This is a genomic window from Clostridium sp. OM05-5BH (assembly GCF_003481505.1).
GTDB lineage: Bacteria > Bacillota > Clostridia > Lachnospirales > Lachnospiraceae > Otoolea > Otoolea fessa.
This window is the reverse complement of sequence record NZ_QULJ01000004.1, coordinates 173,015-230,685: the sequence shown is the minus strand read 5'-3', so window position 1 is coordinate 230,685 and position 57,671 is coordinate 173,015. Positions and strand designations below refer to the sequence as shown.

General features: G+C 49.5%; 44 protein-coding genes (2 of these 44 running past the window's edge). 2 read left to right on the top strand and 42 right to left on the bottom strand.

The genetic code is table 11. The annotated features are described in order from the left end of the window. The 24 genes from DXB70_RS07315 to DXB70_RS07200 all read right to left on the bottom strand — a co-directional run. Positions 1 to 179 carry the beginning of an electron transport complex subunit E gene (locus tag DXB70_RS07315; RefSeq protein WP_022359778.1) on the bottom strand. The gene continues 523 nt to the left of window position 1, outside the view, so the window shows 179 of its 702 coding nt (coding positions 1–179); the start codon lies at positions 177 to 179; the stop codon falls past the left edge of the window. 14 nt (positions 180 to 193) lie between these two features. After that, positions 194 to 802 carry an RnfABCDGE type electron transport complex subunit G gene (locus DXB70_RS07310; RefSeq protein ID WP_022359777.1) on the bottom strand — a complete coding sequence of 203 codons (609 nt, stop codon included), beginning with the start codon at positions 800 to 802 and terminating at the stop codon, positions 194 to 196. Then, the gene (locus DXB70_RS07305; protein ID WP_107001558.1) at positions 802 to 1,743 is read right to left on the bottom strand and encodes an RnfABCDGE type electron transport complex subunit D; all 942 of its coding nucleotides are present in this window, start codon (positions 1,741 to 1,743) and stop codon (positions 802 to 804) included. Before DXB70_RS07305 ends, DXB70_RS07310 begins: the two co-directional genes overlap by 1 nt. A gap of 13 nt (positions 1,744 to 1,756) precedes the next feature. Next, a complete protein-coding gene (rsxC, locus tag DXB70_RS07300; RefSeq protein WP_107001559.1) occupies positions 1,757 to 3,082 on the bottom strand; it encodes an electron transport complex subunit RsxC in 1,326 nt (441 codons plus the stop codon). A gap of 375 nt (positions 3,083 to 3,457) precedes the next feature. Continuing rightward, the gene (locus DXB70_RS07295) at positions 3,458 to 4,828 is read right to left on the bottom strand and encodes a sodium-dependent transporter (RefSeq protein ID WP_107001560.1); all 1,371 of its coding nucleotides are present in this window, start codon (positions 4,826 to 4,828) and stop codon (positions 3,458 to 3,460) included. Positions 4,829 to 4,997: 169 nt separating this feature from the next. Then, positions 4,998 to 5,894, bottom strand: coding sequence for a ribokinase (locus DXB70_RS07290; RefSeq protein ID WP_107001561.1), 897 nt, complete (start codon positions 5,892 to 5,894; stop codon positions 4,998 to 5,000). Between the two features lie 21 nt (positions 5,895 to 5,915). After that, positions 5,916 to 6,944, bottom strand: coding sequence for a LacI family DNA-binding transcriptional regulator (locus DXB70_RS07285; RefSeq protein ID WP_118672987.1), 1,029 nt, complete (start codon positions 6,942 to 6,944; stop codon positions 5,916 to 5,918). Next, positions 6,941 to 8,086, bottom strand: a complete 1,146-nt coding sequence (locus tag DXB70_RS07280; RefSeq protein WP_107001563.1) for a M20 family metallopeptidase — start codon at positions 8,084 to 8,086, stop codon at positions 6,941 to 6,943. Before DXB70_RS07280 ends, DXB70_RS07285 begins: the two co-directional genes overlap by 4 nt. A 25-nt stretch (positions 8,087 to 8,111) precedes the next feature. After that, positions 8,112 to 8,858, bottom strand: coding sequence for a glutamine amidotransferase (locus tag DXB70_RS07275; protein ID WP_107001564.1), 747 nt, complete (start codon positions 8,856 to 8,858; stop codon positions 8,112 to 8,114). Positions 8,859 to 8,889: 31 nt separating this feature from the next. Then, positions 8,890 to 10,164, bottom strand: coding sequence for an ArgE/DapE family deacylase (locus DXB70_RS07270; RefSeq protein ID WP_118467445.1), 1,275 nt, complete (start codon positions 10,162 to 10,164; stop codon positions 8,890 to 8,892). Between the two features lie 32 nt (positions 10,165 to 10,196). Next, positions 10,197 to 11,135 (bottom strand): nucleoside hydrolase, encoded by a 939-nt coding sequence (locus DXB70_RS07265; protein ID WP_107001566.1) that lies wholly within the window; start codon positions 11,133 to 11,135, stop codon positions 10,197 to 10,199. Between the two features lie 41 nt (positions 11,136 to 11,176). After that, positions 11,177 to 12,127 (bottom strand): ABC transporter permease, encoded by a 951-nt coding sequence (locus DXB70_RS07260; RefSeq protein WP_243027552.1) that lies wholly within the window; start codon positions 12,125 to 12,127, stop codon positions 11,177 to 11,179. Continuing rightward, the gene (locus DXB70_RS07255; RefSeq protein WP_117795128.1) at positions 12,124 to 13,170 is read right to left on the bottom strand and encodes an ABC transporter permease; all 1,047 of its coding nucleotides are present in this window, start codon (positions 13,168 to 13,170) and stop codon (positions 12,124 to 12,126) included. The genes DXB70_RS07260 and DXB70_RS07255 overlap by 4 nt, the downstream gene beginning before the upstream one ends. After that, positions 13,167 to 14,705 (bottom strand): ABC transporter ATP-binding protein, encoded by a 1,539-nt coding sequence (locus tag DXB70_RS07250; protein ID WP_118638545.1) that lies wholly within the window; start codon positions 14,703 to 14,705, stop codon positions 13,167 to 13,169. Before DXB70_RS07250 ends, DXB70_RS07255 begins: the two co-directional genes overlap by 4 nt. 139 nt (positions 14,706 to 14,844) lie before the next feature. Next, positions 14,845 to 15,951 (bottom strand): BMP family ABC transporter substrate-binding protein, encoded by a 1,107-nt coding sequence (locus DXB70_RS07245; protein WP_107001569.1) that lies wholly within the window; start codon positions 15,949 to 15,951, stop codon positions 14,845 to 14,847. Between the two features lie 441 nt (positions 15,952 to 16,392). Continuing rightward, the gene (gene eno / locus DXB70_RS07240) at positions 16,393 to 17,685 is read right to left on the bottom strand and encodes a phosphopyruvate hydratase (protein ID WP_118672986.1); all 1,293 of its coding nucleotides are present in this window, start codon (positions 17,683 to 17,685) and stop codon (positions 16,393 to 16,395) included. Between the two features lie 58 nt (positions 17,686 to 17,743). Further along, positions 17,744 to 22,441 carry an acyl-CoA dehydratase activase gene (locus tag DXB70_RS07235; RefSeq protein WP_118672984.1) on the bottom strand — a complete coding sequence of 1,566 codons (4,698 nt, stop codon included), beginning with the start codon at positions 22,439 to 22,441 and terminating at the stop codon, positions 17,744 to 17,746. Between the two features lie 394 nt (positions 22,442 to 22,835). Beyond that, the gene (gene hflX, locus DXB70_RS07230) at positions 22,836 to 24,086 is read right to left on the bottom strand and encodes a GTPase HflX (RefSeq protein WP_118672982.1); all 1,251 of its coding nucleotides are present in this window, start codon (positions 24,084 to 24,086) and stop codon (positions 22,836 to 22,838) included. Between the two features lie 14 nt (positions 24,087 to 24,100). Continuing rightward, positions 24,101 to 24,910 carry a tetratricopeptide repeat protein gene (locus tag DXB70_RS07225; protein ID WP_118523606.1) on the bottom strand — a complete coding sequence of 270 codons (810 nt, stop codon included), beginning with the start codon at positions 24,908 to 24,910 and terminating at the stop codon, positions 24,101 to 24,103. 19 nt (positions 24,911 to 24,929) lie between these two features. Then, positions 24,930 to 25,361 (bottom strand): dUTP diphosphatase, encoded by a 432-nt coding sequence (locus tag DXB70_RS07220; RefSeq protein WP_118467774.1) that lies wholly within the window; start codon positions 25,359 to 25,361, stop codon positions 24,930 to 24,932. 301 nt (positions 25,362 to 25,662) lie between these two features. After that, positions 25,663 to 26,844: a sodium/glutamate symporter gene (gltS, locus tag DXB70_RS07215; RefSeq protein WP_107001574.1), complete on the bottom strand. Its 1,182-nt coding sequence runs from the start codon at positions 26,842 to 26,844 to the stop codon at positions 25,663 to 25,665. Between the two features lie 181 nt (positions 26,845 to 27,025). Next, entirely contained in the window at positions 27,026 to 27,634 is a 609-nt protein-coding gene (gene scpB / locus DXB70_RS07210) for an SMC-Scp complex subunit ScpB (protein ID WP_118672980.1), read from the bottom strand. Beyond that, positions 27,618 to 28,436 (bottom strand): segregation/condensation protein A, encoded by an 819-nt coding sequence (locus DXB70_RS07205; protein ID WP_117795115.1) that lies wholly within the window; start codon positions 28,434 to 28,436, stop codon positions 27,618 to 27,620. The genes scpB and DXB70_RS07205 overlap by 17 nt, the downstream gene beginning before the upstream one ends. Before the next feature lie 160 nt (positions 28,437 to 28,596). Next, positions 28,597 to 29,538, bottom strand: a complete 942-nt coding sequence (locus DXB70_RS07200) for a metallophosphoesterase (RefSeq protein ID WP_118673058.1) — start codon at positions 29,536 to 29,538, stop codon at positions 28,597 to 28,599. Between the two features lie 291 nt (positions 29,539 to 29,829). Here DXB70_RS07200 and DXB70_RS07195 point away from each other — a divergent pair, with 291 nt between their 5' ends. Continuing rightward, positions 29,830 to 30,639 carry a YihY/virulence factor BrkB family protein gene (locus tag DXB70_RS07195; RefSeq protein WP_118628753.1) on the top strand — a complete coding sequence of 270 codons (810 nt, stop codon included), beginning with the start codon at positions 29,830 to 29,832 and terminating at the stop codon, positions 30,637 to 30,639. On the opposite strand, the gene DXB70_RS07190 is transcribed toward DXB70_RS07195, so the two are convergent. From DXB70_RS07190 to DXB70_RS07175, 4 genes are all read right to left on the bottom strand, one after another. Further along, positions 30,617 to 30,994: a hypothetical protein gene (locus DXB70_RS07190; protein ID WP_107001672.1), complete on the bottom strand. Its 378-nt coding sequence runs from the start codon at positions 30,992 to 30,994 to the stop codon at positions 30,617 to 30,619. The two genes, DXB70_RS07195 and DXB70_RS07190, sit on opposite strands and share 23 nt — an antisense overlap. 24 nt (positions 30,995 to 31,018) lie before the next feature. Further along, entirely contained in the window at positions 31,019 to 32,398 is a 1,380-nt protein-coding gene (gene rlmD / locus DXB70_RS07185; protein ID WP_118672979.1) for a 23S rRNA (uracil(1939)-C(5))-methyltransferase RlmD, read from the bottom strand. 261 nt (positions 32,399 to 32,659) lie between these two features. Continuing rightward, positions 32,660 to 32,953, bottom strand: a complete 294-nt coding sequence (locus DXB70_RS07180) for a hypothetical protein (RefSeq protein WP_022359751.1) — start codon at positions 32,951 to 32,953, stop codon at positions 32,660 to 32,662. 161 nt (positions 32,954 to 33,114) lie between these two features. After that, positions 33,115 to 35,553: a UvrD-helicase domain-containing protein gene (locus tag DXB70_RS07175; RefSeq protein WP_107001579.1), complete on the bottom strand. Its 2,439-nt coding sequence runs from the start codon at positions 35,551 to 35,553 to the stop codon at positions 33,115 to 33,117. A gap of 245 nt (positions 35,554 to 35,798) precedes the next feature. On the opposite strand from DXB70_RS07175, the gene DXB70_RS07170 reads away from it, so the two are divergent. Next, a complete protein-coding gene (locus DXB70_RS07170) occupies positions 35,799 to 36,413 on the top strand; it encodes a DUF1836 domain-containing protein (protein ID WP_022359749.1) in 615 nt (204 codons plus the stop codon). A gap of 280 nt (positions 36,414 to 36,693) precedes the next feature. Here DXB70_RS07170 and DXB70_RS07165 read toward each other — a convergent pair whose 3' ends face one another. From DXB70_RS07165 to DXB70_RS07100, 14 genes are all read right to left on the bottom strand, one after another. After that, positions 36,694 to 37,008, bottom strand: coding sequence for a YerC/YecD family TrpR-related protein (locus tag DXB70_RS07165; protein WP_022359748.1), 315 nt, complete (start codon positions 37,006 to 37,008; stop codon positions 36,694 to 36,696). Between the two features lie 168 nt (positions 37,009 to 37,176). After that, on the bottom strand, positions 37,177 to 38,001 hold the full coding sequence (locus DXB70_RS07160; protein WP_118672977.1) for a Cof-type HAD-IIB family hydrolase: 825 nt from the start codon (positions 37,999 to 38,001) through the stop codon (positions 37,177 to 37,179). A 139-nt stretch (positions 38,002 to 38,140) separates the two neighbouring features. Further along, positions 38,141 to 41,089, bottom strand: coding sequence for a PAS domain-containing hybrid sensor histidine kinase/response regulator (locus tag DXB70_RS07155; protein WP_118672976.1), 2,949 nt, complete (start codon positions 41,087 to 41,089; stop codon positions 38,141 to 38,143). 5 nt (positions 41,090 to 41,094) lie between these two features. After that, entirely contained in the window at positions 41,095 to 42,945 is a 1,851-nt protein-coding gene (locus DXB70_RS07150) for an ABC transporter substrate-binding protein (protein WP_107001582.1), read from the bottom strand. Continuing rightward, on the bottom strand, positions 42,923 to 45,130 hold the full coding sequence (locus tag DXB70_RS07145) for an ATP-binding protein (RefSeq protein WP_118628756.1): 2,208 nt from the start codon (positions 45,128 to 45,130) through the stop codon (positions 42,923 to 42,925). The genes DXB70_RS07150 and DXB70_RS07145 overlap by 23 nt, the downstream gene beginning before the upstream one ends. Then, positions 45,114 to 45,929, bottom strand: a complete 816-nt coding sequence (locus tag DXB70_RS07140; RefSeq protein WP_118672974.1) for an ABC transporter substrate-binding protein — start codon at positions 45,927 to 45,929, stop codon at positions 45,114 to 45,116. The genes DXB70_RS07145 and DXB70_RS07140 overlap by 17 nt, the downstream gene beginning before the upstream one ends. Before the next feature lie 394 nt (positions 45,930 to 46,323). Continuing rightward, positions 46,324 to 48,957 (bottom strand): pyruvate, phosphate dikinase, encoded by a 2,634-nt coding sequence (gene ppdK / locus DXB70_RS07135; protein WP_118628757.1) that lies wholly within the window; start codon positions 48,955 to 48,957, stop codon positions 46,324 to 46,326. Positions 48,958 to 49,413: 456 nt separating this feature from the next. Further along, complete coding sequence (locus DXB70_RS07130) at positions 49,414 to 50,802, bottom strand: glycine--tRNA ligase (protein ID WP_118522402.1); 1,389 nt, start codon at positions 50,800 to 50,802, stop codon at positions 49,414 to 49,416. Positions 50,803 to 50,897: 95 nt separating this feature from the next. Then, positions 50,898 to 51,557 (bottom strand): hypothetical protein, encoded by a 660-nt coding sequence (locus DXB70_RS07125; protein ID WP_107001586.1) that lies wholly within the window; start codon positions 51,555 to 51,557, stop codon positions 50,898 to 50,900. 155 nt (positions 51,558 to 51,712) lie between these two features. After that, positions 51,713 to 52,738, bottom strand: coding sequence for an acyltransferase (locus DXB70_RS07120; protein ID WP_118672972.1), 1,026 nt, complete (start codon positions 52,736 to 52,738; stop codon positions 51,713 to 51,715). 30 nt (positions 52,739 to 52,768) lie between these two features. Continuing rightward, positions 52,769 to 53,416 carry a DNA repair protein RecO gene (gene recO / locus DXB70_RS07115; RefSeq protein WP_022359740.1) on the bottom strand — a complete coding sequence of 216 codons (648 nt, stop codon included), beginning with the start codon at positions 53,414 to 53,416 and terminating at the stop codon, positions 52,769 to 52,771. 20 nt (positions 53,417 to 53,436) lie between these two features. Further along, positions 53,437 to 54,354 (bottom strand): GTPase Era, encoded by a 918-nt coding sequence (gene era / locus DXB70_RS07110; RefSeq protein WP_022359739.1) that lies wholly within the window; start codon positions 54,352 to 54,354, stop codon positions 53,437 to 53,439. 26 nt (positions 54,355 to 54,380) lie between these two features. Beyond that, positions 54,381 to 57,299, bottom strand: a complete 2,919-nt coding sequence (locus DXB70_RS07105) for an insulinase family protein (RefSeq protein ID WP_118672970.1) — start codon at positions 57,297 to 57,299, stop codon at positions 54,381 to 54,383. A gap of 114 nt (positions 57,300 to 57,413) precedes the next feature. Next, positions 57,414 to 57,671, bottom strand: the 3' portion of a protein-coding gene (locus tag DXB70_RS07100) for a YdcF family protein (protein WP_118672969.1). It continues 555 nt past the right edge of the window; the window shows 258 of its 813 coding nt (coding positions 556–813); the start codon falls outside the window, past its right edge; it ends in the stop codon at positions 57,414 to 57,416.

Below are 57,671 nucleotides of genomic sequence, written 5' to 3'. Positions count from 1 at the left end.
CGAAGCAATGCAATCAGAAAGTTCGCCGCAATCAGTACGGCGGTTGTCGAAAGTCCCATGCCGACACCGTTGATGGCGGAAGTGGTTACCGCCAGGGTCGGACACAGACCCAGCATCTGAACGAAAATCGGGTTTTCTTTCCAGATACCGTTATATAAGCGCTCTACATATTTATTCATAATCTTTCCACCTCCTACTGTGCCAGGCAGTTAGCCACGAAATAGATAGCTGCATCTGTCGCGTTGGTGACTGCCTTGGAAGTGATCGTTGCACCACTGATGGCTTCAATCTGATTATCTGCAGACGCGCCTGTCTTTGTAACTTCCAGGTTCTCAGCTTTCTTGCCGATAAACTGATCCTTGAAATCCGGTTCTTTGGCTCTCATACCAAGACCTGGCGTATCGCTGATGCTTAAGAAACCGATACCGGTCAGCTCGCCCTCGTTGGTGATACCAACTGCGATCTGCACGTTGCCGCCGTAGCTCTCTGCGGAGGTAGAGGTAATCAGGTAACCGATCTGGTTGCCGCTTGCATCCAGCGCTTCTTTTGCATCATTGATGGTAACTTTTCCAAATCCCCACTCAGAGATGCTGTCCGCTGCAGCAGTTACTGCGTCAGCCAGCTCCTGCGGTTCATCAAAGCTTGCCGCATCCGGGTAAACTTCCTGATAAGTTTTAGTAGCTGCTGCCTCCTGTGCCTGTGCAATCGGATCCAGCGTAATATCATGTACTGTTCCCAGACAGATACCAGCTACCAGAGTAATAACGAAAAGGATGATTGTATTTTTGATAATCTGGTTCATTATTTCTTCTGACCTCCTTTTCCAAATGCTGTCGGAAGCGTATAGCGCTCAATCAGCGGAACCAGCAGGTTGCTGAAGATGATCGCATAGGAAACGCCCTCCGGAGAAGCACCCCAGAGACGGAAGATTCCGGTTACGATTCCGAGGATCAGTCCGTATACGATCTGTCCCTTCGGAGTCAGAGGACTCGTTACATAATCGGTTGCCATAAAGAATGCACCGAAGATAAGACCACCTGCACAGATCTCACTGAGAGAATAGGTCAGGTTGAATCCGCCAAACAGGAATGTAAATACAAATACGGTTCCAATGTAAATCAGCGGAATAACCGGGCTGATAACTTTGCGGACTACCATGTAAATCGCACCAATCAGCAGGGCAATTACAGATACCTCACCGATAGTTCCCGGGATACGTCCGATTACCAGGGATGCCAGATCCACTGTCTCACCGGCTCTTAACTGTGCCAGCGGAGTTGCACCTGTCAGACTGTCAAATCCAAGCTTTGCGGATGAGAAGTTATTCATAAACAGAGCGAAGGAAGTCAGAAGGAAACATCTGGCTGCCAGTGCCGGGTTCATGAAGTTCTGTCCCAGACCACCGTAAAGCTGTTTTACAACGATGATTGCAAAGAATGCACCAAGAACCGGGATCCAAACCGGGATTTCCGGCGGCATATTCAGTGCAAGAATCATGCCGGTAACAACTGCACTGCCGTCCGAAATCGTAATCGGCTTGTGCATTAATTTCTCATAAAGATACTCGGCTGCCACACTGGCGATCACGGTAGCGATCAGAACCAGAAGTGCATTCATGCCGAACTGCCATACACCATAAACACTGGCAGGAATCATGGCGATCACAACGTCAAACATCAGGCGCTGTGTCGTAACTCCGTCACGAACGTGAGGTGATGACGATACTTTTAATAATTTTTCCATTTCTTCCCACCTCCTACTTTCTGCGGCTGGCTGCTACTGCCTTACGCATCTCTTTGAATGCCTGGGTCAGCGGCCGTCTTGCCGGACAAGCATATGCACAGCATCCGCACTCAACGCATTCCATGCCGTTTAAGCTCTGGAATTTCTCAAGGTCGTGAGCCGTAGATGCCTTCATCATCAGCGGAGGTACAAGATGCTCCGGACAAACGCCTACGCAGCGTCCGCAGCGGATACATGCTGACGGCTCCATCGCTGCTACCTGATCCTTGGTAAAGGTGGTCAGAGCAGATGAAGTCTTCGCTACCGGGAAGTCAAGGCTGAAAAGAGCCTGTCCCATCATAGGACCACCGGAAATCATCTTCTCCGGTTCCTGTTTAAAGCCGCCTGCTGCCTCTACCAGTCTCTGATAGTTGGTACCAAGGCGTACCTCAAAGTTCTGCGGCTCTGCAATGGCATCACCGGTTACCGTAATGATCTTGCGGATCAGCGGAGTTGTCTTGCATACTGCATTATAAATAGAAGCAACGGTATCAATATTGTCTACGATACAGCCTGCATCTGCCGGCAGCATGGAAGAATTGATCTCACGTCCTGTCACTGCATAGATAAGTGTACGCTCACCACCCTGCGGGTACTTGGTAAGCAGCGGACATACTTCGATTCTCGGCTCGTCCTTTACCATCTCCGTCAGCTTCTTGATAGCCTCCGGCTTGTTGTTCTCGATACCGATAACACCCTTCGCATTGTCAAACAGCTGAAGCATAACCTTCAGGCCGCCGATAATCTGCTCCGGACGCTCCATCATGGTACGATAGTCACTGGTTAAGTACGGCTCGCACTCTGCACCGTTGACGATAACGTAATCAATTGCGTTCTCATCTTTCGGAGTAAGCTTTACATGTGTCGGGAAACCAGCGCCGCCCAGGCCGACGATACCGGCATCCTTAACGATCTTACGGATCTCTTCTTTCGACAGCTTTGTTGCATCTCTGTCTGTTCCGAAGCCCTCAATCGCCTCTTCTTCACCGTCATTCTCCACCAGGATTGACTGAACCATTGCACCATTAGCAACCAGCTTGGACTCGATTCCCTTTACCGTACCGGAAACAGAACTAAGTACGTTTGCGGAAATAAATCCGCCTGCCTCTGCAATGATCTGGCCTTTCAGCACGTGATCGCCCTTCGCTACCAGTGGTTTCGCAGGTGCGCCAATGTGCTGGGACAGCGGATAAACCATGATCTCGCCCTGTAACGGTTCGAGAACCTTGATCGGCTTATCCTCAGACAGTTCTTTACCCTCATATGGATGAATGCCGCCTATAAATGTAGCCAAACCCATCAATTAAACCCTCTTTCTCTTACTAAATTTTCCTTCATCCTCCACCCATTCACCTCCCGTCAGATGCCTTTTCTGCCGAAATTGTGAAAATATTATCGGGCGTAGGAGCTAGAATCTACCGCGTATAGTATAACACAGGTAAAAAAAATTCACAATTGAAAAATGAATCTTCTGCCCCCTTCACTCTGTATAAAAATTAATACAAATGGTTATAATATAGCTTTTGTTTATACAGAATCAACAAAACTGTGTAAAAATCCCGTAAAACTTTCCCTTAAATACTATGTCAATAGCCTTGGCGAAAAAAGGAAAGTCCGGCGGAGTTTGCCTCTGCCGGACTTTCCTTTTTTCTCGTTACCTAAAGAGCTGCACAGTCTACTGGAAAAACTTACTCCAGTACCCCTGCACAAAAATAAACAGCACAATCAGTGGAATGACATATGTCACATACGCTCGCACCTGGCGCGGGAACTTCACGCCTTTTCCCTCATTTGCCTCCTTGAGAAAATTCTCAAATCCCCATCCATACCGGCTGGTACAGAACATCAGGTAAACGAGACTTCCGAGTGGAAGCAGGTTGTTGCTGACGATGAAATCCTCGAGATCCAACACGTTGCTGCCCTCTCCGAACGGCATGAAACCACTCCAGAGATTGAAACCCAGCACGCACGGAAGCGACAGGACCGCAATCACCACCAGATTGACGCAGACTGCCTTTTTGATCGAACAGCCAGTCAGATCCGTTGCAAAGGATACGATATTCTGGAATACCGCTGTGACCGTTGATGCCGCCGCAAAGGTCATAAAGACAAAGAACAGCGTGCCCCAGAAACGTCCGCCTGCCATGTGGTTAAATACATTCGGCAGCGTGATGAAGATCAGGCTTGGTCCCTGTCCTGCCTCGATACCGTAAGCCGCACACGCCGGGAAAATGATAAGTCCCGCCATAAACGCTACCAGCGTGTCAAGGACCAGTACATTGATCGCCTCGCCGGTCAGGCTGCGCTCTTTATCGATATAACTTCCAAAAATCGCCATCGCACCGATACCGATACTCAACGTGAAGAACGACTGTCCCAGCGCCGCAAATACGACCTTGCCGACACCAACCTCCTGAATCTTGCCAAAATCCGGCTTTAAGTAAAATTCAAGTCCCGGACGTCCGCCTTCCATCCGCACCGAATTGATTGCCAGCACAACCATCAGGAATAACAGGCAGACCATCATCATCTTTGTGATCTTCTCAACGCCGTTCTGGAGTCCCATCGCACAGATGGAAAAACAGAATACGACACAGAGCAGCATAAATACCGTCATCAGTCCCGGATTTGCCAGTACAGAGCCAAATTCCCCGGCTACACCGTCCGCATCCAGACCCACGAAATCGCCTTTCGCCATCTTGAACACATACAGCAGAAGCCATCCGGCTACCGTCGTATAAAACATCATCAGGACATAGTTGCCCGCCATCGCGAACCATTTTTCAAAATGCCACTTAGTACCCTTTGGCTCCAGCACATCAAATGAAAGCGCCGCACTCTTCTGGCTCGCTCTGCCGACCGAGTATTCCATAACGATGATCGGAAGACCTAAAAGCACCAGAAATGCCGCATAAATCAGTACAAACGCCGCGCCGCCATACTGACCGACGATGTACGGGAATCTCCACACATTTCCCAGACCGATCGCACAGCCCGCGGAAATCAGGATAAATCCCAGCCGAGAGGAAAAACGTTCTCTTCCCATTTCTACTTACCTTCTCCTTTTTTATTTCTACAGGCCCACACTGACAAGAGTCAGACGGGCGCAAAAAAGAGGCGCCTCCGCAAATCCCGGTACCAGCCCGAATTTCGGAAACGCCACCAAATGGTATTTTACTATATTCTGTTTTAAAAGACAAGTTTTCAGGTGCTTTTTATCCTTCAAACGTCTCGACTTCCTCCCGGTTCGGCACCGACGGAGCTGCTCCTGGGCGGGAAACGGCGATCGCTGCCGCTTTTGCCGCATGTTCCAGCGCCGTCTTCGGGTCTTCACCGAGCTGTAAGCCGCCGATAAAATAACCGGTAAATGTATCGCCTGCCGCCGTCGTGTCCACAACCGGCACTTTATAGATTCCCTGACGAAGGACTGTGTCACCATCGCGGTACACGGAACCATCGCCGCCGAGTGTCAGGACAATCTTCGCCTCCGGGAACTGTTTTACCAGTCCGTTCATCAGCGCCTGCGGATCTTTGGTTGCCTCAATGCCACAGATATCCGACGCCTCCACCTCATTTAATAAGAAGTAATCCACATATTCCAGCGGATAGGACAGGATCTTCGCATTCATCGGGGACGGATTCAGAACGATCTTCATGCCTTTTTCATGGGCTTTCTCCATGATATAGCCGATCTCGCTGATCTCATTCTGTAAAATCAGGAAATCGTCCGCCTCAAACTGTGTCAGGACGCGATCCACCATTTCCCTCGTGATCCGCTGGTTGGCACCGCCATACAGCAGAATGCAGTTCTGCCCTGCCGGATCTTTCTGGATGATCGCGTGTCCTGTCTGCCCGTCGAGATGCTCGATCAACTCCGTGTGGACGCCCGCCTTCTTCATCTGCTCGATAAGGAAATCTCCATCCCCGGCTCCGACAGCTCCGGCGTGCCATACGTCTGCGCCCGCCTTGCTCAGCGCGATCGACTGATTCAGCCCTTTGCCGCCGCTGAATACCTGCAGCGACTCGGAGGACATCGTCTCTCCCGCTCTTACAAAATGATCCACCTGATACGTATAATCAATATTCAGTGAACCAAAATTCAATACCTTCACTCTGCTCCCCTCTCTCTCCGGTTACTGAGACGGCTGTATTCTCGCCGTGCTCTCCCGCACCACCAGTTCCGGCGCAAAGATTACCTTGCTCTCCGGTCTTTTATGTTCCCGTATCTGTTTCAGAAGCAGCCGTACCGCCTCTCTTCCCATCTCCCGTACCTGCTGGCGTATCGTTGTCAGCGGCACCTCCAGCATCCGGGCATAGAAAACGTCATCGTATCCGACAACCGAAACATCTTCCGGTACTTTCTTTCTGTATTCCTTGAGTTTTCTGCATACGCCATACGCCGAAGCGTCGTTGCAGGCGAAAATCGCCGTAAAATCCTGTGAAATGAGCTTTTCGACCGCCGCCGCGCCGCCCTCCTGCGTATACTCGCCGACACAGACGAGACGTTCATCCACCGGAATTCCCGCCTCCTCCATCGCCCGGCAGTAGCCATGGTAACGCGCCTCCGAATCCATCTGGGTCGCATGCGGTCCCACGACGCAGGCAATCCGCCGGTGTCCAAGACTTAACAGATGGCGCGCCGCCAGATAACCGCCGATCTCATGGTCGGTACCGACCGCCGGACAGTTCCGAAGCTCCGGGATCCGGTCAACTACCACATAGGGTATGTGGATCGATTCCAGATAATCAATCTCCTCCGCCGCCATCTCCCGCGTATTATCTTTAGCCATGATAAACACAATGCCGTCCGCGCCTTTATCCGCCAGAAGATCGATATACTCGCGATCCCGGTCATAATTATCATTCGTGTTGCAGAGAATCACACTCCAACCATTTTCGCGGCACGCCTCATCGATCGCGCGCGCCATATTGGCAAAATATACATTGGAAATATCCGGGACGATAAATCCTATGGTCTTGCTCTGCCGCTTTACCAGACTGACCGCGAGCTGGTTCGGACGATAATTCAGTTCCCGCGCCTTCGCTAGGATCTGATTCTTTGTCTCATCCGAGATCTTATATCCTTTTCCATTGAGAACCAGTGAGATTGTCGTCACGGAAAAACCAGTCTCAGCGGCAATATCCTTGATGGTTGCCCTCACTCATCCACCTCCGATGCGATCAGATCCATGAGAACCTGAATGGATTTCTGATATTTTTCTATCTCGACCCGCTCATTTGGCTTATGCGCCATACCTGCCTCGCCCGGACCAAATAAGAGAACGGCTGCATCCAGCTTGTGTTCCACCAGGATCGAAGCATCTGTAAAGAAATTAATCCCAGTCGTCTCCACCGGAAGCCCTTTTTTCTCCAGTTCCTTCGAGAGCTGTTTCACAAGCGGATGGGATTCTCCAATCTCGATCGCCCGCCGGTCATTGACAATCCGGCAGCTGACGCGGAATTTTTCTTCCGATGTAACGGAACGCGCCGCCGCAAACGCCTCCGCCTGACCGACTACCATCTGGCTTGTCAGTCCTGGTGTCATACGGATATCCATGAGAATCCGGCAGGTGTCCGGCGTCATATTTGGCGCCACGCCGCCGGAAATCTGCGTTACCTGCGCGGTCGATGCGCCGAGAACCGGGTGTGTGAAGCTTTTCACATATGTTTCAATCTCACCTGTCAGCGCCATCGCCTGTTCCACGGCATTGCAGCCCTCATGCGGGTATGCCCCGTGGCTCGTCTTTCCGTGTGCTTCTATCTCCAGCCACAGGCAGCCTTTCTGCGCCACGCCCAGCCTGCATCCCGTCGGTTCTCCTATCAGAAGCGTTCCAATCGACGTCTCCGGGACTTCCTTTAAGATCTCCCTGGCGCCGATGCCGCCCTTTTCCTCATCACAGGTTCCGAGGAAATGGATCGTACGCGGCACCGGACGACCGGATTTTTTATATTCACAGAGCGCGTACACCATCGCGGCAAGCCCACTCTTCATATCGCTGGCACCGCGGCCATAGAGAAAACCGTCCCGTTCCACCGGAACCGCCGGGTCAGTCTTCCATTCTCCGGTATCTCCGTAAGGAACCGTGTCCAGATGCCCGTTCCAGAAGATCGGAGCGTCATCCGACTCCCCCTCAAGCTCCGCCAGCACATTGGCATGTGTCGCGTCAATCCGCTGTATATGTGCAGAAATTCCCGATTGTTCGAAATACTTGCACAAATATTCTGCCACTGCTCCCTCGTCATCCCGTCCATTGACACTCCGAATGGTCAGAAGCTCTTTTAAAAGTTTCACCGCTCCGTCCATACGCGCTCTCCTTTTTCCTGCTATCTTATTTCTGAATCAGCCAGTCTGCGATATTCTGCCACAATTTATTGTAGTATTCCCACTCGCAGAATTCCGGCGGTGCCCAGTGCGGTGCACAGTCGGTTGTGACAACACCACTGCGCCCTTTTCCATAAGAAGCAAATGCGATAAACGGATCGCCCTCTACAGTAACCGGAACCTCTGCCTCCGGTTTTGCGATTACCTTATTGTAACCGAGAACCTCCGGCCAGTCGGTCGGAATGCCCTTTAAAGCTTCATGCTCGCCCACGGTTACCGGTTTTACACCCTCGCAGTGTTCCATACGGTCATCGACCGTCAGAACCTCGACTGGAAGAACCTCCTGTACGGCTGTGTCATGCCATTTGCCCTTTGCATCCACGCCGGAGAAGGTCAGATAACCGCCGACCATCAGAAGAGCGCCGCCATCGTTGACATAGTCGCGGATCAGATTGCAGCGGTTCGGCATTTTTTCACTGCGGTTAAACGTAGCGCCCGGCAGAAGCAGGGTGTTTGCTCCGATATCGGACAGAATTACCAGATCATACTGTTTCAGTTCTTCCATTGTAAATGGAAATTCCTCATTTGCCAGATGGTTCGGAAGGAAGGTTACTTCGTAGCCGCCTGCCTCCAATGCAGCTTTCAGCCATTTCTCTCCTGTCTCATAGGTAGAGGTATAAAACGCGTCAAAGCCCTTTACATGGGTGGTATAGCTCATCCAGGACTCGCCTGCCAGTAAAACTTTCTTGCTCATATTTTTATCTCCTTATATATTTATCAATTCCTTATTTCTTCTCTCCCCAGGAAAGAATCAGTTTCGCATACACCAGAATCGCTTCCAGATAGGAATCGAGCTTCAGCCACTCATCCACGGTATGGCACTGTGCGCCCTCGCCCGGTCCGTACTGGATCGTCGGGCATCCGGCAATGTTGCGCCACAGGCGGGAATCACAGCCAAAATGGGATCCTTCCACCTTCACGCTGCGCGAAAGTGCCTCACTGTACGCCTCCTTAAAGGTGTCTACCAGCGGATGATCCTCCTCCATCTCAAACCCATGTCCGGTCTGGTAAATGGAAATCTTCGGCGGGTGTGCCTCCATCCACGCGTCGGAACGGCTGATCCGCTCAACGACCTCTGTAAATTCCTTTACAACCATATCCTGATTCATCAGGGTAGGAACATAGTGGACGCAGGTAGAAAAACTGCACTCGCCCGGCACGGTAGAACCGGCGGTTCCACCCTCGATCACGCCGATATTTAAGCTCGGCGGCGGAAGCAGGCGGTGGCGGATCGTCAGAAGCCAGCGGTGCTCCATCTCATTTAACCCCTGAATTACCTTGATCGCCTTCTCGATCGCGCTGACGCCCTCGGCTTTTGCACCGGAATGGCACGCTTTTCCTTCAAAATCAACCTTAAAGAATACCCAGCCCATATGCGCCAGAATCAGGGTATCGTCGGTCGGCTCGCAGTTGACAACGCCGTCGGCTTTCAGACCGCGCATTACCGCCTGGATCGAGCCATTGCCTCCGCCTTCCTCGTCACACACGGAGGTAATTGTCACATCGCCCGGCAGCTCATACCCGGCATCCTGCAAAAGCTTTACCGCCATCACCGATGCCATCAGACCGCCCTTCATATCCGTGCAGCCGCGTCCGTACATCTTGCCATCCCGAATTACCGGCTCAAACGGCGGGTTCGTCCAGCCGTCTTCCATCTCCGCCGGCATAACGTCAATATGACCGTTAAATAACAGGCTTTTTCCGCCCTGTTTTCCTTTAAATGTCGCATAGACATTGGCACGGTCGGTCTGATTGTGCCCCAGGTTTCCTTCCTGGTGCTTTTTGTAGCTTTCCTGAATCACAGCCTCATCCATCGGATCCACCGTGATCTCGTCGGCTCCCATCGATTCAAACAGGTTTACCATATACTCCTGTCCCTGTTTCTCCAGACCACCATCGATTCCGTGCCCTAAGTCATGGGTATCAATTCCCACCAGATTCTTGAGTTCTTCGATATATTTCTCTTTGTTCTGCTCTAAAACTTCTTTCAGGTCTCTCATCTATATCTGCCTCCGAACACAAGTATTATAAACTATGCCTCGCTGTATCTTCTCAGCCCTGCCTCAACGATATCCCAGAACTTCGCCGCATCGATATCGATCGCTACGTTTGCAGTCGGCTCCTGTCCGCCGTAACCGAAGAAATCGCAGTTAGTACGTCCGTAGGACTGGACGCTGCGGATGTCAATGTCCACATGCATCGGTTTCAAGGTCACAACGCTCGGATCAATCAGCCATGCGATCGTAACCGGATCGTGCAGAGGTCCGCCTTCCCAGCCAAATACCTCTTTCTGGGTCTTGCAGAAGAAGCGCATCAGATCCGCAAAGAGCTTGGATGCCTTATTGCCTATCTTCTCCATCCGGTCAACGATCTCCGGATAGCACAGTACCTTGCGGGTAACATCCAGACCCATCATCGTGATTGGACGTCCGCTGGTAAAGCATACATACGCTGCATCCGCATCGGCGATGATATTGAACTCTGCCGCTGGAGTTACGTTACCATTGGTATACGCGCCTCCCATCAGGACGATCTGTTTGATCTTCGGAATAATCGCCGGTTCCATCCGCATCGCCATCGCCAGATTGGTCATCGGACCGGTTGTCACCATCGTGATATCGCCATCGGACTCCATCAGGGTTTTAACGATGAAATCGACTGCATGCTCTTTCTCTAATTCTTTTGTCAGCGGCGGGAAAACCGGACCATCCAGCCCTGTTTCACCGTGGATATCGCCCGCTATCATTTTTTCACGCACCATCGGCTGTCCGCAGCCCGCATACACTGGCACATCCACACCGAGCCACTGGCACACATTTCTCGCATTAATCTGCGTTTTCTCCAGCGTCTGGTTGCCTGCTACGACTGTAATACCTAACAGATCGATCTTGTCACTGTTCGCCGCCAGCGTGATCGCGACCGCGTCATCATGTCCCGGATCGCAGTCAAGAATAATTTTTGTCTTTTCCATCTGATTATGTCCTCCTTATAGTGTTTTATCTTTCTTCATCATCAGCTTCCCACATGCAGGGATGATTCTCTCTTCTTGTTGGCTGAAATCTTCGCAATCATGGAAATTGCCAGTACCGCGATGGTCACGATATACGGCATCATCAGAACGAACTGGGATGGAATGCCATATGCCTGGAGACGGGCACCGACGGAATCTGAAAATCCAAACAGCAGACAGCCCAGTGTGGTCAGAACCGGGTTGGCACCGCCGAAATACATGGCTGCAACGCCCATAAAACCACGGTTGTTGGTCATGTTCTCGATAAACTGGGTACTGTAACCCAGGGAAAGATGAGCACCTGCCAGACCTCCGATGAGACCGGAAAGCAGCATTGCCTGATATTTCACAGCATTTACTTTGATACCTGCCGTCTTCGCCGCTTCCGGAAACTGACCTACTGCACGCAGACGCAGTCCCCATACAGTTTTATAGAAGAAAAACTGAAGCAGGATAATCAGAACGATGGCAAACCACTCGGTCACGCACCAGTTGTTAAACAGATCCCCCACCACCGGAAGATTGTCTAAAAATGCAACGTTCACACGGGGAATCGCCTTGATATCCGGGCTTGAAAAACTTCCGGTACTGTGGAAAATCGCATTTACCATGAATTTAGTAATAGCCAGTGCCAGCATATTAATACCCATACCGATGGCGCAGATCTCCGAATTGTACCGGATATGTCCCACTGCCATGATCATAGCAATGACAGCACCGGCGATCATCGCTGCCAGAATGCCTAATAACCAGCTTCCGGTAAAGAAGCTGACTGCAACTGCAGTAAAAGCACCTACCAGCATGATACCCTCTGTACCGATATTTAAGATATTGGCCTGCTGAGTGATAGCCGCACAAAGAGCGGCAAAGATGATCGGAGTCGCTGAACGAAACGTTGCATAAATCAGCGACGCATTAAAGATTTTATCAAAATTCTGCATTATCGCATTCATGCCTTATCCTCCTTCTTCTCCTCCGTTTTCTTTTTACGTTTCTTTGCAAACTGGAACGCAGTCTCCATGGTCGCTATGATAATGAACACAGCTGTAATGGTATCAACCAGTGATTTCGGCACACCGGTTGACTGCTGCATTCCCATAGCGCCCGATTTTAAAACTGCCAGGAAAAATGCCATAAATGGAGTCGAAACCATGTTGTTCTTTACAATCAGAGCTGCCAGCATACCATTGCTTCCAAGTCCGGTTGCAAAGTTGTTCAGGAAATATCCATGAACACCCAGAACCTCGATGCATCCTGCCATGCCGCCCAACATACCAGAAAGCATCATGGCACCGATAAACACCTTCTTAGAATCAATTCCCACATAATCCGCATGAGTCGGATTCAGGCCAACGGTACGAATCTTATAGCCCCAGCTGCTCTTCTGAAGCATAAAAATAATCACAATCACGGTGATGGCCGCGATGAAAATACCTACGTTAACACTGCTGGGTTTCATAAACTGATACAGCCTTACCGTAACCGGCAGGGACTGAGCGTTAGCAGTACCCGCACTCATAGGTCCGCTGACCAGATAAGATGTAATATAAAGGGCTACCGTGTTCATCAAAATGGTGGTACATACTTCATTTACATTATAATAGGCACGCAGAACCGCCGGAATAAAGGCCCAGGCAGCTGCTACCGCCATAGCGCCTACAAAACAGGCCACATACAGAGCCGGCTTCGGAAGGAAGGTCCAGTTAATGCCAATATAAGCAGCTGTGATACCGCCCAAGAAAACCTCGCCCTCAACACCTACGTTAAAAGCACCTGCTTTCGCTGCAACTGCAAAGGCAATGGATGTCAGCAGCAGCGGAGTAAATCCTGCCAAGGTTGTGCCCAGACGGAGCTTTCCGTCAAAAGCACCGCGGAACAGCGCCGCATATGCATCAATGGGATTTTCCCCGATGGCTATGATAAACAGCGCACCGACACCCATCGCAACGAGTATCGTAATAAGAATCCTTCGAATACCATTTAATGTCTGATTCATACTGCTGCTTCACCGTCCTTCCCTGTGTCTGTACCGCCCATCATAAGCAGACCCAGATTGTTTTCATTGGCCTCGTCGGCTCTCATCTCACCGGTAATTTTACCTTCATGGATAACTACGATACGATCTGAAAGGGAGATAATCTCTTCCAGCTCTGCCGAAACCAGCAGAACACCGGCGCCTGCCTTTTTCGCCTTTTCCAGGGTATTTCGAATCAGTTCGATGGCACCGATATCTACACCTCTGGTAGGCTGGGATGCTACCAGAAGCTTATTGCCAAGAGATACCTCCCGGGCTACTACTACCTTCTGTGCATTGCCGCCGGATAAGGAGGAGGTAGGAAGATTATAATCCGCCGGGCGGATATCAAACTGCTCTACCATCTCCTTTGCATAAGCATCCTGTCCCGATTTATTCATCATAATGCCCTTGGTAAAGGGAGGCTGATCCAGCCGGACTGCAATCAGGTTTTCCTCAATGGTCATGGCACGGTTCAGACCTCTTGTATTTCGGTCCTCCGGAATATGGGAAAGACCGCTCTCCCTTACTTTTCTCGGACTCTGATTCGTAATATCCTTGCCGCAAAGAAGGATCTTGCCCTTCTCTACCTTGCGAAGTCCGGTGATCGCCTCAACCAGCTCACTCTGTCCATTTCCATCGATACCTGCCACGCCGACAATCTCACCGGCCTTGACATGCAGGGACATGCCCCGGATCTTCGATGTCTCCTTCTGGCTGGGAATCCACACATCCTGAACCTCCAGAATCGTATCTCCCGCCTCAGAATAAGCCTTATCAATGTTTAAGAATACTTCACGTCCGATCATTCGTTTGGTCAGATCCAGCGGAGAGGTTTCCTCTTTATTAACAGTGCCCATATATTGTCCCTGACGCATCACAGAGATGCGGTCTGATATTGCCATAACCTCATTCAGCTTATGAGAAATAAAGACAAGGGATTTTCCATCCTGTTTCAGATTATTCAGGATTTCAAACAGACGTTCCGCCTCCTGAGGGGTCAGAACCGCTGTAGGCTCATCCAGAATGATGATATCAGCACCTCGCATCAATGTCTTGATAATCTCGACACGCTGCGCCTCGCCTACTGAAATCTGGCTTACCTTCTTATCCAGCTGCACGTCCATATGATACTGTTCAATATACTTTTTAACTTCTTTTCTTGCCTTGTCAAAGTCAATTGTCAATCCCTTTTTCGGTTCAAATCCCAGAATAATATTCTCCAGAACCGTCAGCTCATTCACCAGCATAAATTCCTGATGGACCATGCCGACACCGTGCTCAATTGCAAGCTTCGGTGTGATGGTTCCCATCGGTTCACCTTTGACGATAATCTCGCCCTCGTCAATGGGATACATGCCGTACAGAAGCTTCATCATGGTGGATTTACCAGCTCCATTTTCACCAATCAGAGAATGAATCTCGCCCTTTTTCAGAGTAAATTCACCATGCTTTACCGCCTGAACCTGCCCGAAATTTTTGACAATTCCTTTCATCTCCACTACGTATTCGTTCATTCGATCACCCTCTCGTCCGGAAATGCCTGACGGCTCTTTCCAAGAAAAAACATTTTGTTGAAAATGAAGGGGAACCTGAAAGAATTCAGATCCCCCTTCGCCGCCAGGTTTCACTCGCTCCCGGCCTTGTCTTTATCAATTATGCCTGTGGGCCAAATCCTTCATAGTTTTCAACTACGATCTCGCCGGATTTGATCTTCTCGGCAAGCTCATCACACTTATCAACGATATCCTGCGGGAATTTGTCGCCCAGAGATTCTTTGATAACAGAGAAATCGGTCAGGCTGACACCGCCGTCCTTCAATGCCAGATATTTGGTTGTGCCGCCCTCAAAAGTTCCCTCTACTGCAGACTGGATAACCAGATAGCAAGCATTATCAACTCTCTTAACCATGGAAGTAAGAACATGTCCAGGCTGATCGGAATCCTGGTTTAAGTCAACGCCGATTGCGTATTTGTCAGCTTCTTTTGCACCTTCCAGAATACCAACACCGGTACCGGATGCTACGTTCATGACAATATCAGCACCCTGCTCATACTGTGCTAACGTCAGCTCTTTACCCTTTAACGGATCCGTCCAGCTTCCTGCAAAAGCCTGAAGAATCTTGATATCCGGATCGATATACTTCGCGCCCTGCTCATAACCTGTATAGAAGTCATGAAGTACCGGAATATCCATACCGCCTACCCAGCCGATGATATGATCTTCATTGACATTCGGGATATCGGTCTTGGTGGTGAACATAGCTGCTGCCGCACCTGCCAGGAAGGAGCCCTCATTCTGAGCAAAGCTGATGGACTCAACGTTCGGCAGATCAACGGTTGTATCGATAACTGCAAACTTGGTATCCGGATAACTGGATGCATTCTCAGTGATATAATCTGCGATGTTGGAAGAAGCACCGATGATTAAATCGTAGCCGTCATCACAAGCCTGAAGTAGGTTTGCTTTCCACTCTTCAGCAGTGGTACCCTCAAGGCTCTTAAGCTCGATGCCGAAATCCTCAACTGCTTTCTGTGCACCCATGTTGCAGGAGTCATTGTAGCTCTTATCACCTAAGTTGCCGGTGTAGACAACACACACACGAAGCGGTTTGTCAGATTTCTCTGAAGCGTCGGCTGCCTTTGTCTCGGTATTGCTGCTGTCAGCTGCCGTTGTCTCAGCAGTACTTCCGCCACCGCCGCAGGCTGTTAAGCTGGCACACATTGCTGCTGCAAGTACAATGCTTAATGTTCTCTTTCTCATTCTTTCATCCTCCTTTTTATGTGAAATACGTTATCCGCCGGACCATTCCTTTGGTAAAACGTTTTTCCATTCGTTCAAAAAAAATAAATCCTTTTTTCATATTTGCTTTACAGTTATTTTACAATCATTCCCACTGTTTTGTCAATAAATTTCGTATAAAAACGATTATTTTTTAAAATATTGTCAAACTTTTAGCAATATTCCTTTTTTCGGTCTTATGCAAAACAAAAAGGAATACGTTTCTCTCCGTCCTGGTTGTACGGTAAAACGCATTCCTTTTCAAAGTTGTATTCTATTTTCCTTTGTTTCGACGCCATCCGGCATTTCCCCAGATGATTTTTGTCTGTTTCTGAGGAAATGCATTCGTTTTCGGAACAATTCACACATTTCATGCAATGTAACAGATTGCTTGTCTGCACGATATCTCGCAAAAAAGACAACTTAATTTTTATTAAATGCCGCCTTCCCCGGATACTGTGCGCCGGTTCCCAGCTCTTCCTCAATCCGCAGAAGCTGGTTGTATTTTGCCACGCGCTCACTCCGGCTCGGTGCGCCCGTCTTGATCTGGCAGGTATTCAATGCGACCGCCAGATCTGCGATCGTCGTATCCTCGGTCTCGCCGGAACGGTGGGATACAATCGCCGTGTAACCTGCCTTATGTGCCATCTTGATTGCCTCCAGTGTCTCGGAGACGGATCCAATCTGGTTCAGCTTAATCAGGATCGAATTGCCGCAGCCGAGACGGATACCTTTTTCCAGGCGTTCGGTATTTGTTACAAACAAATCGTCGCCGACCAGCTGCACCTGTCCGCCGAGTTCTGCGGTCATCTTCTGCCAGCCTTCCCAATCCTCCTCGTCCAGACCATCCTCGATCGAGGCGATCGGGTATTTCCCGCAGAGCTGTTTCCAGTGTGCGATCAGCTCCTCGGAGGTGAAGTGTTTGCCACTCTTCGGAAGCAGATATTCGCCCTTCCTGCCGCTCTTCCACTCACTGGATGCCGCATCCATCGCCAGGACAAAACTCTCGCCCGGCTTATATCCGGCTCTCTCCACTGCCTCTAAGATGCACTGGATTGCTTCTTCGTCACTTCCCAGATCCGGTGCAAAACCGCCCTCATCACCGACAGAGGTTGCCAGTCCGCGCTCTTTAAGCAATGCTGCCAGTACATGGAACACCTCGGTACACCAGCGGAGTCCCTCACAAAAGCTCTCTGCTCCAACCGGCATAATCATGAACTCCTGTACATCGATGGTGTTTGCCGCATGCGCGCCGCCGTTTAAAATGTTCATCATCGGAACCGGAAGACGGTTTCCAGACACACCGCCGAGGAAACGGTACAGCGGGAGACCATACGCATTGGCTGCTGCCCGTGCGTTCGCGATCGAAACCGCCAGGATCGCATTCGCGCCCAGCTTGGATTTATCCTTGGTTCCGTCCGCCTCGATCATCGCTTTATCAACCCCATAGACGTCCGCCGGATCCATGCCCCTTAACACCTCTGCAATCACGGTATTCACATTCTGGACTGCTTTCTGTACGCCCTTTCCGCCGAAACGCGACTTGTCGCCGTCTCGCAGCTCCAGAGCCTCAAATTCACCTGTCGATGCACCGCTCGGTGCCGCGCCGCGTCCTATGCTTCCGTCTGATAGATAAACTTCCGCCTCCACTGTTGGATTTCCTCTCGAATCAACAATCTCCCGTCCAATCACCTTTTCAATTTCCAGATGTTTCATAGCCTGTCCCTTTCCGCCGCGTGGGCTTATGTGATTTCTATTTTTGTCTAACCCGAAATCAGGAAACTTTCTGCTTTTTATTATCGGCGTTTTTCTGTTTTCTATTCATAGTCTCCACGGGGCTTCTCTGCCCCACGTCCGGCAGGGCAACCGTGTCCACGCTTCTTTCTTTCACATTCATAATCAGCATCTGCAGGCGGTTTTCCAGATTGGCAAAGCTCACATCCGGATCGTAGTCAAGCGGCAGGATCTGGGCGTCCGGGTACATTTCCCGCATTTTTTTTACGATGCCGCGTCCTACCACATGGTTTGGCAGACAGCCAAATGGCTGTAAAATCACAAATGCCCGGCAGCCATGCGCCGCATGGTGCAGGATCTCGCCCGGAATCAGCACGCCCTCGCCCGCATCAAAGGTGTGCGGGATGATCGGGTCACTTTCCTTTACCAGTTCCGGCAGGCGGCAGACAGGCGTATAGAGCGGATGCTGTTTCGCTATCCGATCCGCTGCCGCGTGCGCAGCGTCAAATACCCGGTTCGCCACATGGTACCAGTTTTTCTTGACAAACGGCTTTTTCAGATGATACGTCCGAATCTGCTCATCCTGGCAGAAATACGTTTTCCGGATAACATCCGTCATCCGCGCCTCAATAATCTCAAATCCATTTTTCTCCAGGTAGCGCTCAATCTCATGATTCGCGCCCGGATGGAAATTGAGGAGATACTCGCCGATGATCAGGACGCGCGGGCGCGGCTGGCTCCGGTCATATTCGATCGCATTCATCCGCTGGATCGCCTTTTTAAAGCCTCGCAGAGCGCCTGAAAGCCCATGCTGCTCCAGACCATCCACGACGAAATCCATCGCCTCGCCAAATGCCTGATCACTGCTTCCGGAAACTTTCTCATACGGGCGGATCTTGCGAAGCAGCTCTTCCAGAATATCGATCATCGGAAGCGCTCCCGCCAGACGGATCGCCGACACAAGGTTCATCCGGAAGCCCGGATGCAGATCATGATAATCGACGTCATCGTTCGTCAGAATCGCCACCTCCGGGTAGCCGGCGTCGTCAAGCGCCTTGCGAAGCAGCGCACTGTAATGGGTCAGGCGGCAGTCACCGATGTATTTTCCCATACCGATCGCCGTCTCAGATGGCACATACTGACCACTCCGAAGTGCTGCCAGCGCCTCGCCGATGACAATCTGCGCCGGGAAACAGATATCGTTGTGGACATACTGCTTTCCGAGGCGGATCGCCTCTTCCCTGCCGACCGCCAGCGGAACTGCCCGGATTCCCTGTGTCTTCAACGCCGCCGACATAATCCGGCAGAACGCGTGGGAGGTGTTCGGGACCAGAACCGTGCGCTTCTTGCGGTCTTCCACCTCAAATTTAACCGGATATGGATCCGAAAGTTCGTGAACCTGCCAGGATTTTTGAATGTCTGGTCCCAGCGCAGCCGTCCCGCATTCATTTCCGCCGCCCGCATTCTCCTGTCGGCTTGTTCCAGGCTGGTTTTGCAGCCTCTCCGCCATCTCCCGCTTCTTCCGCCGCATGTTGATCGTCTCCAGGAAGGAACGCACCCTGATCCGCAGCGGTCCCTGTACCTCGCTCTCGTCAAGTTTCAGGATCAGCGGTGATTTTCCGGAGATTCCCCGCATCATACGCTGGATCTCATCCGACAAATATGCATCATGCCCGCATCCAAAGCTTACAAACTGGACATATTCCAGATTCTGGCTCTGTGCCGCCAGAACCGCGGACGCCAGCATCCGCGCGTGGTAATTGTTTACGACATCCAGACGGCTGTGGCTTAAATCCACATTTTCAATGCCCGGAACAGAATCTGCCGTCAGAACCGGAACGCCAAACTCGGTCAAAAGCTCCGGCAGGCTGTGGTTGACAAGCGCATCATTCTGATACGGTCTTGACGCCAGCACCACCGCATAGCGCCCCTCTTTTTCCACCTCTTCCAGAACCTTCGCTCCCGCCTCTTTCAGGCGGCTCCCAAACTGCCGCATCGCATCATTTCCTGCAAGAACCGCCTTTTTCGTTTCCGACGGCTGGATGGAAAATGTCTGTTCCATATATGTAATAAGCTGACGTTCTTTATCTTCCTCCCTGTACCAGTAAAATAACGGTGCATCAAACGGAATGCCCCACTGTTTCTCCGGAGAATCCGAGTTGCGGATCACAAGCGGATATCCCTTCACGACTGCACACATGGACTCGCTCGTTGATTCCGTATTTTCCGATCCGATCGCCGCAATCGACGGCATAAAAATACGATCCACTTTCTTCTTTACCAGATCGCGGATATGCCCGTGCACCAGTTTTGCCGGAAAGCAGACGGTATCTGAAGTTACCGCGCTTAAGCCTTCCTCAAACATCTTGTGCGTGCTCGGGGATGAAATCTGAATCTCAAAGCCCAGCGAACGCCAGAACGTCGTCCAGAACGGCATCGTATCCCAGAAAGCAAGGACGCGCGGCAGACCGATGGTTATATTTCGCCGCACAGTATCAGACACAGCATTCGGCACAAGACCAGTCTTAGCGGCTGCCCGCTCTGAATGACTTTTTGCAGACGATGCATCCCCCTCTTCCGCTTGATCCAGATAATCTGCAAACAGAAGTTCTTCCCGCAATTTATAGAGATTTGGCACTTTATTCCGGGTTTCTGACGCTATTTTCAGTCGCTCGCGCACCTTCACATCCTTCGGATCGCCAAGAATCTCGCCCCGCTCACAACGGTTGTTCGTGATCCATGAGGTTCCATTCGAAAACCGCACCACCGCACGCTGACAATGGTTCATACAGAACGGACACGGCACATTCGCCTCCTGCTGCCAGGTCAGGGACTCCATTTGATCCAAACTGGTAAAATGCGGCTGTTTCCGGCTCCTTGCCTCTTCCTTCGCTAAAAGCGCCGCACCGATCGCCCCCATAATGCCCGGATACGGCGCCCGGATCACCGGGCGGCCGACATACTGTTCCAGCGCACAGAGAACCGCATCATTTTCAAACGTTCCGCCCTGTACGACAATCCTCTTTCCCAGAGAATCCAGGTTCGACACACGGATAACCTTTGTAAATACATTTTCAATGATCGAACGGCACAGCCCCGCCATGATGTCCTCCGGCAGCTTTCCATTTCTCTGCTCCGTCACGATACTGCTCGTCATAAAGACGGTACAGCGGCTTCCGAGCGCAGCCGGATGCTGCGAAGAAAATGCCTTTTCAGCAATCTCCCGCGCCGGAATATGCAGGGAGGATGCAAAATTTTCCAAAAAAGACCCACAGCCGGATGAGCAGGCTTCATTCACGACAATATTTGTGATAACGCCATTGTCCAGCCAGATTGCCTTCATATCCTGACCACCGATGTCCAGAAGAAACGTCGCATCCGGCGTGTATTTTGCCGCCGCACGTGCATGTGCCACCGTCTCAACCGCGTGTGTCTCGGCCGAAAATGCACGTGAAAACAGCATTTCTCCATAACCGGTCGTCCCGGCTGCCAAAATCTCCAGCCGCACGCCGTGGGACGCATACTTTTCCCGCATCGCAATCAATGCTTTCTTTGCCACCGTCAGCGGATCGCCTTGATTCGGCGCATAAAAGGAATCCAGAAGTTCCTCATTCTCATCTAACAGGACAAATTTTGTCGTCGTACTGCCCGAATCAATACCCAGATATGCCCGCAGCGTACTGCCTGACTGCGGATATACTGTTTTTCGTTCCGGACGTCTGTGTCTCTCCTGAAATTCCGTCTGCGCCGCCTGATCGGCAAAAAATGGACGGGAACGGAACGTGCCCTCCGCCATCTCATCGCCATTTCCGGCTTCACTTTGTTTCTTTGCTTCCTCGCGCGCCGCACGCACCTTCTCGATCCGATCTAACAGTCCGTCTGCCGTGGCGAGCGCCTCTTCCTTCGAAAAAAGCTTCACTGCCGCACGCGCCGCACCGCAGGCAATCAGAAGTTCCGGCCGGTCCGGACTTAAAATTTCCTCCGGCCAAAGGTCCAGACGTTCAGCAAACACGCGCACCAGCGTCCGGTTAAAGGTCAGCGGACCGCCCTCAAAGACGACTGGCTTCTCGATCGAAAGTCCCTGTGCCAGACCGCCGATTGTCTGTTTTGCAATCGCATGGAAGGAGGAAAGCGCCAAATCTGATTTTTTAACCCCCTGATTTAAAAGAGGCTGGATGTCGGTCTTGGCGTACACGCCGCACCGTCCGGATATATCATATACGGTGGTTCCCTGTGCCGCCAGCGCGTCAAATTTCTCAACCGGCGTCTTAAGAAGAGAAGCAATCTCATCCACAAACGCACCTGTACCGCCAGCACAGCTGCCGTTCATCCGCATATCTGCGACCTGCAGCTCGCCCGTCCGTTTATCCCTCTGGAAAAAGATAATCTTCGCATCCTGTCCACCCAGCTCGATCGCCGTTCCGATTTCCCCGTACATGGCTTTCAAGGCGATCGAGTTCGCCACTACCTCCTGTACATAAGGGATCCCCAGCTCTTCCGAGAGGTGCTTTGCGCCCGAACCGGTCATCGCCGTCAGAAATGACCGCCCCGCAAGCGTCTCTTTCACCAATTTTACAGCTCTCGACACACTCTGAAGCTGATCCGAGTGATGGCGTGTATAGTCCGAAAACAGGACTTTCCCCGTTGCCGCCTCCATCACTGCCACCTTCGTCGTCGTTGAGCCAACGTCAATTCCGACGAGAATCTGTTCCTGTCCGTTTTGTCCCTTCTGTTCCATTCTGTATCTTCTAACTCCTTTATCCCAGATGTCTGCAAACTTGTGCGGTCATTCTATCCGACACAAGCAGCCTGCGCCCTGTCATCTCTTTTCTCTTCATCTTAACAACTTCTTAGCATCCGCCAAAACATGAAGAAGAGGCATGCGGTTTTTCCCCGCACACCTCTTTACCGTATGGATCTGTACGCATCTGCCTTCCAGCATTCTGTACAGCCATAAATATGCTACATTCTAACAAATTTAAAATAAAAAGTCAATTCCCGGGAATTTCAAAGGTGCCGTAAGAAAACGTGGCGACAGCAGGAATTTGCCGTATTTAAATGCGAAGCCACGGCAAATTCCGTTACTGGGCACGTATGCGTGAACCGTAACACAGTAACCTATCATCTGCCTGTTAGCGCATCAGCCCTGCGTAGAGCTCCGTCGGCACATACGCCTCCACGTAAATGCCATCTTCCCGGTACTCTTCTTTTAAAAGCTGACCGTATTTGCGGATCGCCTGGATGCGTCCGGCTTCCTGGTAGGAAAATACCTTTTCCAGATAAATCTTGCGGTTTCGCAGAATCATTTCCAGAATATCCTTCAGCTCATCCAGCCCCGCGCCCGTCTTCGCAGAAATCTGCACCTGATAATCAGAATGCAGATCTTTCAGCGTCTCCGGCTGTTCCACCTGATCCATCTTGTTAAAGACTGTTACCACCGTCTTATCGCCGATCTCCAGCTGACGCAACGTATCATATACGACATACATCTGCGTGTCCATCTGCGGATTCGACGCATCGACCACATGGAGGACAATATCGCTATAACGTGCCTCCTCCAGCGTACTCTTGAACGCCTCGATCAGATGGTGCGGCAGTTTGCGGATGAATCCGACCGTATCTGTCAGCAGGATCTCCTGTCCGCTCGCCAGCTTTAATCCACGCGTCGTCGGATCCAGCGTCGCAAACAGTTTATCCTGTGCCAGGATTCCTGCACCCGTCAGGGTGTTTAAAAGCGTTGACTTACCGGCATTCGTGTAGCCGACGATCGCCGCCGACAGCGTATATTTCCGGTCGCGCTGTTTTCTCGTCACCTCGCGGTGGCGTTTGACATCTTCCAGTTCCGACTTTAGCTGCCCGATCCGCTCATGAATCAGACGGCGGTCCATCTCCAGCTTCTTTTCACCCGGTCCTCTCGTACCGATACCGCCGCCCAGACGGGACAGGGAACTGCGCAGACCGACCAGGCGCGCTGCGCGGTAACGCAGCTGTGCCAGCTCAACCTGGATTTTTCCCTCGCTCGTCGTCGCATGCGCCGCGAAAATATCGAGAATGACCATCGTCCGGTCCATTACCTTCGTATCCAGCGCCGATTCCAGATTGCGAAGCTGTGCCGGGGACAGTTCATCGTCGCAGATCACGCCGGTTGCGCCCATTTCCCAGACCATCTCCCGCAGTTCCCCGATTTTTCCACTGCCCAGATAGGTGCCTGGATGAATCTTCTCCCGGTTCTGCACCAGACGCCCGATCGCCGTCGCCCCGGCAGTATCCGCCAGTTCTTCCAGCTCATCCAGGGACGCCTCCGTATCATCTTCATCTGAGGTGCTGACCGCCACCAGAATGACGCGCTCCTCCAGTTCTTTCATATCGAACAATTCTGCCATATTACCTCCAACATTTACCGGCTTTCCAGAAAACGGATTTCCTTCTGCACCTCCGGCGTGTCCGCACCGGCTGCCTGACACTCCTTAAACTCTTCCAGCGCCTTCGCAAAATCGCCCTCTTTCTCATAGAGAACCGCAATATTCTGCCGGATTACCAGCGCCGTCTCACTGTCTGCCAGCGAAAGCGCCTCCTCATAATGGGACATCGCGCTCTCATAATCGCCAGCCTCCATTTCACTGATCGCAAGCTGATTATAAATCTCCGGTCCCGATACGCCGCGCTCGATCGCCTGATTGCAGTACTGGGCTGCGAGTTCACTGTCCCCGGCATCCCGCGCCGCCGATGCAAGCGCCGTAAACGCCAGACTCACCCCCGGAGCCGCGGCGCTGCTTTTTTTGCTGTTCTTCGCCTTTTCCTCCGCTGCCGCAAAATCCTTTTCGGCGTCCTCCGCCTGTCCGTCTGCTGCCTCCGAAGCCGCTTTATAATAGAGGTATTCCGCTTTTCCTCCATCCACCTCCGCCAGAATTCCATAGGTCTGCGCTGCCGCCTTATAATCCGCCAGTTTGTATTCTGCCTCGCCGCGATATTTTAAAACATCCAGTTCAAAAGAATTGACGATCCCATCGCTCTCATCCAGCGCTTTTCCAAACGAATCGATCGCATCCTGATAATTACCTGCATTTAACTGCTCGATTCCGGTCATACGCGCTTCTTTCGCTTCCTTCGATTCAGCGCCGCAGCCGGAAAGGATGCCCAGTGAAAGCACCGCTGCCGCCAGAAAAAGACTTACTTTTTCTCGTTTTAACCTCTTTATCTGCTTCATTTTTTACCAAACCTTTTTATTAATTCTTTCCCGTACTTCCGATCCCGCCGCGATCTTTATTGTCAAGCTTCTCCGTCTCCTCAAATATGATCTTCGGCTGATGCTCCATGATGCGGAACTGGCAGATGCGGTCATTGACATGGATCACTGTATCACGCAGCGCATATGCCGGAAAATGCCACTGATCATTGTCCCCGCAGTAGCTCTCATCGATCACACCCATATGATTGGTCTGGATGATGCCGAAATTTTTAAAGGTACTGCTGCGCGGAACTACATGCGCCTCATAGCCCTTCGGCAGCTCCATCGCCACGCCAAGCGGAATCAGGGCAAAATCACCCTTTTTCAGCACCACCTCACGCGCCGCACGCAGGTCGATCCAGTCAGATTTGCCGTCAATGTAGGCGAGGCGGTCAATGGCGTCTGTGAAATATTTGATCTTTATGTTCATGCTGTTCATATCTGTATGAAATCCTTTCTTATGTCACATTTTATCTGGTAATGGCTGCCTTGCAAGTTTGTTTTTCACAAAGCACCTCCCCGAAAAATATTTTTCAACTTTCCAGTTTCTCTATAATACCACACGCGCGCGTTTTCCGAAAGTATTAATTCGTGCAGGCACGGACTTTCGCTCGTTGCACGCGAAAAATCCCGGCGGCCTGGAAATCCAGAACCGCCGGGAAGGAAATAGGTTGGAGCTACTTCAATATCGGGATATTTTAAATGGATACTTTGCTGAACCAGCCATCAAATTATAGGAGGTTCATGAAAGTAGTCAGTACCATGGAGTTAAAGAAGTCTACGAATAAGCTTCCTACTAACGGTACGATGAAGAATGCACGCGGAGCCGGACCATAACGCTCTACCAGTGCTCTCATGTTTGCCATTGCGTTCGGGGTTGCGCCCATACCGAAACCACAGAATGCGGTGGTCATTGCAGCTGCCTCGTAATCACGGCCCATGATGTTGAATACAAGGAAGTTTGCATACAGGAACATAACAACCGTCTGAACTAACAGGATAACAATCATCGGAAGCGCCAGAGCTGCTAACTGCCACAGCTTCAGGCTCATCATTGCCATCGCTAAGAACAGGTTCAAGGACAGACCGCCCAGTGCGTCAACTTCTTCCATCGGAAGATCTTTGTGCTGTACATCCCAGATGTTACGGATAGCGGCTGCTGCCAGCATCGCACCGATGTAAGTCGGGAATGTAAGACCAATGCTCTTAAAGAACGCGAAAATGAAGGTACCAACACCGATTGCAACTGCAAGGAATACAGCCGCGGTGGTGAATTTCTGACCGTCGATCGGCGATGCTACTTCGTCAACTGCATTGCCTTCCTCGGCTGCGGTTGATTTCAGATGGTGTTTCTCAACACGGGCACGGGCGATAGGACCACCCATCATACTGCCGGATACCAGACCGTATGTAGCGGATGCCAGGGCAACTGTAGTTGCGCCTACAACTGCGTATTCCTGCTCCAGAAGCGGTCCGAAGGAACCACTCGTTCCGTGACCTCCAACTAACGGCATAGAACCCATACATAAGCCGAGAAGCGGATTCAGACCAAACGCTGCTGCCAGACCGCTGCCGACTGCATCCTGCACGATACAGATACCAACTGCCAGCGCCAGGAACATAAATACCTGAACGCCGCCCTTCTTTAACAGACGGAAGCAGGCGGTAAAACCGACGCTGCAGAAGAAGATCGTCATAAATACGCTCTGTAAGGTTGTATCAAAGGAAAGCTCCAGAACTCCTGTTGCATACAACGCCAGATGAGCGAATGCAAATACGACACCGCCCGCAACCGGAGCCGGTATACAATACTTGCTCAGGAAGGGCAGCTTCTGTACAAGCAATCTTCCCAGACAGTAGACCAGTGCGCCAAGAGCACACGCCTGATACATATCAAGCTCAAGTGTCAACATAAACAATTCCCCCTTTTGTTTTGCTGGCTTCTTTCATTTATGTAGCGATTTGAAAGAGCTGCTTGTTTGTTTGTGTTGACCTCATTTTCCACGTTAGCTACAAAAAGTTACAGAAAAATACAGAAATATGATGTTAAGAATCTGTTAATGTCAGAATTGAATGAATATTGTTAAGAAAACGTTAATATTTTATTTTCTTCTCTCCCTCTTCCGGCAGTTTCCCCTCAAACTTCAGCTCTTCCTCCGCCTCCATACGGAACTCGTCGATTCGTCCCGGTGCCGGTTCCGGCAGTTCTTTCGTCGATCCGACTCCAAACCGGCGCAAAAATTCCTCCGTCGTCGCAAACAATGCCGGACGTCCCGGCACATCCAAACGCCCTACCTCGTAAACGAGATTGTACTCAATCAGTTTATTGACCGCGTGATCCGATTTAACCCCGCGGATCTTTTCAATCTCAAGCTTCGTGATCGGCTGTTTATAAGCAATGATCGAGAGTGTCTCAAGCACAACATCCGTTAAAATCTGCTTCTTCGGCGTCGCTGCCACCCGGATCAGATTCTCATAATATTCCGCGCGGGTCGCCATCTGCCAGCTGTCCTCCAGCTGCGTGATCTGCATGCCCCGCTTTTCTGCCTCATAACGGCTCTGTAATCGTCTGACCGCCGCTTCCGCGCGCTCTGTATCCGTCCCGAGCGCCGCCGCAAGCTGGCGCAGCTCAACCGATTTTCCCATTGTAAAGAGAACCGATTCCACGATGGCTTCCTCGCGTTTTTCATCTAATTCTGGCATACTCTTCTCCTTCCTCCGTCGAAAGTTCCAGCTCTGCCTCGTCTTCCGTTTCATCCACATCCACCGTATCGAGCTGCATCTCATCAAACAATTTTTCCTGCACCAGATGAATCCGTCCCATCTTCATCAGCTCCAGCACTGCCAGAAACGCCACGACTATCTCCAGGCGATCTGATTCCCTCTCCAGCACATCGCTGAATTTAAAATGACGGTGTTCCCGTGCATAAGAAAGCACCGACCTTACCTTCTGCTCCAGGCTGATCGGTTCCCTGCGGATCGTGCTGAACCGACTTCGCACCGGGTCAAGCTTATTGGCATTCCGCTTCATGACCGCGTCAAACACTTTCTGCAGCTTTGCCAGCGTCAGACCATCCAGAAGCTTGTCCAGATCCAGCGGTTCTTCATATTTCGCCACCTCCCGGGGAATCGTCGGTTCCTTAAAAAAGAGAAGCTCTGCCTCCTGCTCCCGCTCTTCCAGCTCCTGCGCCATATATTTATACATCTTATATTCCAACAGCCGGCGCACCAGCTCGGCGCGCGGATCTTCCTCGTCTTCTTCCTCTTCTTTTTCCACCTTCGGAAGGAGCATCCGCGATTTGATGTCCAGAAGCGTCGCCGCCATCACCAGAAAATCGCTGACCACATCCAGATCCTCATGATCCATCTGATTAACATATTCCAGATACTGCTCCGTAATCAGGACGATCGGAATATCGTAGATACTTACTTTATTTTTTTCAATCAGATGAAGCAACAGGTCCAACGGTCCTTCAAAATTATCTAATTTATAGGAAATTTCCATTCTTTCCGAACTCCTTCTTTTAGCCAGCTTTTTCTACAATCATATACCAAATTCCGTATACATCCACCTGTGCCGAAGAGTTATTCCTGCTGCCACCACGTTTTCTTACGGCACTTTCGGTTCCAAAAGTGCCTACCCGTGTACAATAACCAGAATCTCTCTATTGTTTTCCCCGCAACGTCACACAAACCAGCTCTGGCCGGTCATTCAGCCGCACATTGATCGAATGTGTCCCAAGCCCCCGGCTGACGATCATCGTCTTTCCGTCCGCATCAAACCGTCCGGCGCACCATGGCAGGAAAAACTGGTACTGCGGCGTCATCACGCCTCCCAGCCCCGGGATCCGGATGGTTCCGCCGTGGAAATGTCCGCAAAGCGTCAGATCCGCGCCCCATTTCCGGCAGATCTCAAAAAAGAGGGGAGAATGAAATAATAATATCTCATACATTTCATGTCCGGCCTCTCGCTCCTTTTCCGCCAAGTCAGGAGAAAACGATTCTTTCATCTGATGAAAACACGTCTTCTCTGCCGCAGTTCCAACCCGCTCTGAAAGCTCTTCCATCGGCAGTTCCGGCACCGTGAAATGATGCTTATAATATATCTCCCGCAAATTGCACCCAGTCACCCGGATCCACGGATTGATCTCCTCGCTCCGATCCGACAAATAATGAACCCCCAGACGTTTTAATTCTATCTGGAACTGATCATACAAATCTCCATACACATCCCGCTCCCGGTTCATCCGCTCCTCATGATTTCCGTTCGCATAGTAAACCGGCACAAAGGAGGTCAATTTTTCCAGAAGCGATACCGTGACGGTTAAATCACCTTTTCCCTTACAGACCATCATATCGCCGCCGATCAGCACCGCATCCGGCTTGAATGTGCGGATCGCCGCCACCAGCGGCTCATTGTCCGTTCCATACACATTATCATGCAGATCCGACAAAAATACGCAGCGGAACGCAGCGCCATCCGGCAGCTTCGGACTCTCTATCTCATACTGGTCGGTCACAAAATGTTTTTTTTCATATTCCGAGCGGAGCAAAAGCCCCACTGTCACGGCTGCCAGTGCCGCCGCACATGCTGTGATTGCGCTCATTTTGTTTCCTCCCATGTCCCATTTTCCAATTGACTGCCGGCTGATTTTTGCTGCTGTCCGCATCACTGCCATCCTTATGCCCTGCAGACCCGAATCATTTCTATCCTGTTTATCATACGGGAAACCGGTGTTTTCGTCAAGACAGGCAAATCCGTTGCTATTTTTTCGACCTCATGATAATATACTTTTAACAACACTGAAATGGCATTCACCTATCATCAGCCATTTTTCAAAGGGAAATGAGCCGGTTACGGATATTTTCTTAATAACATAAATCAAGCGAGGTTTTCCATGCTTTCTTTTCTCCTGAACTGTAAACGGATTTACAACGATTTCATCAAAGACGAAGTCACGGTGTACGCCGCCCAGGCTTCTTTTTTTATCGTTCTCTCCGCCGCACCTTTTATCATGATTCTGCTGACGCTGATCCAGCTCATCCCCGCCGTCAGCCCGGAGGATCTGATGCACGTGATGACACAGCTTCTTCCCTCCAGCATCCACCCGCTGATTGAATCGGTAATCCAGGACATCCAGACTGTATCCCCGGCCGCCCTGCTCTCGGTTACCACCGTGGCAACCATCTGGTCGGCTGCCCGCGGCATGCTTGGGATCGAGCGCGGCTTAAACCGGATCATCGGCTGCCGCAAGCGCAGAAATTACCTTTTAGGACGTATCATCAACTCTGGCTATACCATCGTTTTTCTCCTGATGTGCATTTTCTCCCTGGTTCTGATGGTGTTCGGTTCCTCCCTGCAGCGCCTGCTATTCCGTTACTTTCCGATGCTGGACAGATTCGTTTCCTGCCTGATTAGTCTCCGGACGTTTCTTGCGCTGGCGCTGCTGACGCTCTTTTTCGTCGCGCTGTACACCTGGCTGCCCTATGAACGGCAGGATATCCGTCTCCAGCTTCCCGGTGCGCTGATTTCCACCGTCGGATGGATCGGATGTTCCTACGGATTTTCCATCTACTTCAACTATTTCGGTAATTATTCTTATATGTACGGCAGCTTGACCGCCGTCGTGATCCTGATGCTGTGGCTGTACGCCTGCATCTGCATCCTGTTTTTCGGGGCGGAAATCAACCAGCACTGGCGCAGATAATCCCCAGCCTCAGGAACACCGGATACAGATAGCTTGCCCCAAACACTCCCAGCTGCTTTGGTCCGGTCACGCAGCCAAGCTCCTGCGCTTTTTTATACGCCACCAGGATGCTTGCACGCGTGACCGACTTTTCTTTCCGGCTGACAAACATCTCGTTGCCCCGGATCGTGTACGAATATTCCAGCCCTTTCGCCGTGTAAAATATTGCCCCTTCAAATGCAAGAATCGCTTCCCACAGGGCATCCGGCGTCTGTTCGCGCAGTAAAGTCTCCCTCTTCCGGCGCTGCACAGCTGTCTCCTGTACCTGGCAATCTGCTGTATCTGGTTTTATTTCATTCTCTTTTGTTTCATCCATTTTTCCCACATCCATTTTGGGATCTTATTTCTTCCGCGTCAATGAAACCACCGTCTCACAATTGGCAGTATGCGGGAACATATCCACGCAGCACACCTTATCCACCTGATATCCTGCCGCCTGGATCGGTTCCAGATCCCTCGCAAGGCTGGTTGGTTTGCAGGACACATAAACCATGTGGCTGACGCCAAAATTCAAAATCTTTCCGATCGCCTTCGGATGGATTCCGTCGCGCGGCGGATCCAGAACGATCAGATCCGGCTTTTCTTCCAGCTCGTCCACCACCTTGAGGACATCCCCCGCCAGAAATTCGCAGTTGCCAAGTCCGTTGCGCGCCGCATTCTCACGGGCTGCCTCGACTGCTTCCCCGACAATCTCCACGCCGACTACTTTCTCCGCCACCGGTGCGAGGATCTGCGCGATCGTGCCGGTGCCGCTGTAAAGGTCAAATACGACTTTTCCCTTCGTCTCACCCACATACTCACGCGTTTTCTCGTACAGTACCTCCGCGCCCAATGAGTTCGTCTGGAAAAAAGAAAACGGCGAGATCTGGAACCGTAGCCCTAAAAGCTCTTCGTAAAAATGCTCGCGTCCGAACAGAATGTCCGTCCCCTCATCTTTTACGGCATCCGCCAATGTATCATTTTTGGTATGCAGAATGCCCGCAAAGCTTCCCTCCATAGGAAGTGCCTGCAGGCGCTCCGTCCATCCCCGTAAAAGGGCTTCCTCGGTTCCCTCAAAGGTATCCGTCTGTGTCGTCGTGATCAGATCGACCAGAATCTCCCCTGTCTTGATCGCACGGCGCACCAGAAGATGGCGCAGATAGCCGGTATGCTGCATTTTTTTATAAAATCCAACTTTCTTTTCCTCAAAATATTCTTTTGTACAGACAAGAATCTTGCAAAAATCCGGATGCACGATATGGCATTCGCCGGTTGTAACCACATCATAAAAACTGCCGCGCTTGTGCATTCCCAGCGACATAGGACCATCCTTGACCTCATCACCGAAGGAAAACTCCATCTTATTCCGGTAGCCCTGCACCAACGGGCTGCCTAAGATGCCCTCAAACTCATATTCCGGACATACCGCATCCAGAAGGGAACGAACCTGTTTTTCCTTGATCGCAAGCTGTTCCTCATACGGAATCGGCTGATAAAGACATCCGCCGCAGATACCAAAATGCGGGCATACATCCTCTGCCGTCTCTAACTTTGAGTGCTCGACAACCTCCAAAAGCATACCCTCGCATCGGCCGCCGCGCTTTTTATTGATACGGAACCGGATCTTCTGTCCCGGAAGCGCATTTTTGACGATCGCTTTCTCTCCATCTATCATAACTACGCCCTTATTTGGAAACTCAATCCGTTCTACAGTTCCTTCGTAAATCTCACCTTTTTTCATTGATAACTATATAGCTCCTTCTCTCAGTGGCTTTTACCGCACTATAATCACCAACTGCAAATGATTTTTCAACTCACAGCTAATTTTCATCTGCGGTTCTAATTCATATCTTTATAGTATACAGGAATTTTTTTCTTTTTCCAAGATATAAAAAATACAAACTTATCTACAAACTTTCCTACGGCATAAAAAATACTGCGTGAAACCGATTTTCCGGTTCCGCGCAGTATTTTTTATGATTCATTGACTAAATTATCACAATCAGTCTTTCTTCTCTTTCTCGTCGCTCTCATCCTCGAAGAAATCGTCGTCGAAATCATCATCGAAGTCGTCCTCGAAATCTTCCAGATAATCTGGAGTAAAGAAACGATATACGCCGTATGCAATCGCTGCAACTGCTGCTACAATACCGATAATGGCTAAAATCCAGAGAATACAGTTTTTCTGTTTCTCCTCTTCTTCTTTTCTGTGAAGGAATTCATTCAGTTTGGTTGCATTCATGATCTCTTCTACTCTGGAGAGCGCATCTTTGCTCATCATATCAAATTTATTCATACACTCCACATCCTTTCCCGCGTTTTGATCCGCAATTCTTGATTTTATTATACCATCTCTCAGCCGATTTTACTATATTTTTTATTGGATCTGGCGAAAATGTTTTAATACGGCATTACTGTTTTCGCATACGTGTACCGTAACAATACGGCAAACACGGTCTAACATTTCACCAGTTTTGCAAATGAAGCGAACATTTTTTTCACGCCCACGCGGTCAAAATTAACCGTCACCTCAAAATCCTTGCCGCCGTCCGCGATCTTCTGCACCGTTCCCTCGCCAAATTTGAGGTGGCGGACTCGGTCGCCCTCACCGTAGGAAAGATGGTCGGCCTTCTGGACCGTAAATGCCTTGCCAAATGACGGTGCCGGGCTGGCTGGACGGCTGCTGGAACTATAAGCGCTCTTATATGGATCCAGCGTGCGGCCAGAACCAGCACTTCCGGAACCATTCACACCGCCCCAGCCGCTCATCCGGGCTGCGCCGCGCTCCCAGGCGGCATCGTTCTCTGAAAGAGGGTGTTTTCCAGACATTCCGCCAATCCGCACCCGATCGCCGTCTCCCGCGCCAGATACACCAAAGCTGCCCGTTGTCCAGCCAGAAGTCCCCGAATCTTCAAATCCGCGTCTGCCCCGGCTCATACCAGCAGCCCGTTCAAAGACGGTCGGCTGCTCTTCCTCGTCCAGAAGCTGCGGCGGAATCTCCTCGATGAAGCGGCTGACCTTCGCAAACCGCGTTTCTCCATTGACCATGCGCTGTCTCGCCGCCGTCAGCGTCAGTTCTTTCTCCGCACGGGTGATTCCGACATAGCAGAGACGCCGTTCTTCTTCGATGGCGTCCTTATCATCCGAAAAGATGGACATGCTGCTCGGAAACAGCCCGTCCTCCATGCCGCTTAAATAGACATACGGAAATTCCAGACCTTTTGCGCCGTGCAAAGTCATCAGGACAATCCTGTTTTCGGATTCGTCCAGGCTATCTACATCCGCTACCAGCGCAACCTCCTCCAAAAATCCGTCCAGCGTCGGTTCCTCCGCTGTGCTCATATAGCCGGTCGCCTTATTAACCAGCTCTTCCACGTTCTGCAGACGTGTTTCTCCCTCGATCTCGCCTTCCGCCTCCAGATCCTTCTTATATCCCGTCTCTTCCAGAATCGCCTCGATAAGTTCCGGGATCGAAAGGGCCGAAAGCCGCGACCGGAAGTTTTCGATCTGCTCCGTAAACTTCTCGATCTTATCCGCCGCCTTGCCGATCGTCGGCACGCCGCGCACGCGCAGCAGCGCATCATAAAAGCTCATGCCATTGGCAGACGCATAGATCGTCACTTTTCCGATCGAGGTCGCACCGATGCCGCGCTTCGGCACATTGATAACACGCTGAACCGCCAGATCATCGCGCCCATTCGCAATCGTCTTTAAATAGCAGAGAATATCCTTGATTTCCTTGCGCTGATAGAAATTGACGCCACCGACCAGCCGGTACGGAATGCTGTAATAAATACATTTTTCCTCCAGAAGACGCGACTGTGCATTGGTACGGTACAGCACGGCAAAATCCGAATATTCCGCATTTTTCTCTTCTTTCTCACGCTCAATATCACAGATAATGGCGTCTGCCTCCTCGTATGCCGTGTCATACTGACGGAAGCGCACCTTCGGTCCCTCGTCATTCGCCGTCCACAGCGTCTTGTCCTTTCTGCCGCGGTTGTGGCGGATCACCTCATTTGCCGCGTTCAGGATGCTCTGGGTGGAACGGTAGTTCTGCTCCAGCTTGATAACGCGTGCGCCCGGAAATGCTTTCTCAAAACTTAAAATATTTTCGATATTTGCCCCGCGGAATTTGTAGATCGACTGGTCATCATCACCGACCACACAGATATTTCTGTACTTCTTTGCCAGCAGATCGACCAGCTTAAACTGTACAAGGTTCGTGTCCTGGTACTCGTCCACCATGATATACCGGAATTTATCCTGATAATATTCCAGCACATCCGCGTTTGCCTCGAAAAGCTCTACCGTTTTCACCAGCAGATCGTCGAAATCCAGGGCATTATTCTTCTTGAGTTCTTTCTGGTATTCCCGGTAAATCTGAGCAATCTTTTTCTCCCGGAAGTCCGCTCCCGCCTGCTGCTCAAACTCATCCGCCGTGATCCGGTCATTTTTCGCCGCAGAAATCCGTGACAGCACCGCCCGCTCCTTAAACTGCTTCGGATCCGCCTGCATTTTCTTGAGCACCTGCTTCATCAGCGTTTTCTGGTCGTCGCCGTCATAGATAGTAAAATTCGAGTCATATCCCAGACGGTCGATAAACCGGCGCAGAATCCGAACACAGCTCGAATGGAACGTGCTGACCCAGATCGCCTCCGCGCCTTCCCCCACAATCTTATCCACACGCTCGCGCATCTCCGCCGCCGCTTTATTGGTAAATGTGATCGCCATGATATTCCACGGCGCCACCCGTTTTTCCTCGATTAAATACGCAATCCGGTGTGTCAGGACGCGCGTCTTTCCTGAACCGGCGCCTGCCAGAACCAGGAGTGGTCCCTCCGTGTGAAAAACCGCCTCCCGCTGCATCGGGTTAAGTGTGTCGTATTTGCTCATATATGTTTCGTTCCCTTCTATCCTCTTATATAATCTATTTTTAATGACAAAAAGTATGTTCGAATACGCTCTAGTATAATCTATTTTCTCTTGGATGTCACGGAATTTTCATTGATTTTAAATTTCTCCTTGCTATCTGGTTTTCAAAACTATATAATATCACATAGAGAGTTCATGACAGCGGAAGCGCCAAAATCGCCTCCCTGTTTCGCAGCTTTCGAATTTCAACGCAGCGAGGTACATACATGAAATCGAACGAAGAACGCCTGCAGGATCTGCTGGCTTATGTTGATAGTCTGACCCGGGTGCATCCGTCGGAGATTCCCGGTATTGATTTATATATGGATCAGGTCACGACCTTCATGGACAGCCACCTGAACACTTCCAAATGGCTGGGCGAGGATAAGATCCTGACCAAAACCATGATCAATAACTATGCCAAAAATAACCTGCTGCCGCCGCCCGTCAAAAAACGCTACTCCAAGAATCATCTGCTGATGCTGATTCTGATTTATTATTTTAAAAATGTGATATCCTTTCGAGATATTGAGCAGCTCTTCTCGCCCATCAGCGAGCACCACTTTTCCCATGGTTCCAGCCCGGAATTAGAAGAGCTTTACAACGAAATCTTTTCGCTGGAAAAAGGGCAGCGCAAGCGCTTGCAGGAAGACGTCATGGCAAAATTTGACGCCGCCAGCCAGACATTCAAGGACTATGACTGTGAAGACCGCGAGTATTTACAGCTGTTCGCCTTTATCAGTGAGCTGGCGTTTGATGTCTATCTGAAAAAACAGATGATTGAAATCCTGGCGGAACAGCTCCGGCAGGAGACGCCGGTGAATCCGAAGAAGAAGAAATAGGCAGCACTTCCGCTGTACCGCCACACTCAAAAACAGGCTAAACAACAAAAAATTCAACCCATTGCACCATACACGATAAAAAAGACACTGGAATCACTTCCCCTTGTGGAAATTCTTTCAATGTCTTTTTTCTTTCATTTCTTTTTATCTTTCATTCAACCAGCTGCCAGCTCCTGGGACAATTCCACCCCAAGCCAAATTTGTCCATCTTTGGCAGGTTGGTTTGCTACACCTATGAAAGTACGCGCTTTATCTATCGTGCGTATATTCCTACTTCGTCTTACGCTTCCGTTTTCTCCGCCTCTTCCTGCTCTTTCACACGCGCAAATACCATATCATATCCGTCGCTTCCGTAATTTAAAGAACGGTTGACACGGCTGATCGTCGCTGTCGATGCGCCGGTCTTGTCCGCGATCTCCAGATATGTCTTCTTCTCACGCAGCATCTTCGCTACTTCATATCTCTGGGAAAATGATAAAAGTTCATTAACTGTGCATACATCCTCGAAAAAGCTATAGCATTCGTCGGTATTTTTCAGTGTCAGAATCGCCTGGAACAGATGATCCACAGCTTCGGTTTTCAGTTTTTTATTCATAATGCAAGGCACCCCTTTTTAATATGTACTCCGAAAATATATTCATTTTTCCGTTTTTCTTATATTAACATATTAAAGTTTTAAAGTCTAGTATCTTGCCTATTTTTATGAATATTTTATTTTTCATCTGTTCACGCAATATACATTTATGCGAATCTGCCAAATCTTCTACAGCATAAACTTCTCCACCACATGAGCCACACCGTCGTCGTTGTTGGAATAGGTAATAAAGTCTGCAGCTTTCCGCACCGGAAGCACCGCATTCTCCATCGCTACACCTAATCCGGCATACTGAATCATCGTGAGGTCGTTGTAGCCGTCCCCACAGGCAATCATCTGCTCACGCGAAAGCCCGATGTGAGAAAGAAGACGCTCTAACGACTGTGCTTTATCGATGCCCCTCGGAAGCACCTCCAGGAAAAACGGCTCCGAACGGTAAACGCTGAAATTCTTCCCCATCGCCGCCTTGACGCGCGGCTCGACCATCGCCAGGTAGTCTCCATCCTCCATCATCAGGTATTTCGGTACCGGATACGTGATCGCAGCTTCTATGTCGTCCACCTGTACTAACTCCATGCCGTTGATCCGCGCTTCCAACTTCGCATAGGGACTGTCACTCTGGTTCGTCAGAAGCTTTGCCCCCGCCTCATCGTAACTCAAAAGCCCCACCTGTTCCTCCTCGGCCAAGCGTATAATCTTCTGATTTGCCTCCTGCGGCAGGGAACGGCTGAATATGATCTCGCCGGTTTTGCAGTTCGTGATCCTGCCTCCATTAAACGACAGAATATAACTGCCGTATTTTGCCAGCTCCAGCTCTCTCGCAAGCGGCAGCACTCCCGGCGTCGGACGCCCGGACGCCAGTACAATCTTCTTTCCGCGCTCCTGAAGCTCCATCAGACGCTGCTTCGTCTTTGGCGCAATCACCTTATCTCTGTTTGTTAAGGTTCCGTCCAGATCCAGGACGATAATCTCATAACTATGTTTTTCGGTCATATTTACTCCACATTCAAATCATACATACTATTTTGTCAATTAGCAACATGCCACATTACTTAATGCAATCCCTTCTTAACTTCTCAAATGGTTAACTCATATACTTCCGTTACTTTTGCCATTGCTTCCTGTATCCCCTCTATGAAAGATTTTTTTGCAATGCATCAATTAATTCCTCTACAACAATTGGCTTGGATAGAAATCCATTCATACCGTATTCCAGCGCTTCCTTCCTGTCTTCATCAAAAGCATTGGCAGTCATGGCAAGAATAGTGATTCCCGCCTGTGCCGGATCATCCAGGGCACGAATCCGCTTTGTGGCCTCATACCCGTTCATGACAGGCATCTGCACATCCATCAACACAAGATCATAACCGCCCGGTTTCGATTTTTCTACCTTCTCCACTGCCTCTGCTCCATTTTCGGCAGTGTCAACCAGAAAGCCATATTCATTCAGGATCTCCACCGCAATTTCACGGTTCAGTTCATTGTCTTCCACAAGCAATATACATCTGCCCTTGAAATCTGAACCTGCTGCCGGGAGAATATTATCCTCTTGCTCAGCCTGCCTCTGACCGATAGCTGTCATCAAGGTCTCTCTGATATCTGACATAAACATAGGTTTCGAACAGAATGCTGTAACCCCTGCCGCTCTGGCCTCCACTTCGATATCTGACCAGTCATAAGCCGTCAGGATAATGATTGGCGTATGGTCACCCAGACTGCGGATCTGACGGGTAACTTCAATGCCATTCATATCCGGCAGACACCAGTCAATGATATACGCATGGAATGCATCCCCCAGTTCCATAGACTGCCGCGCCCGGAGAACAGCCTCCTTACCGGAAAGAGTCCATTCTGAACGCATTCCAACCTTGACAAGCATCTTTGTCACACTGTCACAGGTATTAAAATCGTCATCTACAACCAGTGCCTTAAGACCTTCCAGCTCTGCGATCTTCTCTACATGGTGATGCTCAGGCTGAATCCGGAATGGCAGGCGGACAATAAATTCAGTTCCCTTGCCATATTCTGTCTGAACCTCGATAGTTCCGCCCATCATATTCACAATGTTCTTGGTAATAGCCATGCCAAGTCCGGTACCCTGAGTCCTGGTGACCGTGGAAGTCCGCTCCCTCTCAAAAGGAGAAAAGAGCTTCTGTACAAATTCCTGGCTCATACCGATTCCGTTATCCTTTACCCGGATCTCGTACAGCGCACTGCCGCTTTGCGTCCCCGGACACTGTTTGAGCCGGACTGAAACGGTTCCACCAGCAGGTGTAAACTTAACCGCATTGGACAAAAGATTCAACAGTACCTGGTTCAGACGCGTCTTATCACAATAGATATCCTCATTAGTCACATCCATTGCATCCATATAAAGCTCCAGCTGCTTCGCATGGATCTGCCCACCAATGATCGTCTTCAGGTCATGAAGCACATCCGACAGGCTGACCTCTGTTTCTTCCAGATGGATTTTTCCACTCTCAATCCGGCTCATATCCAGTATATCGTTGATCAGTGAGAGCAGGTGGTTGCTGGATGAAAGAATCTTACCCAGATAATCCCGGACTCTTTCCTTATCATCAATATTACTTACAGCCAGTGTGGTAAAACCGATGATCGCATTCATGGGTGTCCGGATATCGTGAGACATATTGGAAAGAAACGTACTCTTGGCCCGGTTTGCTGTCTCCGCAGCACGGACTGCCTCAGAAAGTGCCTGATTCATTTTCCTGTCAGAGGTACGATCCGACATAACCAAGATATATTTTCTTTTTCCGTTTACCTCGCTGCACATTGCAACATTATGAAACCAGCGCTGCTCTCCTGATTTATAATGAACGTATTCAAACTCCCATTCTTTCTGTTCATGAACCCGGATTCTCTCCAGATAATTTTTATCCGGTTCTTTCGGATTTTCAGAATGCAATTTTCCCAAAACATGAATATCCTTACGGATCTCTTCTACCGTAATCCCCAACAATTTTTCCGCATTCGGGCTGACGTAATCTGCCTGATATGTTCTAGCATCCAGCATCAGAAAAACATCATCTACATTCATTGACAGCTTCTGAAACAATTCGTCTCTATACAGGATCTCCGTATCCTTTTTCCTGAGGTTTGTTCTGCCTTTTTGAACAATAAAACTGATAAGTAAAGCGGCAATACAGAGCACGACTCCTCCCACGAGAAGCATTGTATTAAACTGCAGGCTATTCATACTGGCATTCACGATATCCGCCGGGACAAGTCCCAGAAACATCCAATCCTTGATATCTGATTTTTCATAGACCAGATAATAGCTCCTTCCATCAAGCTTTACCAGCTTCGCATCGGTACGTCCTTCTTTAAACTTCTCCGAAAGCTCATTGATCTCTCTTTCAGACATATCAGAATGCTCTCTCAGAACACCGAAGAAATTATACACTCTCCCCCATGACCCAGAAGAATGCTCCACCACAACACGACCATCCGGATGAATCACATAGTTCTGGGCATTTCCGTCGAAAGCAGAGATATCCAGTACATTTACGATATCAGAATTCTCATAGGCAATGGCAATCTCATCATATTCAAATCCCTGATAACTTCCATAGGCCTTGGGAGTTGCAAAAACAAGCAGCTGGGCTTTTCCAGGAACTGCTGCATTTGTTATCACATCACTTCCCTGTCGGAGCTCCTCTTCCATATTTCCCTGTAATCCAAGATACCCTGTTTCACCTGTTACCTTCTTATAGTTTCCGTCAGCTGACAGAAAAAAGAATTCTAAAAAGCCGGCATCTTCCTGTGCTTTCTCTATATAATCACGAATTTCGTCTTCATTGGAGGTGTTCTGCAGATTCTCTCCCCACATATGAAGATAGGTCAGATTCTTGTCTGTCAGTTCCCGCAGCATATTATCAGACTGATGAAAAATCTCTGTCAGATGAGACACACTTTCCTCATATACCGTTTTCGACACAAATTTAAAATATCGGGAAACCGTCAATACGATTCCAAGAAAAACAGCTATAACGACAGCTGCCTTGAATTGTTTTCTATTGACAAGTTTCTTTTTGTCTGTATTATGATTCTTAATATCCATTTTTCTCACCTCAGAGCCACATAGTCTTCAGGCTCTGCAAGAACGGCATCACCATCTGAAATATATCCTATCCAGGTATCCTTCACAGAAGTATCTCCCCTATCAAACACAATATTATCCTCTACCGGATAATTCTCCATGTGTTTAGGTATCGTCAGGCAGGTTACCGTGAACATATCATTGTCTTGAACTTTCTTTCCATCCTTCATAACTTTGCTCAATGTATAACCATCATCCGTTTCCCTGATCTCCACAGAAATACCGCTGACTACAGGTAGAGAACCGCTGTTAAAGGGAATAAAGCCTCCCTCATAGCCTTCCACAAAATTTCTGACAGTCTCTTTCAGCTCTGCCCCACTCATCTTACTGCTGTAAGCCAAAAGACCATTTGGCATGATCATGCTGCCCGCCATTTTTTTCGTATACCCGGCTTTCAGCACGTTTCCGGTAAAGCTGTTTCCGGTGGCGATCAGCACATCCGTCCCGTAGACACCGCGCAGCGTATTTGCCATAACCGAATAGGCTGCATTACCTCCACTGGCATGGAAACGATTGGAATAGAATTTCTGTGAATCCAGCAGGATATCCTCGGAGATAGTCTGCTGATTCAGAAGCTGGGTGTTAAAGGACTGATAAGCCTGCCCTGCATCGTATTCTCCTGCGATCATCTTAGATACTACATCCTTGGAAATAGAGAAGAAGTCATTTGACGCAATACGGATATACATGTGATTTTCTTCGATCACAGGTTTCACATCTTTCAGATATTCTGTAAGATGGATATCCACATCCTGGCTGTAGCTTAAGAGATCCTGACCATCATAAAGGATCTGGTTCTGAGCATCCTCTGAAAGCATTGTATCCAATACCTTCATGGCTTTCTTCCGTCGTGTTTCATCCTGTGCCAGATCACGGTTTAAAGCCACTTGAAAATAGGGTGTCGTCATCAGCCATTTTTCTCCATTCTCTTGAAAGAATGGCAGAAATGTTGTGTGAATGCCCTGATCCTGAAACATTTTAACACCGGAAGAGCTTCCAAAGTACATGGCAAGCTTACCACTTTTGAACAACTCAACCACATTATCATAGTTCAAATCCAAATCATCCCGGTTCAATCCTGTATCCCGGATAAACCGCTCCATCCGTTCAAAAGCCGCCGGCCAGACGGTATTGTCCAGACCTTCTTTCACTGTATGATCCGGGTCACTGTAGGTGGTGCGCCATCTGCGTCCGTCGGCAGAAGAAAGTTCTGACGCCGACAGGCCCTGCAGTGTCTCCATACAGGTATAGTCATAATAATAGTCTGCGGTAAACCCTCGGATTCCCACCTTATCAAATGCCTCGCAGGCAGAGACAAAGCTTTCATAGTCTGTTGGCAACGGGATATCATATTTTTCAAAAAGATCTTTGTTCACTACAAAGCCATGGGCATCCGCACACACCGGAAGCCAGTTTATGCTGCCATCCTCGTTCCTAAAATTGTTTAGATATGTATCATAGACAGCACCTGCCGCATTGGTTGTGGAAAGATCCATCAGGCTGTCTTTCAGCGAACTTGCATCATGCAGTGAAAAACGACAACAGGTTATAATATCCGGCAATCCTCCATTTTCATCAAGAAACTTATAAAAATCCAGATCATTATTTCCTACTACAAATTCAATGTTAATATCCGGAAGCTGTTCCTGAATATAGGGTGCATATTTTTCATACAGGTTTGTGCTCCATAAATACACCGTGATGGTTTCTGCATCTTCTTTTTCCGCTCTTTTCCCGCCGCAGCCTGATAAAAGTAATATGGCCATTACCATCACCAGGAATACAGCAAGTAACTTATTTCTTTTTTCCTTTTTCATTACGAATCCCCCTAAAACTGTGTTCCGCTAGTTCATAAATTACCTTTACCAGTAATTTTGCATCAACAGGCTTAGAAATATGTTCATCCATTCCCGCTTCTTTTGCTCTTATTCTGTCCTCCGTGAACGCATTTGCTGTCATTGCAATGATCGGTATCGTCTTAGCATCCTCTCTCTCCAGAGACCGGATCCTCTTCGTTGCTTCATAACCATTCATGACCGGCATCATGATATCCATGAGGATCGCATCAAATTCACCTAACTCACTTTTTTTGAATTGATCCACAGCTTCCTGCCCATTCCATGCCTTGGTCACGACAGCACCTTCATTCTGAAGCATAAATTCAGCAATTTCTATGTTCAGCTCATTATCTTCTGCCATAAGAATATGCAGTCCCTTTATAGATTTTCCATCTGATACATCTTTCTGTTCTTCCCATTTATCCGAATTCAGATCTATTTTAAATGGAACCTGGATCACAAAGGTAGTCCCTACACCATCTTCACTTTCAAAGGTAATGGTTCCACCCATTTTCTCAACCAGCTTCTTTGCAATCGACATTCCCAGACCCGTTCCCGCAAATTTTGTGCGGCTTCCTGCGTGTTCCTGTACAAACGGTTCAAAAATATGTTTCTGAAACTCTTCTGCCATTCCGATTCCGGTATCCCGGCAGACAAATTCTATCGTCGTCATCTCTGGCTGTTCGGATGGAATCTCCCGGCAGCTAATATAGATATATCCGTTTTTTCTGTTATATTTCACCGCATTCGACAGAATATTCATCATCACACGTTTCACATGTCCTGGACTTCCAATAAGCTTTCGATGTGTGATTTCTTTCTTCTCCCACACAATCCGGATATTCTGGTCTGCAGCCATCTGCTCGATCACAACAAGTACTTCCCGGGAAATACGGCTTAGATCAAATGGAATTTCTTCCAGAATCACTTCACCCGCCTCCAGCTTACTCATATCCAGGACATCGTTTACCAGCTCCAGCAACAGATTGGATGCCTCTTTCACCTTTGTTCTGTATTCTGTCTGTTTCTCCATATCATCTGCACAATGATCTGCCATATTGAGTAAACCGCAGATTCCATTAATCGGAGTCCGGATATCATGGCTCATCCTTTGGAGAAATTCCGTCTTCGCCCTATTGGCGGCTTCCGCCTTTTTGGCAGCTATCAGAAGTTCTGATTTATATTTTTCATCCTTTTCCCGCTCTTGTTTCTCATGTTCCAGATTGGTTCTGAAGATACAGGACCAAAATATACCAACTATCAAAGAATATAGAAAAATGACACCAGCCACACTTAATGGAAGGTTATGAAACACTTCCTCATCCAGAAGATATGCATAAATATAATAATCCCGCTGCTTCAGCATAATTCCGTAGCATCCGGTTCCTTCATTCTTCAAATGAAAAATATGCTGGCTGTCTGTGTGCTTTTTCATTGCCTGAATAACCTCATTGTCGGTCGTATTCTGCCCCAACAGGCTCTCATCGTTACTGGCAACAACGAGCCCATCGTCTGCAACAATAATTGTTCCATCTTTTTGGACACTATATCCATTTAAAAGCCCTTGTATCGTCAAAGTATAGTTTCTGGTAAATTCAGGAGATGTGTAATAGTAAATTGCCACAATACCCGGTGCGTCTTTTCTGGCGCAGGCTGCAATGTCGATCCGGGACCCGTCTTCCCTGGCAAGCCGTTCCGAATAGCTTCTTTCTTCATATCCTGTAAAATCCATGATAATTTCTTTTTGCAGATACTTCGTAATCTCATCCGTCAGAGACTCTTTTGTGCTATACTCACAGACCGTCTTTCCCTCTGCATCCAGTACAAGGATGCCATCCACCCAGAGAGTCTGCAGATTATCTTTCAGAAACTCCCGGCTTAACTGACCACCGTTTTCTGTTTCCATGTTAATATTGGTACTCATCTGTCTGGCACTTTCAATGGCACGGAGAAGGCTTTTGGATTCCGAAGATTCATTATAATGAGTATAGGTGGAACACTGCACTTTCACATAGTTTACAATCTCTACCATTCTTTCTTCTGCTTCCGCTTTTTCCGCATGAAAGAAATAAGTCAGGGAAACTACCGCCACACAGATTCCAAGCAAAATACCAACTATTTCTATCTGCTTTTTCTTTGTCCTTCCCTTAATATCCAAGTTCATCCACCTCCAGATACCTTCCCGGATCATCCAGATATTTTTCAATGATTTTCAGGGATGTTCCATCCCGACGCATTTCCTCCAGGGTCTGATCCATCTGCTCACAGATTCCCCGGTCATCCTCTTTTGCAAAGGCAACCCCTATACCGGTGATCATCAGCGGCTCTTCCAGAATACGAAAGCTTGTGTCATAATCCTTCATATACTGGACAATCGATTCCTCATGTGCGGCAACTGCATCTACGTATCCTTTTCCCAGAAATGTATAGATCAGCTCCCTGTGTCCCAAACTGATCAGATTACCCAGCTTTGGGATTCTCTCATCCGTCCGGTTCAGAAAAATACCTTCCGGTTTGGTTGTGGACTGAACAGCCAGATTCTTTCCCCCCAGGTCACTCAGTTTATAGATATCACTGCTCTCATTTACAGCAACCACCTGACGGCTTGCTATATACGGTCCGGCCCAGCGGTACTCGTCAAGGCGCCCTTCCATGGAAAAACAGCCCATGATGCAATCGATCTCCCCGCTCTCCAACAGTTCTTTTTTCTTCTCCCAGTTAATCTGGACAGGCTCCACCTGATAGCCCATTCTTCTGAACGCTTCTGTAGCCAGTTCTACATCAATTCCTGTCGGCACACCATCCTCATTCAGATAAGTGTATGGTGGATAGCTGTCGCTTCCCAGGGTGATGACGGGTTTTTCCGTTTCTTTTTTATTCTCACCTGTGTTTTTGCACCCTGCCAGGGTAACTGCTAAGATTCCAACAAGCAGAATACCTGCGATCACTCTTTTTCCTTTCATTTTCATTCCATCCCTGTTATTCTTTTCTATTTCTTCACATCTGATTTCCGGCCATTTATTACGATTCAGTGGCCCGCGCTTAGGTGTCCCCGTATATAAGACTTAATTTCCTATATGATCAAAAAAAGCTCCATGTAAAAAATTTACAGGAACTTTATCCATAATGCCCTCTTAACTCTTACCTTATATTCTTACACTTTTTATTATAGCATTCAAAATATACCATGTCCACAAAAAGTTGCCATCATCCATTTTGTTACTGTTCACACATGCGTGAACAGTAACTCCATTTTTTCATAAACAGCCACAGATTATTTATACAAAAGGACCCCCTTACTTTCGTAAGGGAGTCCTTATCTACTCATTTATTTTATTCAAGGTTTTCCTTAAATGATTATTTCTCAGCGATTGCAGCCTGAGCAGCAGCCAGACGAGCGATCGGCACACGGAACGGTGAGCAGGATACATAGTCAAGACCAATCTTGTGGCAGAACTCTACGGAAGACGGGTCGCCGCCGTGCTCGCCGCAGATACCTACATGAAGGGTCGGGCGCTCTGCTTTACCTAACTTGATCGCCATCTCCATGAGCTTACCTACGCCAGTCTGATCCAGTTTTGCAAATGGATCGCTCTCGAAGATCTTCTTGTCATAGTAAGCATTCAGGAACTTGCCTGCATCATCACGGGAGAAGCCGTAGGTCATCTGAGTTAAGTCGTTTGTACCGAAGCAGAAGAATTCAGCCTCTTTTGCGATGTCGTCAGCGGTCAGAGCTGCACGCGGGATCTCGATCATGGTACCTACTTCGTACTTCAGATCAACGCCTGCTGCTGCGATCTCCTCGTCAGCGGTCTTCACAACGATATCTTTTACATATTTTAACTCTTTCGCATCGCAAGCGAGCGGAATCATGATCTCCGGTTTTACGGACCAGTCAGCGTGAGCTTTCTGTACGTTGATAGCTGCACGGATAACTGCCTTGGTCTGCATAACAGCGATCTCCGGATAGGTAACTGCCAGACGAAGTCCACGGTGACCCATCATCGGGTTAAACTCATGCAGGGAAGCAATCAGGTTCTTGATGAACTCTACAGATTTGCCCTGAGCGTCAGCCAGTTTCTTGATGTCATCTTCCTCAGTCGGAACGAACTCATGCAGCGGCGGATCCAGGAAACGGATAGTTACCGGGTTGCCCTCCAGAGCCTCGAACAGACCTTCGAAGTCGCCCTGCTGATACGGAAGGATCTTATCCAGAGCTGCTTCTCTCTCTTCTACAGTGTCAGCACAGATCATCTCACGGAAAGCAGCGATTCTGTCTTCCTCGAAGAACATATGCTCGGTACGGCAAAGACCGATACCCTCAGCGCCAAGCTCTCTAGCCTTCTTAGCATCTGCCGGTGTATCTGCGTTTGTACGAACTTTCAGTCTTCTGAACTTGTCAGCCCATGCCATAACGCGGCCGAATGTACCAGCGATAGTAGCATCTACGGTCTTGATCTCACCTTCGTAAATATTACCGGTTGTACCATCGATGGAGATGAAGTCTCCCTCGTTGAATACTTTACCAGCTAAAGTGAATTTCTTATTCTCTTCATCCATAGCGATGTCGCCGCATCCGGATACACAGCAGGTACCCATACCACGAGCAACTACAGCTGCGTGAGAGGTCATACCACCACGAACGGTTAAGATACCCTGAGCAACCTTCATACCGGTGATATCTTCCGGAGAAGTCTCAAGACGAACTAAGATAACTTTCTCGCCCTTCTCAGCCCATTTCTCAGCATCTTCTGCGGTGAATACAACTTTACCGCAAGCAGCACCCGGAGAAGCACCTAAGCCTTTTCCAAGCGGAGTAGCTGCCTTTAATGCAGCAGCGTCAAACTGCGGATGCAGCAGTGTATCGAGGTTACGCGGGTCGATCATAGCGACTGCTTCTTCCTCTGTCTTATGACCTTCATCTACCAGGTCGCAAGCGATCTGCAGCGCAGCCTGAGCAGTTCTCTTACCGTTACGGCACTGTAACATGTAGAGTTTCTTGTTCTCTACGGTGAACTCCATATCCTGCATATCATGGTAGTGGTTCTCAAGCACATCACAAACCTTGATGAAATCTGCATATGCCTCCGGGAACTCCTGCTCCATCTGCGCGATCGGCATCGGAGTACGAACACCAGCAACAACGTCCTCGCCCTGTGCGTTCTTTAAGAACTCGCCCATCAGCTTCTTCTCGCCGGTTGCCGGGTCACGGGTAAATGCAACACCTGTACCAGACTCATCGTTTAAGTTACCGAATACCATCGGCATTACGTTTACTGCAGTACCCCAGGAATACGGAATATCATTATCTCTTCTGTATACGTTCGCACGCGGGTTGTCCCAGGAACGGAATACAGCTTCGATCGCTAATTTTAACTGAACAACCGGATCAGACGGGAAGTCCTCACCTAACTGTTTCTTATACTCAGCCTTAAACTGCTCTGCCAGAGTCTTTAAGTCAGCTGCGGTCAGCTCTATGTCGTAGTGAACGCCTTTTTCTGCTTTCATCTTGTCGATGAGCTGCTCGAAGTATTTCTTACCAACCTCCATAACGACATCTGAGAACATCTGGATGAAACGTCTGTAGGAGTCATATACAAATCGCTCAAATTTCGGGTCCGGGTTGCCTGCGATCATCGCTGCAACTACCTCGTCATTTAAACCAAGGTTTAAGATGGTATCCATCATACCTGGCATGGATGCTCTCGCACCGGAACGAACCGATACTAACAGTGGGTTCTTCAGATCGCCAAATTTCTTTCCATTGAGCTCTTCCATCTTCTTAACGCCTTCCATGGTCTGTGCCATGATCTCGTCGTTAATCTTGCGACCATCTTCGTAATACTGAGTACAAGCCTCAGTTGTGATTGTAAATCCCTGTGGAACCGGCAGACCGATGCTTGTCATCTCCGCCAGGTTCGCTCCCTTTCCTCCCAGCAGGTTACGCATGGTCATGTCGCCCTCGCTAAACATATAAACCCATTTTGCCATAAGTATTTTCCTCCTATACTCGTTTATGTTTTACATTCACATATTTGTATTTATGTGAAAGATAAAAGCCATCGTGAATATTATAACATAAACTGCGGTCTAGTAAAGAGTTTTTTTGAATTCTTTCCAACTTTTTTTCGATCAATATATATTTTTTTGTAATTTTCGCGAATATTAAATGAGATGACTATCCAGAACAGCTCCTACTCCTCCTGTTTTTTTCTGTTCTTTCGTCCCTATTTGTGGCACAAACTGAGGAATCAATTTCACAGCCTGCCGGATATCATCCTCTCCTGCCGTAAAATAAATTTCTTTTTTTGCAAAATGTCAAAAAATGTCACAAGTCCTCTCTAACACAAAAAGCAGAAACCACATCCTGTTTCCCGGAATATGGTTTCTGCTCTTTTGTCTATTTGTAACTGTTCAGTACCTTCACAGTTACGTCTGTTTAAATAATTAGAAACGGAACTTATCCTCAAAGTAGTTCTTTAACTCAGCGATCGGCACACGTACCTGCTCCATGGTATCACGGTCACGGATGGTAACAGCCTGGTCGGTCTCCGACTCGAAGTCGTAAGTGATGCAGAACGGAGTACCGATCTCATCCTGACGGCGGTAACGCTTACCAATGTTTCCTCTGTCGTCGAACTCGCAGTTGTAATACTTGGAAAGCTCTGCATAGATCTTCTCAGCGCCCTCGTTGAGCTTCTTGGACAGCGGAAGCACACCGATCTTAACCGGTGCAATCGCCGGATGGAAGTGAAGAACGGTTCTCACATCGCCCTCGCCGATCTCTTCCTCATCGTAAGCTGCACACAGGAATGCCAGCGTTACACGGTCAGCACCCAGGGACGGCTCGATAACGTACGGGATGTATTTCTCCTTCTTCTCATCGTCAAAGTAGGTCATATCCTGACCGGATGTGTTCTGATGCTGGGTCAGATCGTAATCGGTACGGTCTGCGATACCCCACAGCTCGCCCCATCCGAACGGGAACAGAAATTCCAGATCGGTCGTCGCCTTGCTGTAGAAGCACAGTTCTTCCGGAGAATGGTCACGCGCGCGCATCTCGTCCGGCTTGATGCCAAGTGTCTGCAGCCAGTCGATGCAGTGCTGTTTCCAGTATGCAAACCACTCAAGGTCGGTTCCCGGTTCACAGAAGAACTCAAGCTCCATCTGCTCGAACTCTCTGGTACGGAAAGTAAAGTTACCCGGTGTGATCTCGTTACGGAACGATTTACCGATCTGACCGATACCAAACGGGATCTTCTTGCGGGAGGTTCTCTGTACGTTTTTGAAGTTTACAAAGATACCCTGTGCAGTCTCCGGACGCAGGTATACAGTATTTTTGGCATCCTCGGTAACGCCCTGGAAGGTCTTGAACATCAGGTTAAACTGACGAATGTCGGTGAAATCATGCTTGCCGCAGCTCGGACAGCAGATGTTGTTGTCATCGATGTACTGTTTCATCTGCTCCTGGGACCAGCCGTCTACAGAACCCTCGATCTCGATGTTGTGCTCTGCCATATAGTCCTCGATGAGCTTATCTGCACGGAAACGCTCTTTACAGCTCTTGCAGTCCATCAGCGGGTCAGAGAAGCCGCCCAGATGTCCGGATGCCACCCATGTCTGGGAGTTCATAAGGATCGCACAGTCTACACCTACGTTGTACGGGCTTTCCTGAATAAATTTCTGCCACCATGCACGTTTTACATTGTTTTTCAGTTCTACGCCCAGATTGCCGTAGTCCCATGTATTGGCAAGGCCGCCGTAAATCTCAGAACCCGGATATACAAATCCTCTTGATTTTGCGAGCGCCACGATTTTGTCCATCGTCTTTTCCATTTGTCTTGTCCTCCTGATTCATTTATCATTGTACCCGTCCCCGCCTCTTCTTTCGATATCTGGCAGATGGACGAATTTAACAATCATTCTGTTTTTTATCTTTTAAAAATCACATAAGCCGTGCCTGTTTCCGGCAGACTGACGGTTGAATCGTCTTTTAACTCGGTATTCGAACTGCGGTAAAGCACTTTTCCGCCGACCATCAGCGTCGCACCGCCCTCGCTCCGGACTGCCATGCCGCTCTTTTCATTCTGAACCGTATCCGTTCCGGCTTCGCTTCCATCCGCTTTTACCAGCTCACCCTCGGAAAACCATCCATCGGCAATCGCCTCCGAAAGCGGCTTTGCCTCCAGCGCCGTCAGGGAGTTGCTGGTGTCCTCATTGTCATTCGTCTCTCCGAATGCTTTCAGATCTTCAAAGGAAGCATAATCAAAGATCGCAGTCACCGTGTCTTTTCCCGCCTTCACACTTTTCAATGCTGCCGGCAGTCTCTCGGCATTTTTCTGGTTCTGTGCCAGCGCCCCGGCGCCTTTTTCTTCATTAAAATGAATCACTGCCGTCTCTAAATACTGCTTTAATTCATTCTCATCGACCGAAATACCGCCGGTCTGCTCCACCAGAGCACTCGACAGCGCCCCGTCTTTTGCCACATATACGCAGCTCTCCGAAGGGGAAAAGGCGGTTTCCCGTGAGCCACAGCCGGACAGCATCACACCCACGGTACACGCTGCCAGAAGAAATCCTCTTTTTTTCATTGCTCTTCCTCCCAAGCGCAAAAATGCTCCTACAACCAAGTTTTTATAGTATACCTGCTTTTCTATGTATTTTCAAGACTTGGACCTGAAAAAACGCATACTCGCACTTCCGTTTCCAGAGATACCTGCCTTTCAACCGTAAATCCTGCTTTTTGTCAACGTCCCCCATTCAGGGTCTTCCAGATGTCCGGACGGTACCTCCGCAACACGCGCGCCGCCTGATAACAGAGTGTCACTGCAAGCAGCGGCATGCACACATACATAAACATCGAAACCAGCTGGCTGCCCGGAAATAGCAGCGCCGCCGCCTTATTGAGGAAACGGACCACCACAAAGTGCGTCGCATAGATAAAAAAGGTGCAGGTCATAAACGGTCTGACTTCTCCCAGCCAGCGCTCGTTTACCATCATCCAGATACCGATGACTGCCAGAAGCTGGTAGAGAACGATTCCCGGCACAAAATAGTGGGTATAATAGCTCCTGCTGAGCACGATTCCCACTGCCAGCAGGCACACCCCCAGTGCCGCCCGCTTCCACGACCATACCGCCTCCGCCCATTTTCTCCCGTGCAGCGCCGCATAGGCGGCAAAGGAATAATAAATCAGGGCGTCCAGATTCAGCTCCGGCAGCGCCACCCCCTTGAAAAGTGCCACAAGCAGCACCAGCAGAAATGCCGCTCCGGTCCAGATATTTTTCAGAAACAGATACAGCACCGGTGCCAGCAGCACCAGCAGAATGATCTGATACATGAACCAGAACACCGGATTGAAGGTGTACTTGGTGATCGCCTGCCATGCGCCCGACGGCGTGATCACCAGATCCGTCCGGTTAGCGATCGTCTGCAGTCCCGGAATCCGGCTCGCCGCCACATACGCCACGTAATAGATAGTATTCCAGAGCAGGTACGGAACCAGAAGCGAATGCAGACGTTTATTTAATTTTTCTCCCAGCCGCTTCATCGTGAAGTTCCGGTAGAACAGGTAGGCAGACAACATGATAAAGCATGGGATGTCCACCCGCAGAATTTCCTGCATGACCGGGTACTGGAAATGCCACCACGGTGCGTCCTGCCCCAGTTCCGGGAAAAACAGATCCGCGTTGCCGGAATGCGTCCAGATGACCATGAGACAGCAGATGAAATTGAACCAGGCGATTTTCTGGTGGAATTTGGGTTCTGGCATATAAATGGTTCCTCCCTGGATAGTTGTTTGTTATGTAATCGTCTGCAATATCTCCAATGAGTGAAAACTTTTATCTACATACGCCCTCTTATTCCGCTCCACATTCGCCGCAAATTGTGCAAATGCATCTTCTTTCAGAAGAAATGTATACAACTTCTCGATCGGCGCGTAGATGACGTACTGCCAGGCGTAGCGTGCGGAGTCTCCGGCACGCAGGGGTGGATCTTCGGTGTATTCGCCGTTGATGACCATGATTTTTAATTCGAAGATGCGCTGTACAAGTTTGTTGGGGAGTGCAGGTTTTAGGAGGGCGCGGAAGGACTGGTAGAGTAATCGCAGCATTTCTCTTGCCTCCAGACCTTCTCTTCCGAAGTATTCGGCGAATTCAGCAAAATAGGAGGCGTAGCAGGCGCACTCAACGTCCTGTTCAAGTCCTTCGAAATAGTTTTCGATCTCCGCGCCATAGAGATTGTAGGCATCCCGCGTCTCAGAAAGTGTGAAGGTTCCAAATGCGAAAGGCCGGCTTGCCGCACGCAGCAAACTTCCAGTGCGCTTCGCCCCGCGGGCAAATGCCGTGATTTTTCCGCGGTCTCCCGTCAGGAGAATCAGACGTTTATCAAATTCACCGACCGGGGCTGCATAAAGCACCATTCCGGTTGTCTGTATCAAATCTCGCATGCAGCCCTTCCTTCCCTCACTTAAATTTCTTTCGGGTTATATCCGTAATTCTTCATATACATATCGCTGTCTCTCCACTCCCGGCGCACTTTAACCCAGAGTTTCAGGTTGACCTTCGTGTCCATCAGATTTTCAATTTCCATCCGGGCAGCGGTTCCGATACGTTTTAACATCGATCCGCCTTTTCCGATGATGATGCCCTTGTGGGAATCGCGCTCGCACACGATCGTTGCATCCACGTCGATGATGCCGTTTGGGCGCTCTTTCATCTGGTCGATGACAACTGCAATGCCGTGCGGGATCTCGTCGTCCAGCATCCGAAGCGCTTTCTCGCGGATCAGCTCCGCTGCGATCTGGCGCATCGGCTGGTCGGTGACGGTATCCTCATCGTAAAACTGCGGACCTGCCGGGAGATATTTAAAAATACTGCTCTTGACATCCTCGATATTCATCTCTTTGAGAGCCGAAACCGGGATAATCTCCGCAAAATTCAAAATATCCTTATATGCCGCGATAAAGGTCAGGATCTCTTCCTTCGATTTGACCGTATCAATTTTATTAATAACCAGAATGACCGGCGTCTTGATCTTCGAAAGCTGCTCTGCAATGTGGCGCTCGCCTGCCCCGATGAAGGTGGTCGGCTCTACCAGCCAGAGAATCACGTCAACCTCTTTTAACGTATTCTCTGCGACATTGACCATGTACTCGCCCAGCTTGTTTTTCGCCTTGTGGATACCCGGTGTGTCCAGAAAAATGATCTGTCCGCGCTCGTCTGTGTAAACCGTCTGGATACGGTTCCGGGTCGTCTGCGGCTTCTCAGATGTGATCGCGATCTTCTGTCCGATCAGGTGGTTCATCAGCGTAGATTTGCCGACATTCGGACGCCCGATCAGGGTCACAAAGCCAGATTTAAACTCTTTTGTATCTGTATTTGCCATCTTGTTTCCTTTCACTTGCATTTTGTTTAGTTAAACAGATTCTTCACCGTCTTAAACAGATCCTGATTTGCCTTGACTTTTTCTGCATTTCCAATCGCACAGATGCTCTGCTCACTGAACACTGCCCTGATAATCGGTGCCAGCTCCCGGATATCCTCCGGGGTAACTGCCAGGATCTCGTCTCTCTCTTTCTGGATCATCGCATCCGTCACGCCGGTAAACCAGGCCGCGTCGGCGCGAATGCCTTTGTACGGCGGCAGAAGCGGCGCATCAAGGTCGCTGATGGTTCCAATCACGAATTTCGTCATATCACGCTCGTCTGCCTCAAACTGCTCCAGATACGGCACGATGCCCTCGTAAACCTCATTCGTCTCGCGCAGGTTCGGATCGCGGTAGGAAACGAAATAGCTGTCGCCAAATCGTCCGGCTCCATTCATGACGCCGTAAGCGCCGCCCTTGACACGGACATTGATCCACAGATAATCATATCCGAGAATGACTTTCAGCGTCCGCAGCGTGCCCTTGTATGCCAGCCCTTTCTCCACGAAATTGCCGCAGCGCGCCAGATAATTGACCTGGGAGGAGGTCATGAAGCCCTCGTTTAAGTTCTCTTTTTTCCACTCAAACGGATAAACGGTTCCGTCGCCCTGTGGAAGACGTTCTTTTAAAAGCGGAATCGCTGCTTCAAGCCCTGCCTGATCGTCGGCTGCTGCCGTGTAGCTTATCAGCATATTTTCTTTTGTAAACAGACGTGCCGCCGTCTCTTTTAATTTCGCGATCACCTCGCCCTTTTTCTCCTCAAAGTGCTTTGCCGTCTCTTCAAGGAACTGGTAGAAGCCGATTCCGCCCGTGCAGTCGTCAAATGCCGATTCTGCTGAAAAATAGGAGCTGGCTCTCATCACTGCCGCTGAATGTGCCGCCTGATTTAAACGCATCTGGCTCTTCGACTTCGTCTCCGCCACAATCTCGCCGAGACGTTTCTCATCATCAAGGATTGAATCAAGCAGAATCTCCGCGATCGCTGAAAATCCGAAGTCCAGCTTCTCGCACAGCACCCGGGCACTCGCAGTAAAAATACCGGTAAACGCGCCCTGTTTCCGGCTGTCCGCATAGGAGCTGACGCTGAGCGTGATACCGCCGGTATTTAAGTTGATCTCATCCGACAAATCGCTGTATGTGTGTTTCGTCGTATCGACAAATCCAAGCACTGCTTTCAAAAGTCCCACATACGGCAGATCCCTGGACGGTACACGGTCGGTACGGAACATCACGCGCAGATAACCGATGCCTGAGGTAAAGAGCTCATGTGCCAGCACCTTGGTTCCGCCAATCTCGCGCTCGGTCAGGATAAATTTCTCCGCCTCTTTGCGGATATCTGAGCGTTTCAACAGCGGAATCTTCTCTAAATCTTCCTTCGGGGACGGGGTGTCCTGATACTCTTTCAGCTCTTTCGTGCCATCCACGATCGCCTGAATCTCCTCCGCGCCCAGGCTCTTCTTATATGCTTCCAGCTTTTCACGCAGCTTCTCATCCTCGATCGCCGTCAGTCCCCGCTTCGGGCTGACCGTGATCACCGCCTCAAACGGGTTATCTAAGAGATATTTGCGGATCAGTTCTTCAAAATATCCTTCCTTTGCTGCTTTTTTGAGGAATGCAAATGTCTCCTCATATTCCAGGTGCATCAGCGGATCGCCGCCGTACAGCCAGCTATCTAAGCACTGCAAGCCGTACATCAATCCCTTCGGCGCGTTGCCGAAATCTGCCTCGCGGCTGCGGAATTCATAGTAGTTGATGCCCGCCAGCAGGCTCTTCTGGTTGATGCCATCATCTGCCAGCTTCTTAAGCGTTCCCTTGACAGTCTTTAAAAATGCCTCTTTCTGGCTGCTATCCGCATTTTTCGCAATGACAGAAAAATATGGCTGTAAAATACCATTTTCATAGCTTCCCAGGATATCCTGGCCAATCCCAGCGCTGATGAGTTCTTTCTTTAAAACGGCGCCCGGCGCATCCAAAAGCACATACTCCAGGATCTGAAATGCCATGTAGAGAATCGGGTCGAGATCGTCGCCCACCACCGTATTAACCGACAGGTAGGTTGCGTGATCCTCCGGCTCATCCTCAGTGATCGGATAGAAGATCTCACGGTCTTTCGGCGCGTCAAACGGCTTCTGGTAGTGAATTTCAGAATCCACCGGCTGACGGTCATAGTGGCTTAAATACTCACGATCCAGCCAGTCCAGCTTCTCTGCCATATCCATATTTCCGTACAGATAGATAAAGCTGTTGGACGGATGGTAGAATTTGCGGTGGAAATTCAGGAAATCCTCATAGGTCAGCTCCGGGATAACCTCCGGGGCACCGCCGGACTCATGCGTATAGCAGGTATCCGGGTAAAGCGTGTTCTGCGTGTAGCGGTCAAGCACGCCCTCCGGGGAGGAAAATGCACCCTTCATCTCATTGTAAACGACACCGTTTACCGTGATCGGGCTGTCCGCCGACTCCATCTCGTAATGCCAGCCCTCCTGGCGGAAAATCTTCTCTTCTTTATAGATATTCGGATGCAGAACCGCGTCCATATAGACGTCCATCAGGTTCTGGAAATCCTTGTCGTTGCAGCTTGCAACCGGGTATACCGTCTTATCCGGGTAGGTCATCGCGTTTAAGAAGGTATTTAATGAGCCCTTCACCAGCTCTACAAACGGATCCTTGACTGGAAATTTCGCCGAACCGCACAAAACGCTGTGCTCCATGATATGCGGCACACCCGTGCTGTCAGATGGCGGGGTACGGAATCCGATGCAGAATACCTTGTTCTCATCGTCATTCGAGAGCAGGAACACTCTCGCTCCCGTCTTCTTATGTTCCAGAAGAATCCCCTCAGAATTCAGCTCTTTTACGTGTTTTTCATTCAGGATCTGATAGCTCTTCAAATCTTTTACTGTCATGCTGTCTTTCCTTTCTCTAAAACGATTCCACAGCGCATACAGACATCTGTTGAATCGTTACTGTTCACGTATACGTGAACAGTAACGTTGAATCGCACCTTTTTTCTTCTTTTTTTACAGTCTTCCCATAAATTTGTCTTTTAGTACGGCAAATGCCTCCCGCAGCCACAGGTGCACCGCCAGCACCGGGTCGCACGCAGCTGCCACGCCGATCGGCTCGATCTCCTGTCTGCGCGCGATCGCCTCCGCCCGGAACACATGGTAATTGCTCGTCAGAATCCCGATCCGGATGGTATCGCCGTCCGGGCGCTCACGGTAAAACTCCATCAGGTGTGCCCGCGCCGCCTGCGCCTTGTTGTATTCCTGCCGGTC

Excerpts from the sequence above, each read along its gene's own strand:
- DXB70_RS07170 (WP_022359749.1), top strand. The coding sequence starts at position 35,799 with ATGAAATCGAACGAAGAACGCCTGCAGGATCTGCTGGCTTATGTTGAT.
- rsxC (WP_107001559.1), bottom strand. The coding sequence starts at position 3,082 with ATGGGTTTGGCTACATTTATAGGCGGCATTCATCCATATGAGGGTAAA.
- DXB70_RS07310 (WP_022359777.1), bottom strand. The coding sequence starts at position 802 with ATGAACCAGATTATCAAAAATACAATCATCCTTTTCGTTATTACTCTG.
- DXB70_RS07280 (WP_107001563.1), bottom strand. The coding sequence starts at position 8,086 with ATGGACGGAGCGGTGAAACTTTTAAAAGAGCTTCTGACCATTCGGAGT.
- DXB70_RS07140 (WP_118672974.1), bottom strand. The coding sequence starts at position 45,929 with ATGAAAGGAAAAAGAGTGATCGCAGGTATTCTGCTTGTTGGAATCTTA.
- DXB70_RS07155 (WP_118672976.1), bottom strand. The coding sequence starts at position 41,089 with ATGGATATTAAGAATCATAATACAGACAAAAAGAAACTTGTCAATAGA.
- DXB70_RS07205 (WP_117795115.1), bottom strand. The coding sequence starts at position 28,436 with ATGGAAATTTCCTATAAATTAGATAATTTTGAAGGACCGTTGGACCTG.
- DXB70_RS07145 (WP_118628756.1), bottom strand. The coding sequence starts at position 45,130 with ATGAACTTGGATATTAAGGGAAGGACAAAGAAAAAGCAGATAGAAATA.
- DXB70_RS07270 (WP_118467445.1), bottom strand. The coding sequence starts at position 10,164 with ATGAGAGACCTGAAAGAAGTTTTAGAGCAGAACAAAGAGAAATATATC.
- DXB70_RS07295 (WP_107001560.1), bottom strand. The coding sequence starts at position 4,828 with ATGGGAAGAGAACGTTTTTCCTCTCGGCTGGGATTTATCCTGATTTCC.
- DXB70_RS07250 (WP_118638545.1), bottom strand. The coding sequence starts at position 14,705 with ATGAACGAATACGTAGTGGAGATGAAAGGAATTGTCAAAAATTTCGGG.
- rlmD (WP_118672979.1), bottom strand. The coding sequence starts at position 32,398 with ATGAAAAAAGGTGAGATTTACGAAGGAACTGTAGAACGGATTGAGTTT.
- DXB70_RS07165 (WP_022359748.1), bottom strand. The coding sequence starts at position 37,008 with ATGAATAAAAAACTGAAAACCGAAGCTGTGGATCATCTGTTCCAGGCG.
- DXB70_RS07245 (WP_107001569.1), bottom strand. The coding sequence starts at position 15,951 with ATGAGAAAGAGAACATTAAGCATTGTACTTGCAGCAGCAATGTGTGCC.
- scpB (WP_118672980.1), bottom strand. The coding sequence starts at position 27,634 with ATGCCAGAATTAGATGAAAAACGCGAGGAAGCCATCGTGGAATCGGTT.
- DXB70_RS07175 (WP_107001579.1), bottom strand. The coding sequence starts at position 35,553 with ATGAGCAAATACGACACACTTAACCCGATGCAGCGGGAGGCGGTTTTT.
- DXB70_RS07150 (WP_107001582.1), bottom strand. The coding sequence starts at position 42,945 with ATGAAAAAGGAAAAAAGAAATAAGTTACTTGCTGTATTCCTGGTGATG.
- gltS (WP_107001574.1), bottom strand. The coding sequence starts at position 26,844 with ATGTTGACACTTGAGCTTGATATGTATCAGGCGTGTGCTCTTGGCGCA.
- eno (WP_118672986.1), bottom strand. The coding sequence starts at position 17,685 with ATGAAACATCTGGAAATTGAAAAGGTGATTGGACGGGAGATTGTTGAT.
- DXB70_RS07225 (WP_118523606.1), bottom strand. The coding sequence starts at position 24,910 with ATGAAGCAGATAAAGAGGTTAAAACGAGAAAAAGTAAGTCTTTTTCTG.
- DXB70_RS07265 (WP_107001566.1), bottom strand. The coding sequence starts at position 11,135 with ATGGAAAAGACAAAAATTATTCTTGACTGCGATCCGGGACATGATGAC.
- DXB70_RS07260 (WP_243027552.1), bottom strand. The coding sequence starts at position 12,127 with ATGAATGCGATAATGCAGAATTTTGATAAAATCTTTAATGCGTCGCTG.
- DXB70_RS07130 (WP_118522402.1), bottom strand. The coding sequence starts at position 50,802 with ATGGAAAAGACGATGGACAAAATCGTGGCGCTCGCAAAATCAAGAGGA.
- hflX (WP_118672982.1), bottom strand. The coding sequence starts at position 24,086 with ATGGCAGAATTGTTCGATATGAAAGAACTGGAGGAGCGCGTCATTCTG.
- DXB70_RS07180 (WP_022359751.1), bottom strand. The coding sequence starts at position 32,953 with ATGAATAAATTTGATATGATGAGCAAAGATGCGCTCTCCAGAGTAGAA.
- DXB70_RS07120 (WP_118672972.1), bottom strand. The coding sequence starts at position 52,738 with ATGCCAGAACCCAAATTCCACCAGAAAATCGCCTGGTTCAATTTCATC.
- DXB70_RS07195 (WP_118628753.1), top strand. The coding sequence starts at position 29,830 with ATGCTTTCTTTTCTCCTGAACTGTAAACGGATTTACAACGATTTCATC.
- recO (WP_022359740.1), bottom strand. The coding sequence starts at position 53,416 with ATGCGAGATTTGATACAGACAACCGGAATGGTGCTTTATGCAGCCCCG.
- DXB70_RS07220 (WP_118467774.1), bottom strand. The coding sequence starts at position 25,361 with ATGAACATAAAGATCAAATATTTCACAGACGCCATTGACCGCCTCGCC.
- DXB70_RS07125 (WP_107001586.1), bottom strand. The coding sequence starts at position 51,557 with ATGAAAAAAAGAGGATTTCTTCTGGCAGCGTGTACCGTGGGTGTGATG.
- DXB70_RS07235 (WP_118672984.1), bottom strand. The coding sequence starts at position 22,441 with ATGGAACAGAAGGGACAAAACGGACAGGAACAGATTCTCGTCGGAATT.
- era (WP_022359739.1), bottom strand. The coding sequence starts at position 54,354 with ATGGCAAATACAGATACAAAAGAGTTTAAATCTGGCTTTGTGACCCTG.
- DXB70_RS07105 (WP_118672970.1), bottom strand. The coding sequence starts at position 57,299 with ATGACAGTAAAAGATTTGAAGAGCTATCAGATCCTGAATGAAAAACAC.
- DXB70_RS07255 (WP_117795128.1), bottom strand. The coding sequence starts at position 13,170 with ATGAATCAGACATTAAATGGTATTCGAAGGATTCTTATTACGATACTC.
- DXB70_RS07190 (WP_107001672.1), bottom strand. The coding sequence starts at position 30,994 with ATGGATGAAACAAAAGAGAATGAAATAAAACCAGATACAGCAGATTGC.
- DXB70_RS07305 (WP_107001558.1), bottom strand. The coding sequence starts at position 1,743 with ATGGAAAAATTATTAAAAGTATCGTCATCACCTCACGTTCGTGACGGA.
- DXB70_RS07275 (WP_107001564.1), bottom strand. The coding sequence starts at position 8,858 with ATGAGCAAGAAAGTTTTACTGGCAGGCGAGTCCTGGATGAGCTATACC.
- DXB70_RS07200 (WP_118673058.1), bottom strand. The coding sequence starts at position 29,538 with ATGAGCGCAATCACAGCATGTGCGGCGGCACTGGCAGCCGTGACAGTG.
- ppdK (WP_118628757.1), bottom strand. The coding sequence starts at position 48,957 with ATGGCAAAATGGGTTTATATGTTTAGCGAGGGCGACATGACCATGCGT.
- DXB70_RS07160 (WP_118672977.1), bottom strand. The coding sequence starts at position 38,001 with ATGACCGAAAAACATAGTTATGAGATTATCGTCCTGGATCTGGACGGA.